This window comes from Streptomyces sp. NPDC038200, from assembly GCF_055600785.1.
The window spans coordinates 1-57,671 of sequence record NZ_JBVJYH010000033.1; the positions used below are offsets into that span (position 1 = coordinate 1).

A 57,671-nucleotide genomic window follows, 5' to 3' on the forward strand; every position below is an offset into this window, starting at 1 on the left:
CAGGCCGCGGGCCTTGAGCAGCATGCCCAGGCTGGAGGCGGTCAGACCCTTGCCGAGCGAGGAGGCGACACCCCCGGTGACGAAGATGTGCTTGGGCGTCGTGGATTTCGGCGGCATGGCCAAGAGGGGGCTCCCGTGGTCGCGGTGAATCGGGGTTGAGACCTAACGGCGCGAGGTGTCCGGGCCGGGGCCGGACTTGTAGGTGCGGGTGACGATCGCGGTGTCCAGGTCGAGCACGTCCTCGGCCGGCCCGAGGGCGTCGACGAGGAAGCCGTAGACGTCCGTCTCGTGCGGGAGGCACACCTCCGCCAGGAGGTTGTACGGTCCCGTGACGGCGGTACAGGAGTGCACGTCCCGGTGCGCGGCCAGGGTCGCGCTCACCTTCTCCAGGCCCGCCGGGCGGATCTTCAGCCGCAGCAGCGCCCGGGCCGGCCGACCCAGCGGGGCGGGGTCGACCACGGTGCGCAGTCCGAGCACCCGGCGTTCCAGCAGCGACGCCACCCGGCGGCCGGCCGTGGCCGTGGAGAAACCCAGCTCCCTGGCCAGGTCGGTGAGGGAGACCCGGGCGTTGTCCCGCAGCAGTCCGGCGACCCGTTCGTCCGTCGGCGTCAGCTCGTACCGGTCCGCGAGCGTGGGCAGGGGCTGGACCAGGCTGGCCCGCAAGAGCTTCTCCTCCTCGTCGGTGAGAACCGGGGCGTACCACTCCGCTCCCGTCTTGAAGGGGCGCAGCGTGCGGCACACATCGAGCACCTCCGCGTCGGGGAGGTCCGGGACCCCCTCCGCCAGGGCATGCAGGAGCGGCCGGGTCGGCACCGCCAGCTCGCACCACAGCAGGCCCGTCGCACCGCTCACTGCGGCGACGTTAAGCGCTTCCCGGCGCCGAGCCAATGCGTCACCAACGGCTTCCAGACAACCGGGCCGGGCCTTCAGACGCAGCCAGGCCGTATGACCGAGCGGGCAGCGCAACCGGTCGTACTCCGCCGTGAAATGGACGATTTCCAAGGCCAGCAGGCGCTGGAGCCTACGGGCCACGGAGCGCTCATGCTCGCCCAGGATGCGCCCGACCTCTGCCACGCCGGCTCGCGGGTTGATCTGGAGGGCAGCGATGATTCGTTGGTCAATTACATCGAGGATGTCGGAATCATTCATCGGGACCTCATGATGGCAGGATCTTTATCAAGAACAACAGCGATGTTGTCGCACACGATCACATGAGACAGACTGTTGCATCGTCACCAAACGTGACGCGTGGTGAGCTTCTTGTTTCCGCACAGGCCGATCAGGCCGAGAGGACAGAGCTTGTTAGGCGAGAGCACCTCCGCAGCAGTCGACAACCCGGTCACCTCCCGTCAGTTCCGCTCCGTCATGGGGCATTTCTGTACCGGCGTCACCGTCGTCACCGGCATGGGGGCCGGGGCGCCGACGGGTTTCACCTGTCAGGCGTTCTCCTCCCTGTCGCTCGACCCGCCACGCGTCGTGCTGTGCGTCAGCCGCACCTCGGTCAGCTGGCCCGCCATCAGCGGCAACGCCTTCTTCTGCGTCAACGTGCTGGCGCAGCAGCAGCACGCACTGAGCGACCGGTTCGCGCGCTCCGGCGGAGACAAGTTCCACGGTGTGGACTGGGACATGTCACCCGACGGTGCGCCCCGGCTCGCCGGCGCGTCCGCATGGATCGACTGCCGGGTGCACACCGAGCACGACGGCGGTGACCATCTCCTGGTCATCGGCGAGGTGCGCCGGCTCGTCGCACCCGCCGAGAGCCGTCCGCCCCTGCTGTACCACCGGGGCCGGTACGCACGGCTCGACGAAACCCACTGACCGCGCCCCCGGGCACCGGCCGGCGGCGGAAGCCTCGGCGTGGCGCGTCCCGGCGACCGGGCGGGAGCGCGGGCCGGACGCTGTCCGGTCCACCGGCCGCCGGCACCGCCGTTCCCCTGATCCCGCACCCCCTGCCGGGCTGTCCGCACACGGCCCCGGATCACGACCAGCCCTGCGCGCAGGGCCTTTCCTTCCCCCGAAGAGGAGCACCGCACATGGCGGAGAACATCGTTGTCGACGTGCCCGCACCGGCGGACGGCGTCCTGAGCGGCCTCGACGTGTTCGTCGGCGGCCCCATCCAGCACGCCATCCTGAGCACCGGGTTCGTCGGCGGATTACAGGACGCCATCACCACGGCCATCGGCACCGTCGGCGAGCACGGTGCCACCGTCTTCTCGGCGCACCTGGTGGAGAAGTTCGGCGAGCAGACGGCGGCCTTCACCCCGGAGCAGGTGTCGGTGCGCGACTTCCGCTGGATGAAGAAGTGCGACGTCTTCGTTCCCGTCCTGCCGCTGCTGGACGACGGCACGCTGCGCCGCACGGACGGCACCCATGTCGAGCTGGGCTGGGCCACGGCACTGGGCCGGCCCATCGTGATGATCACCAGGCAGCCGTTCGCCGAGTCCGCGAGCCATCTGCTGAAGGGCCTGCACCGGGTGGGCGCCGTCCAGGTCATCGACTTCGACGACTTCACCCAGAAGCCCGCACTGCTGGTGGACGCCGTCCTCGCGGCCACCGAGCGGCAGCGTGAGGCGATCGGCGCCAGCCTCGTCGCCTGACCCGCCCCGCGCCCCGCAATCATCCGCCGGACGGAGTGAGAAGTGCCCGACATGGCCGTACTGGGCCTGCCGATCGCCAATCCCGTGATCGTGGGATCCGGATTGCTGACGGACCAGGAACGCAACATCCGCAGACTGATCGAAAGGGGAGCCGGTGCCGTAGTCACCAAGACCATCCACCCCAGCCCGCCGACCGGGCTCGACGAACGCATCCTGCGGCTGCCCGTCGGCATGCTGAACAGCACCACGTACTCCAAACGCCCCGTCAACCACTGGCTGGGGGTACTGCGTTCGTTCGCCGAGGACGGCCTGCCCGTCATCGCCTCCGTGCACGCCGACACCCCCGCCGACCTCGCGGCCCTCGCCAAGGACGTCGAGGCCACCGGGTGCCGGGCGCTGGAGCTGGGCATCTCCTGCCTCAACGAGGAGGACGGCCTGGACGACGACAACCCCGACCGGGTCTACGCCTACACGGCCGAGACCCGCGGCCGCACCCGCCTCCCGCTCGCGGTGAAGCTGGCCATCGGAGAGGGGTTGCACGACCGGGTCCGCGCGGCCATCGCCGGCGGGGCGGATGCCATCACCGTCAGCGACACCATCGCCGGAGCCGCCGTGGCCCCGGCCACCGGCGATCTCGAACTGGGCGGCATCTTCGGCTACTCGGGCCCCGGACTGAAACCGCTGGTCCTGGCCGCCGTCTGGCAGCTGCGCCGCCGCGGCTTCGACCTGCCGATCCTGGCCAGCGGCGGGGTCTCAGGCGGCCGGGACGTGGCCGACTACCTCGCGGTCGGCGCGAACGCCGCCCAGGTCTACACGGCGCTGCACACCGACATGTACGACACCCTCCAGCGCATCCTCGCGGAGACCCGGGATCTCGTGGGCCCCGGGAGCCGGACACCGGCGGACCACACACCGGAGGGAGCACGGACATGAGCGGCGAGCACACCGCGCCACGGCGGCTGACCGATCTGACGAGCACCCAGGTCACCGAGGCCGTACGGGGCAGGACGGTGGTGTGGCCCATCGGCGCCGTGGAACAGCACGGCCCGCACCTGCCGCTCTCCGTCGACCTGCTCCTCGCCGAGGCCGTCGCCGACGGGATCGCCCGCGAACTGGACGCCTTCACCCTGCCCGCGCAGGCCGTGGGCGCCCGGTCGCTCCCGCAGAGCGGCGGCGGCCTGCACTTTCCCGGCACCGTGCACCTCACCGGCGGCACGCTCATCGACCTCCTGCGGGAGACGATCACCTCGCTGGTCCGGCTGCCCCTGGCCCGCCTCGTCGTCGTCAACGGCCACTACGAGAACGAGCCGTTCCTCTTCGAGGCGCTGGACCAGGTCCGCCAGAGGGGCCTGCTGGACGGCACCGAGGTGTTCGCGTTCAGCTGGTGGAGCCTGGTGCGGGACACCTGGACCGACGCCGAGATCGCCGAGTTCCCCGGCTGGCACGCCGAACACGCCGGGGTGACCGAGACCAGCCTGATGCTGCACCTGCACCCGGACCTCGTCACCGACGAACGCCCCGACCACGACCGTCCGCCCCGGGCCGGTGTGTATCTGCACCCCGTCGACGTCGAACGGATCAGCAACCGCGGCATCCTCTCCTCGACCTCGGGGTCCAGTGCCGCGCTGGGCGAGAAGCTCCTGCGCCATGTCCTCGACGAGGCGGTCGGACTGGTGCGCGAGGGCGAGGGACTGCTCTTCGCCCAGACCCGCCCCGACCGCCGCGCCCGCCCCGGCGACCGCCGCGACCAGGCCGCCGAGCGCCGCACCGCACAGCCCGGAGGAAAACACCCGTGACCCGGAAGTTCCACCTCGCCTTCATCTTCAACTTCACCCCCGACGACTGGCAGGGCCCGTTCGGCACCGGCGGCTCCCCCTGGGACGGCCGGTTCCACACCGAGGTCGCCCAGGCCCTGGAACGGGCCTGCTTCGACTATGTGATCGTCGAGGACAAGCTGATGGTCCCGGAGAGCTACGGCGGCACGTCGGAGGCGGCCCTCAAGCAGGCCATGGTCGTCCCCAAGCACGACCCGGTGCCCCTCGCCGTGGCCATGGGGCTGGCCACCACCCGCCTCGGCATCGTGGCCACGCTGTCCACCCTGGCCTATCCGCCGTTCATGACCGCCCGGCTCTCCTCCACCATGGACAGCATGCTCGCCGGACGGTTCGGCTGGAACATCGTCACCAGCGCCGAGGACCTGGCCGCCCGGAATTTCGGCCTGGACAAGCTGCCGCCGCGGGACGTCCGCTACGAGATGGCCGACGAGTACGTCGACGTCGTCAAGCAGCTGTTCGCTTCCTGGGACGCCGACGCGGTCGTCCTGGACCGGGAGAACGGCGTCTACGCGGACCACACCAAGGTCCGCCCCATCCACTTCCAGGGCAAGTACTTCAGCGTGCGCGGCCCGCTCAACACGGTCCCCTCGCCCCAGCATCGCCCCGCGTTCGTCCAGGCCGGCGCCTCACCGCGAGGCCGGGCGTTCGCGGCCCGCAACGCGGACTCCATCATCGCCATCGCCGGCGGACCCCGGAGCATGAAGGAGTTCCGCGACGACGTACGGCGCCAAGCCGAGGAGAACGGCCGCGACCCGGACTCCCTCAAGGTGCTGTTCTGTGTCACACCGACGCTCGGCGAGACGGAGCAGGACGCCCGCGAGAAGCAGGCCCGCGCCGTGTCCTCCCCGCAGTTCATCCAGGACATCCTGGCCCAGGTGTCGGCCCTCACCGAGATCGACTTCGCCCAGTTCGACCTCGACAAGCCGCTGCCGTACCAGCTGACCACCAACGGTGAACGGGGCACGCTCGACAAGTTCCAGCAGTGGGGGAGCGGCAAGACCCTGCGGGAACTCGTCGTCGACGGAGCCGGCGGGCTCGTGTCCTCCGTGGACCTGGTCGGCACCCCGGACCAGGTCGCCGAGCGGATGGGCGAGGTGATGGAGGAGGTCGGCGGCGACGGCTTCATGATCACCACACCGCTGCTCCGGCTGAACCGGCGCTATATCGCCGAGGTCACCGACGGACTCGTCCCGGCGCTCCAGCGGCGCGGCCTGACCCGCACCGTCTACACACCGGGCAACACCCTCCGGCAGAATCTGGCGGAATTCTGACCGGCCTTCCCCGCGGGATGCGCGCGGCCGGTCGTGCCGCCCCGGCGCCCGCCGAGCGGACAGCGGACACCGGTGCCGTGATCCCGGCGGGCCGTCCGGCTCCCGCTCTCAGACCGGGGGCCGGGGGCCGGACGCCGCCGCGTCGCGTACCCGCTCGCGGTACCAGTGGCCCCACTTGTCCAGCTCCTCGGTGATGGCGTCCAGGCTGTGGCCGACATCGGTGAGCGCGTACTCCACCCGCGGCGGGACCTCCCGGTACACCGTCCGCGAGACCAGCCCGTCCTCCTCCAGCTCGCGCAGCTGACGGGTCAGCATGCGCTGGGTGACGCCGGGCAGGGCGCGCCGCAGCTCGCCGAACCGATGCGTGCCGGTCACCAGCTGTTTCAGAATGGCCAGCTTCCAGCGGCCCCCCAGAATCTCCATCGCGAACTCGACGGCGCACTGATCCGGTGAATCCTCGACCCTCGAACGCACCGCTGACCTCCATTGGTATACGGAGTGGCACTAGGCCACAGAAAAGACCGTACTTGCGACCCGAGTCGGTACCTCCAGAAACTGAGGATATGTCACACAAGGAAGCGCCGGCGGTGCCGCGCACGGTCGGCGAGACGGCGGAGCCGGACGAAGCGGCCCGTGTCCATCGAAGGCGCTGGCTGGTGCTCGCCGTGGTGTCGGGCAGCCTGCTGCTGTGCGGAACCGACCTCACGGTGCTGCACGTCGCCGTGCCCCGGATGAGCCGGGAGCTGGAACCGTCGCCCGCGCAGCTGCTGTGGATCGTCGACGTCTACTCCCTCACGCTCGCCGCGCTGCTGGTGACCTGCGGCACCCTCGGCGACCGCATCGGCCGGCGCCGCATGGTGCTCAGCGGCTTCTTCACCTTCGGCCTCGCCTCCACGGCATGCGCCTTCTCCACGACCACCGCCCAGCTCATCGCCGCCCGCGCCGCGCTCGGCGTCGGCGCGGCCATGATCATGGCGTCCACGGTGGCGATCATCCGGGTCGTCTTCACCGACGACCGGGAGCGGGCCGTCGCCATCGGCATCTGGACCGCCGCGCACAGTGTCGGCGCGACCATCGGCCCCCTCGTCGGCGGACTCGTCACCGAGAAGTGGGGCTGGGGCGCGGTCTTCCTGATCAACGTGCCCGTCATCGTCGTCATCCTGGCCGTCGGCGCCCGGGTCATCCCCGAGTCCCGCAACCCGCTCCCGCGCCGCTGGGACGTGACCAGTGTGGCGCTCTCCGTCACCGGTCTGGCCGGTGTGGTCTACGCCCTCAAGCAGGCCGGCGAACACGCGGGCGTCGACGCCGTCGTCCTCGTCACCGCCGTCGCCGGCGCCGTCCTGCTGTACGTCTTCGTCCGCCGCCAGCGCCGAATCCCCGAACCCCTGCTGGACTTCACCCTCTTCCGGGAGCGCCGGTTCACCACCGCGACCCTGTGTGTCATCGGCTGCTTCGGCAGCTATGTCGCGTTGCTGTTCTTCCTCACCCAGTGGCTCCAGCAGGTCGGCGCGTACTCCCCGCTGCGCGCCGGTCTGGCGCTCATGCCGCTGGCCGGCGCCAACGCGGTCGGCGCGGTGACGGCACCCTGGGCCGCGGGCCGCTGGGGCAACCGGTGGTCGCTCACCGCAGCCCTCGCCCTGTTCGCCGCCGCCATGGCCGTCATCGCCCTCACCGGCGACACCGGCCACTACGGCGCCCTGCTCGCCCCGCTGGTCTGCGCCGGATACGGCGCCGGCATCGTGATGACCCTCGGCGCCGACTCCATCATGAGCGCGGCCCAGCCCGAGCGGTCCGGGGAGGCCGCCGCCATCCAGGAGACCTCCTTCGAACTCGGCGCGGGCCTCGGCGTCGCCGTCCTCGGCACCGTCCTGACCGCCGCCTACCGCACGGGACTGCCCGCCGTCCCCGGGCTCGGCACCGGCGAACGGGCCACGGCCGAGAAGTCCTTCGCGGCGATGGAAGGACTGGCCCCGCACCTGCCGGACCGCACCGCCGACGCCCTGCTGCGCGCCGGACAGCACGCCTACGACCGCGGCTTCACCGCCGTGACCGCCCTCGCCGCACTCGGGCTGGCCGGCACCGCACTGCTGGCGGCCCTCCTGCTGCGCCCCCGCCCGGGGGACGACTGAACCGCCGGCGCACGCTTGAGGACACTCCGCCGGGATACCCGGCCGGTATGGCGAAGCTTCATGTACCACGGAGGCACCACCGGCAGGCCGCCGACGACACCCCGGCGCCGCGCATCCCCGCGCCGGAGGAGGCCGGACCCGACCAGGAGGTGGAGCGGCTCGCGCCGGACACCCCCGCCAAGCTGCCCCGGCAGGCGTGGGCCGCGGCCCTCAAGGGCTCACTGCGCGAGTTCCGGACGGACGAGCTGACCGACCGGGCCGCGGCACTCACCTACTACGCGGTCCTCGCCCTGTTCCCGGCCCTGCTGGTGCTGGTCTCGCTGCTGGCCGTCGCCGGCCGGTCGGCCACCGACCGAGTGCTCGACAATCTGCAGGACCTCGCTCCGGGCCCGGCCCGGGACATCATCACCCAGGCCGTGCGGCAACTGCAGAACGGCGCGGGCACCGGCTCGGTCCTGGCGGTGGTCGGCCTCGTGCTGGCGGTGTGGTCGGCGTCCGGCTACGTCGCCGCCTTCATGCGCGCCGCCAACGCCGTCTACGACATGCCCGAGGGCCGCCCGGTGTGGAAGATCCTCCCGGTCCGCGTCGGCGTCACGGTCGTCCTGATGGTGCTCGCCGTGGCCAGCGCGCTCATCGTGGTCTTCACCGGCGGTATGGCCCGGCGTGCCGGGCAGATGCTCGGCATCGGCGACACGGCCCTGACGGTGTGGTCGATCGCGAAATGGCCGGTGCTGGTCCTGCTCGTCGTCGTGATGATCGCCATCCTGTACTGGGCGACACCGAACACCAAGGTCAAGGGCTTCACCTGGGTCACCCCCGGCAGCTTCCTGGCCCTGCTGATCTGGATGATCGCCTCCGCCGGCTTCGCCTTCTACGTCGCCAACTTCGCCTCCTACAACAAGACCTACGGCACCATGGCCGGCGTCATCGTCTTCCTCGTCTGGTTGTGGATCTCCAATCTGGCCATCCTGCTGGGCCTCGAGTTCGACGCGGAGACCCTGCGCCAGCGGGCCATCGCCGGCGGCCATCCGCCCACGGCCGAGCCCTACACCCGGCCGCGCGACACCAGGACGTGGGACGAGGAGGACGTGCGCCGCCTGGACGAGTCGTGACGCGCACGCCCTCCGGTCGTCACGCCGAGTAGCCGCCGTCCACCGAGAACTCCGCGCCCGTCACGTACGCCGCCTCCGGCCCGGCCAGGAACACCACCGTGGACGCCACCTCCTCGGCCGTGCCGAAGCGGCCCAGGGCGGTCATGGCCGCCTGGCCGGACGCGTACGGGCCGTCCGCGGGATTCATGTCGGTGTCGGTCGGGCCCGGATGCACGACGTTCGCCGTGACACCACGCCCGGCCAGCTCCCGGGCCAGGGCCTTCGTCAGCCCCACCACGGCCGCCTTGCTCATCGCGTACAGCGTGGCGCCCGGCCCCGGCACGCGCGCGGTGACGCAGCTGCCGAGGGTGATGATCCGCCCGCCGGGGCCCATGAGCGCGGCGGCGGACTGGGCGGCCAGGAACGCGCCGCGCACGTTCACCGCCAGGAGCCGGTCGACATCGGCCAGGGGCAGGCTCTCCAGCGGCTCCATCAGGCCGACGGCCGCGTTGTTCACCAGAACGTCCAGTCCGCCCAGTTCCTCCGCCGCGCGCCGCACCGCCCCCGCCGCCTCCGCCGCGTCCGCGGAGTCCGCACGCAGGGCCACGGCCCGCCGCCCCAGCGCCTCGATGTCCCGTACGACGTCCTGCGCCGCGTCCTTGCCGTGCACATAGGTCAGGGCGACGTCCGCGCCCTCCCGCGCCAGCCGCAGCGCCGTCGCCGCGCCGATACCCCGGCTGCCGCCGGTGACCAGTGCCGTCCTGCCGATCAGAGTCGCTCGTGAAGTCATGACCCCATCCCACCGGAGGGGCGCGCGGAGCACCGGCGGGGAACGGACGTCGACCTCGACGGGCCGGCGTCCGGTCAGCCCTGGCCCGCCCCGCGCGGGCTGATCAGGCCGCTCTCGTAGGCCAGGATCGTGGCCTGCACCCGGTCGCGCAGCCCGAGTTTGGACAGCACGGCGTTCACATGGCTCTTCACCGTGCCCGTGGTGACGCCGAGTGCGGCGCCGATCTCGGCGTTGGTCAGACCGGAGGCGATCTCCAGCAGGACCTCCCGCTCGCGCTGGGTGAGCCGGCCGAGGAGCCCGCCCGCCGAGGCCGGCGGCGGGGCGCTGCGCGCGAAGGTGTCGATGAGGCGCCGGGTCACCCCAGGGGCCAGGATGCCGTCACCGCCCGCCACGACCCGGATCGCGGACAGCAGTTCCTCGGGCCGGGCGTCCTTCAGCAGGAACCCGGAGGCCCCGGCGCGCAACGCTTCGTACACGTACTCGTCCAGATCGAACGTGGTGAGCACCAGTACCCGCGGCCCGCCGGCCGAGGCGGTGACCAGCCGGGTCGCGGTGAGTCCGTCCATGCCCGGCATCCGGATGTCCATCAGGACGACGTCGGCCTCCCCGGCCGCGGCGAGCGACACCGCCGTCGCTCCGTCACCGGCCTCGGCGACCACCGTCAGGTCGGGTTCGGCGTCCACGATGGCCGCGAATCCGGCCCGGACCACGGCCTGGTCGTCGACGACGATCACGCGTATGGCGACGGGGACACCTCCTGGACAGGGGCCGGAACGGCTCCGGCCGGCAACGACACCCGTAGCGTACCGGCCGGCTCGCACAGGATCCGGCCCTCACCCGCGGCGACCTGCACCCGCAGGCGTTCGGCGACCGGGCCCGCGACGGCGAGCCGCACCCCCGTCACCGTGATGCGCAGCGTGCCCCGGCGCCGCCGCAGGCTCACCCGCGCCGGACCCGGATCACCCGCGCCGAGGGCCGCCTCGACGATCCGGTACACCGAGACCTGCACGGACGCCGGCAGCTCCCGGGCGGCCTCCGCGAGCCCCCGCACCCGTACGTCGCGGCCACCGGAGCGCAGTGCCCGGCACAGCGCGTCGAGGTCCGCGGCGGTCGGCGAGGGAGCGAGCCGGCCGCCGGGCCCCGCGTCGTCGCCCCCGGCGTCGCCCAGGCCGTGCAGCATCTCCCGCATCGCGGTCAGCGCCGCCCTGGCCGTGCCGGCCACCTCCGCCAGCTCACCGCGCCGGGCAGCGCCGACGAGCGCGCCCGTCCGCGTCAGCACCGCGTCGCGCAACGTGGCCGCCAGCCGCCGCCGTTCGGCCTCCGCGGCCCGGTCCGCCTGCCACATCGAGCTGGCGAGCGCGAAGTCGTCGTAGGCCAGGGCACGCAGCCGACGGCGCCGGACGAGCAGCCCGCCGCCCCACACGGCCGCGAACAGCGGGGCGAGCAGGACGGACAGGACGAAGGCCAGCAGGACGGCCTCACCCGGGCCCGTCGGCTCACCGGCCATCGACCCGTCGGCGCCCGAGGCGGCCGTCACGGCACCGGCCGCCCCGAGGGTCGCCGCCACCGGCGCGGGCCAGGTGCGGCCGGGCCCCCGCCCGTAGGCTGCGACCGAATACACGGCCAGCGTCTCCACCAGCGTCCCGCCGACGAGGAACTGCGCCGCCTGCGAGGGAAGCCGGGCCGCGACGACGGCCACCGGCCCCAGCCAGGACGTCGCCAGGACGGCGGAGAAGACGGCCCAGGGGGCACGTCTGCGCCAGAGCAGGGGCAGCGCGTGCAGCACCAGCAGCCCGGACACGGTCAGCAGCGCCGGCAGCGCGGCGTGCCGCGCGGCGGCCGGCCAGTCCTCCGTGAGCGCCGGCACACAGGACACGGGAAGGATCATCCCGGCGAACATCAGGGCGGGATCGGCGAACCGCTGCTCGCGCAGCACGTCACGCCGCCACGCGTGCTCGTCCGGCCGCCGCGGCGCGGCGCCGTCGGGCAGCGTCGCGCGCACCCGCCAGCCGCCCTCCCGGGTGGGTCCGGCGGTCAGTTCGCCCCCGACCGAGGCCGCCCGCTCCCGCATCCCGGCCACGCCGCGCCCCGCTCCGAGACCCCCGGCACTCTGCGTCCCCGTGCGGGGCGCAGCGTTCTCCACGGTCAGTTCCAGCACACCGTCCGCCCGCCGGACGAGCACCTGGGCGGCGGCGCCGGGCGCGTACCGCAGCGCGTTGGTGAGGGCTTCACGGACGATGCCGTGGACCGCCTCGGCCGCCGGACCGGCGAGGTCCTCGGGGAGCCGCGCGGTGACCGGACGGCCCAACCGGCCGAACCCCGCGACCAGTTCCTCGATCCGTCCGCTCATCGGCCGGTGGTCCGGCCGGTCGGCGTCCCGCAACAGCCCCACGAGCCGTTGCAGCGCCGTGAGGGTCTCGGCGCCGGTGCGCTCCGCGAACGACAGCGCCTCGGCGGCCAGATCGGGTCTGCTGTCCTGGAGCCGGCGCGCGGCATCGACGGTCACCACGACCGAGGTCAGGTGATGGGCACTCACATCGTGCAATTCCCGGGCCAGTCGCCGGCGCTCGTGCTCACCCGCCAGCCGTCGGGTCTGCTCCGCCCCCGCCAGCCGCCTCGTCGCGGTCAGCCGGCCGGCCAGCCACCGGCGCCGCGCCTCGCCGAGCCCCGCGCACAGCACGTACACGCCGAGGGCCAGGGCCATGTCGGACAGCAGCGTGACCCGCGGGCCCTCCTGCACGGCGGCCAGCACCCACTCGACTCCCACGGCGGCGGCCACGGCCCGCACCGTCACCGGCACGGGACAGCGCACGGCGACGGAGTACAGGGCGATCAGCGGCCCCAGGCCGAGGTAGCCGTCCGGCCAGGCCAGTCCGCCGACGAAGACGGCACCCAGGGTCCAGGCCAGCGCCCGCACGGGCGCGGTCCGGCGCCGCCCCAGCGCGGCCGTCTCCACGGACAGCGCGCACATCACGCCGAGCAGGCCCGGCACGCCGGGCGTGCCGTCGGAGCCCACCCCGAGCGAGAGCAGGGCACCCTGCCCGGCCGCCAGCAGCAGCGGCATCAGCCAGTTGCGTATCGTTTCCATGTCGCCGACGAGCGTAGAGGCCGCCTCGCACGGCGGACACCGCCCCGAGGCGGATCCCCGTCTCCCACCACGGATAGAGACACCCACCAGGGAGGGGGACAGCGGATCCTGCCGCGGGCCGATGGCGCGCACGGACGTCTTTGGGCAGGCTGACCGGCATGACCCAGCCACAGCTCGCCGAGCAACTCCCGTACCACCGCCTCGCCCGCCTCTCCCCCCGCTACCGGTGGTGGCGCCCACTGCTCGGCACGCTCGTGGTGGCCGTGGCGTACATGATCACGTTGATCGTCCTCATGGTCCTCTCCGTGGCCCTGGCCGCGCGCCTGGGATACCCCGAGGACGCCGACGGCTGGCCGGAGTTCGGGCCGGTCGCGGGCACCGCCCTGGACCTGCTGACGATCGCGGCGGGGATACCCGTCCTGCTGCTGGTCGTGCGCTGGACGGGAGCGCGCCCGGCCGGCACGGTCTCCTCCGTCACCGGCCGGCTGAGATGGCGCTGGCTGGCGCTGTGTCTGCTGACCGCCGCGCCGATCCTCGCCCTGGCCATGGGGGGCATGTTCCTGCTGCCCGCGGACGCGGGCGAGCCGGAGAGCCAGTGGGTGGGCTGGGCGGCCTTCGGGCGTGCCCTCGCCATGCTGGTGGTGCTCGTGCCGTTGCAGGCGGCCGCCGAGGAGTACGTCTTCCGTGGCTGGCTCACCCAGACCGCCGGCGCGTTCCTGCGCTCGCCGTGGGCCGCGTTCCTGCCCCAGGCCGCCCTGTTCGCCGCCGCCCACGGCTGGGGCACACCCTGGGGCTTCGCCGACCTGGTGGTGTTCGGGGTTGCCGGGGGCTGGCTGACGTGGCGGACGGGCGGACTGGAGGCGTCCATCGCCCTGCACGCCGTCAACAACCTGTTCGCCTTCGGTATGTCGGCGGCCGTCGTCGACGGGCTCAGCAGCGACGAGACGGCGGCCGACGCGAACGGGCAGGTGGTGGCGCTCGACGTGCTGAGCATCGCCCTGTACACGGCGGCGGTGGCGTGGTGGCTGCGCCGCCGCCGACTGGAGCGTACGGCGGCGGCACCGCGGCCGCCGGTACAGCCGCCGGTTTTCGCGCCGGCGTACGCCTACGGCAACGGCGTCCCGGTGCCGCGGCAGTGGCCGCCTCACCCGGCGGTCTCTCCGCCCGCCGCCCCTGCCCCGGTCGCGGACCTTCCGCCCGCCGCTCCTGGTGCCGAGAGGGACGGCGCGGACGGGCGGTGAGCCGCGGCGGGCTCCCGCGCCGTACCGGTTTCCCGGCCCGGCTCCTCGGCCCGTTCCCTCGGCCCGGGTTGTCGGGTCAGGCGGTGTGCAGGGCTGCGTGCGGCGTGCGGACGGCCGGGGTGATGCCGGCCCTGCCGGCCCCGCCCGGTCAGCCGACGCGGGCGGCGATGGCCCGCGCGCACACCAGGGACTCGGTGCGGGTCGTGTCCACCTCCAGGTCGTACGAGACCCCCTCGTGCACCATGCCGGCCTGCGCCGCGGCCATGCCCTGGGCCCGGTCTCCCCGGGCGATCTCCCGTCCCGCCGCGACCTCGGGTGCGCACCGGACGCCGACCCAGAGCACCGCCAGTCCGTCCAGGGCCTTCCGCCATCGCTGCTGGGAAGCCGCTCCGCCGAGGAAGACATCGTCCACGACGACCCGGGCGCCCGCGCGGGCCGTCGCCGCGACGCCCTCCATCCAGGCCGCCTCCAGCGCACGGAAGTCCGCCCCGATCCGCACCCCGCCGTCGGCGGCGAACTCGATGCCGTCGCCCGCTCCCTGGAGCTTCACGGGCAGTGCGTCGACCAGCGAGTCGATTCCGAACGCCAGCCAGGGGTCGGGCAGTACGGCTTGCAGGCACCGCGCGATCCCGGACTTCCCCGCGCTGGAACCGCCATTGAGAATGATCACCTGAGTCGTCACCGTGCCACAGTACGGAGCCCTCCGGCACGACGGGTAACGAATTCCGGCGCCCCGGGTGCCGGGCGGGCCGCCGCCCTGGCCCAGGACACCGCCGGCCCACGCCGGGCCGCCTCGGTGGGGCCTCCTCCGGTTCGTGCGGGAGAGCGAGCCGGCCGGAGCCGAGACGCTCCCGGTACGGAGAGCGGGGCAGCACCTGTAGCCGGCGCCCCCACGGTGACCGCCGACGGCACCGCGTACGGGGGCGGCCCGGTGACCGCGGCGCGGGCGGTGAGCCGCTTGCCGAAGACGGTCCGCCGGCAACGCCGCACGATGGGCAGGTCCTCGGCAGGGGGACCAGGGGGCCGCGCGCAGCTCGGTGGCTCGACGCGCGGCACGCCCGGCTGGTGGAAGATCTCTTCGGTGGCGGGGTCCGTATCCTCACCCAGGAGACACAGATCGGCCGCCCCGCCGCCGAACTGGCCCGGCAGACGCCGAACCCGATGCCGAACGGCCACCAGACGTGGCCGGACGGTCCGGTCCGCGCCGCCGCCGGCCGGATCGGCGCCTGACCGCACCGGAACATCCGGGCGCACCCGTCGGCCGGCGGGCGCACCCGGACCGCCAAAGCCCCGTAATCCGAGGGAAGTTGACGTCATGACCGACAAGCTCACCGTGAGTGTCCTGGGCACCGGCATCATGGGCGCCGCGATGGCCCGCAACCTCGTCCGGGCCGGACACACCGTCCGTGCCTGGAACCGCACCCGCGCCAAGGCGGAACCGCTCGCCGCGGACGGCGCGTACGTCGCCGGCACGCCCGCCGAGGCCGTCGAGGGCGCCGACGTCGTCCTGACCATGCTCTACGACGGCCCGGCCGCCCTGGACGTCATGCGCGAGGCCGCTCCCGCGCTGCGCTCGGGCGCCGCCTGGGTGCAGTCCGGCACCGCGGGTGTCGAGGCGGTCGACGACCTGGCCGCCTTCGCCCGCGAGCACGGCCTCGTCTTCTTCGACGCCCCGGTGCTGGGCACCCGGCAGCCCGCCGAGTCCGGTCAGCTGCTCGTCCTGGCCGCGGGCCCGAGCGAGCACCGTGCCGCGGTGACTCCGGTGTTCGACGCGGTCGGCGCCCGTACCGTGTGGACCGGCGAGGACGGTGCGGCCGGCACGGCGACGCGCCTGAAGCTGGTCGCCAACAGCTGGGTCCTCGCGGCCACCGCCGCCGCCGGTGAGGTGCTCGCCCTGGCGCAGGCGCTCGACGTGGACCCGCAGAGCTTCTTCGACGCCATCGGAGGCGGCCCGCTGGACATGGGCTATCTGCGCGCCAAGACGGCGCTCATCCTCGACGACCGGCTGTCCCCGGCCCAGTTCGCGGTGGCCACGGCCGCCAAGGACGCCCGGCTGATCGTGCGGGCGGGGGAACGGCACGGCGTGCGCCTGGACGTGGCCGCCGCCAGCGCGGAGCGCATGGAGCGCGCCGCCGCGCAGGGCCACGCCGACGAGGACATGGCCGCCGCCTACTTCGCCAGCTTCGACCCCGCCGACCAGCCGTCCGCCTGAAGGAGCCCGGCATGTCCAAGCCGCCGCCCCTCGGGGCCGCCGACCGGCCGCGCCGGTCCTTACCGGCCGGTAGCCGCACCGCGCCCCCCGACGGCACACCGGTGCCCTGCCCCGCCCGGCCCGTGCGGACGGGCGGCCGTGTGCCGCTCGGCCCGGACGAGGGCCGTGTCCGCCCGTGGCACCCGCGCCGCCGTCCCCGGGCGACCCTCACCGGCCGGACCAGGACCGAGGACAGGGAGCAGGTCTCCGCATGAGCGCACATCAGACACGCGGCGCGCGCATGCGCGCCCTGGCCCTGGACCGACCCGGCGCGCCCGGCACCCTTCGCGTCGCCGCCCTGCCCGTGCCCGAGCCCGGCCCCGGGCAGGTGCGGCTGAAGGTGGCGGCCTGCGCCCTCAATCCGGTCGACTACCAGGTCGCCGCCGCGGGCCACCCCGACTGGTCCTGGCCGCACGTCCTCGGCCTGGACGTGGCCGGCACCGTCGACGCGGTGGGGGAGGGCGTGACCGGTGTCCGGCCCGGGCAGCGGGTCGCCTGCCACGGGGACCTGCGCCGCCCGGGCGGCTTCGCCGAGTACACCCTCGCCGACGCCGCCACCCTGGCCCCCGTGCCCGACGCCGTGGCCCCGGCCGTCGCGGCCGCGCTGCCCTGCGCCGGTCTGACGGCCAGTCAGGCGGTGGGGCGACGGCTGCACGTGTCCGCCGGTGACACCGTCCTGGTCACCGGGGGCGCGGGCGGCGTCGGCGGCTTCGCCGTCCAGCTGGCGGCACAGGCCGGGGCGCACGTCATCGCGACGGCGTCCGCCCGCAACGCCGAGTACGTCCGCAAGCTGGGCGCCGGCCATGTCGTCGACCACGGCACCGAGGACGTGTCCGCCCGGGTCCGTGAACTCACCGGCGGGCGGGGCGTGGACGCGGTGGTGGACACCGTGAGTCCGCGATCCGCCACCGCCCTCCTGCCCCTGCTGGTGCACGGCGGTGGTCTCGCCGCCGTCGCGGGGCGCCCCGACCTGACCGCGGTGGCCCCTTTCACCACCGCGCCGTCCGTCCACGAGATCGCTCTCGGCGCCGCCTACAGCCACGGCGACGAACGGGCCCGTGCCGACCTGGCGGAGATGCTCGGCGATCTGCTGAGCCGGGTCGCGGGCGGGCGGCTCGACCCCATGCTCTCCCGGACCCTCGCCCTGGACGAGGTCCCGTCGGCGCTCGGGGAGCTGGCCGGCCGTCATGTACGGGGCAAACTCGTCCACGTGGCCGGCTGACGGGACGGCACCGGATCCAGGCGCGCGCCCCGCGCCCTCGCGGCGCGGGGCGTGTTCAGTCGGCGGACCGCAGCAGCAGTTTGCCCGTCGAGGTGCGTCCGCCCAGCAGCCGGTGCGCCTCGGCCGCTGCGGAGAGCGGGAACTCGGCGGTGACCGGAAGCTTCACGGTGCCGTCGGTGACGGTGCGGAAGGCGCGCTCGGCGAGGGAGCGCAGCGCTCCGGGGGCCGACTGGGCCAGGTTCAGGACGGAGAACGCCGCCACGGAACGGCCCTGCGCGGACAGCTCGGCCTGTCCGACGTGCCAGGGCTCGGCCCCGCTCGCGTTGCCGTAGGACACCAGGCGGCCGTAGACGGCCAGGGCGTCGAGGCCGCGCCGCAGGGTGTCGCCGCCGATCGGGTCGAGCAGCAGGTCGACCCCCCGGCCGCCCGTGGCGCGGCGCACGTCGTCGGCGAAGGCGGCGCCGGTGAACACCTCGTCGTAGCCGTGCTGAAGGGCGTAGTCGGCCTTCTCCGGGGAGGACACCACGCCGTACACGGCGCCGGCACCCGCCGCGCGGGCCAGCTGCCCGGCCACCGTGCCGACGCCGCCGGCCGCGCCGTGCACCAGGACGGTCTCGCCCGCGCGCAGCCGTCCCACCTCGTGGAGCAGGGCGTGGGCCGTCGGCAGGACGGTGGGCAGTGTGGCGGCGGTGCGCAGGTCCAGGCCCGCAGGGAGGGGGAAGACGGTGGCGGTGTCGGCGGCCACCACCTCCGCGTAGGCGCCGCCGGGGACGAAGGCGACGACCTCCTGCCCCGGCCGCAGCCCCTCGACCCCCTCACCGAGGGCCCGGACCCGGCCGGAGACCTCCAGGCCGGGGCGGAACGGCAGCTCCGGCACCCGGTACCCCTCGGCGCGGGCCTTGAGGTCCGCGAAGTTCACGCCGGTGTAGGCGGCGTCGATGGTCACCTGTCCCGGCCCCGGCTCCGGGACCTCGGCCGTCACGACCTTCAGCACCTCGGGACCGCCGTACTCGTGGAACTCGACCGCACGCATGGGCAGCACGCGCCTCTCCGCAGAGTGTTCAATGGAAAGCGAACACCCGGACTGTATGATGTTCATCGAACACTCGGCAAGCGGCCGGACACCTCGAAGTGGCCCGGCCGGTACGGCAGGACGGGGAGAGGGCATGCCGAAGCAGGCGGAAGGCGGCGGTCACCGTGCGGCGCCGGTGCACACGGACCCCGCGGACGTCTCGCTCCAGACCGCGCTGTCCGCGGTCGCCGACCCCGTGCGGGTCCAGCTGATCCGGGAGCTGGCGGGGTCCGCCGACTGGTCGCGCAGCTGCGGCGGTTTCGACGTGCCGGTGGGCAAGGCCGCGCTCAGCCATCACTTCACGGTCCTGCGCGGTGCCGGCCTGGTCGAACAGCGCGACGAGGGACCCAGGCGGGTCAACCGGCTGCGCCGCGAGGAGTTCGACGCGCGCTTCCCCGGCCTGCTCGCCCTGCTTCTCCGCCCCGACGCCGACTGAACGGCCGCCGGGCGCACGGGAGCGGGCGCACCGTGAATTCACCCGGAAGGGTGTCGGCTGTCGACGCCTTCGCCGACCGCACGACATTCCCGGGCCCACCCGCCACCGGGGTGCCGTGCTCGCACGCGGTCCGGCCCACCACCGGCACCGCGAGCCTCGAACCGTTCCGCCGACCCTGCCCGGCCGGGGCGAGCTGTTCCCCGGACGGCCCGGCACACGTCTGTCGGCTTCGTCCTCGACACCCAGACCCGCACCCGCATCACGGAGAGCGCGCGCGGCCCCGACTGCCTGATCATCGAGGACGTTCCTCACCTCGTCCGGGTTCCGGAGGGACCGGGCCCCGGCCTCACCGACGCACGCGCGGGCGTGCGAGAGGCGGCGAGGGTCATGCGACGACGCCGGTGTCCTCCGTGGTGCCCTGTGCCGTGGCCTCCGTCGTTTCCGCCGGCACGGTGTAGAAGACGGACGAGCCCTGCTTGGTGCGCTGCGCGCCGTTCCTGGCCACGAGGTTCTCCAGAGTGGTCCGTACGACCTTGGTCTGGATCCCGCGGTCCGGGTGTGCCCCGGCCAGTGCCTCGGTGACCTCCGCGGCGGACCGCGGTTCGTTCTGCTCGGCCAGGTGCAGCCGGACGAGTTCGACCAGCGTGGGCTGAGCGGGTTCCGAAGTCGCCTTCGTGACCGTCGACTTCGGGGCCGTCGACTTCCCTGCGGTAGCCTTCCCGGTCGTCGCCTTCTTGGCTGCCGCCTTCTTGGCCGTCGTCTTCTTCGCCGTCGACTTCTTGGCCTCGGCGCGTGCCGCGCCCCCGCCCTTCGTCCGCGGCGAGGGGACGACGGGGTTCCCGGCCTGCGCGGCGATGCCGAGGGCCTGCTGCATGTTCAGCAGGATGGCGTGGTCGTGCTGCAGGGAGGCCAACTGCTCCTGAAGAGCCGCGATTTCGGCCGTGATGCGTTCCTGTTCCTTGAGGTTGTGTTCGAGGTCGTTGGTCACTTGGCTGACATACTGAGAAGCCAACTCGGTGACGGGTCCAGCGCTTTCCGGCATATTTTCCTCCGCTCCCGACGGTGCGACACCTGGATGATACGGGTGGGTCGACCTGTTTTCACCGTTGGTGAGACAGTGATACCCGGACCGACGGCCCGCTATTGCCCCTGGTACCCGGCCCGTCGCACCCAGTCAAGGGTGTCTTGTCCGATCGAACGTGCCGCGGGGCAGTCCGGCGAGTGTACGAGCGACAGGGCGGCGGTGTACCGCCGACACCGGGTGAGCGGACTGTCAGCGTCGAGCAGGTCCGTGTGGTCCCGGTCCTCGAAGTGCGGCGGCCGGGTCGGCTTGTACACGGTGTGGCTGTCGCGGCGCCGGCCGTCCTGGAACGGCCCGGCGAGCGGGTGCCGGGTCCCCGCCGTCCGTGTGTCTTCCGACCGGTGGCTACGATCGCTTCCCATGGCGGAGCGTGGACACAGAGGTCGTCCCGGGCGGGGACGGCTCCTCCGGGCGGCCGCCGCCCTGGCGGGCCTGCTGCTCGTCGCCGGCGGCGAGGACTCCCTGGGAAAGCCCCCGCCGCGTCCGGGCGCACCCTCCGCCGTCACCGCGTGCCTCGAGGGGGCCCGGGACCTGGTCGCCGACCTGAACAACGACGGCCACCCGGACCGCGTCACCGACCCGTCCCACCGGGGCGCCCGGCTGAGCGTCGCCTTCGGTGGCGGCTCGGCCCGCGAGACGAGGGTTTCCGCGCGGGGACTGGCCGACCGCACCGCGCGCCGGCAGGAGTATGTGCGAGCCGCCGTGGCCGACTTCGACCGTGACGGCTGGAGCGACCTGGTGGTCGTCGCGGGGGAGGAGCAGGCCGGCGACGACCCGATCCGGCCCCGCGTGGCCGAGCTGCGGCTGGGCCCCTTCTCCGACACCGGCCGCGCCCGGCGGATCGTCCGGCTCGACCTGGGAGCCACGAAGGACATCGCGGTGGCCGACTACAACCACGACCGGTACCCCGACCTGGCGGCGTACACCTACACCGGCGACGGCACCTACGCCACCCAGGCCCGCCTCGGCGACCCCCGCACCGGGCTGGCGTCCGACACCGGCACCTACACCACGGATGCCGCGGGCACCGGCTACGACCCCCCGGCCGACCTGCCCCGCTCCGGCCTCACGCCGTTCTACCCGGGCTGCGGGACACACCGGACGGCCGGATGACCGCCGGCTCCGGACCGGCCCCGGCCGGCGCGGGGCTCCCCGCGGCTCACCCGAGAACGAGCGGCAGTCTCCCGGCCAGGCCGCCCAGTTCGGCGCGCTCGGCGGCGGTCGGGGCCCGGCGTCCCGTGCCGACCCGCAGTGCGTCCTGGTCGGACCACGACGCGGGGAAGGCCGCCCCGGCGATCTCCTCCAGCATCGCGCGCGCTCCGGCGAGGCCCTCGGCGGGGGGCTGTGCCGCGCCCGGGAGATGCGCGACGAGGTCCAGGTGGTGCAGGGTCCACTCCAGGAGGTACGCACGGAGATAGTCGCCCGCGGTGAGGACCATGTCCTGGGTGACGACCCGCTGTTCGGGCTCGGCCAGCCCCGCCGCGCGCCCGGCGGCGGAACCCACGTCGTCGAGATGGAACTTCAGCAGCGCCGGCTCCTCGTACGCGGCGGCCAGCCGGACGGTCAGCGCGTCCAGCGGGTCGTCGCCGGCCGGCGGGGTGGTGGTGACGTGCCAGTAGGTCACCGCGGTGTGCGTCGGCTCCGCCGCGGTGGGCGTCACCAGGGTGATCAGGACGTCCTGGGCGTCGATCACCAGATGGCACACGAGGTCCCGGACGAGCCAGCCGGTACAGCCCGACGGCCGCGCGAAGTCCTCGTCGGCGAGTGCGGCGACCGCCGCACGCAACGCCGTCCACGAGTGCGAGAAGAGATCCACGGCCGCAAGCTAGCAGCGCGCGGCCGGTCGCTCGACCGATTTCCCCTCGGCCCACGGCGTCCCTCCGCACCCGACAGCTCCCCCGTGCCCCGCGCGGCCTGCCCGTCGAGCGGGTCCACCGCCTCTCCGTCCGGACCAGCCTCGCGATCGAACGCGTGGCGAGGCTTGAGCGCACCGCTGACGGCGACCGGCCCGGTGAGCATCACGGAGGTCCGCGGGGCGTGACACCGGATGTCACGTTCCGGCGCTCCCGCCCGTCGTAGGCATGAGGGCATCACCATCGGCACGAGCCACCGGCTGCCCCGCCGACCCGGGAAGGAACCACATGTCGACCACTCAGGAAACACGCAACAAGGCGGTCTTCGAGCGCCTGCACGAGGTCGTCAACACCGGAGACCCGGAGACGATCGCGAAGGCGATCGACGAGCTGGTCGCCCCGGACCTGCTCTTCCACGCACCGGTGCCCATGGGCGCGACGGGAGCGCAGGCGCTGAAGAACGTGTGGCAGGTGCTCCTCCGCGCCTTCCCCGACCTGCACGTCACGATCGAGGACGCGATCGCCGAAGGGGACAAGGTCGTCTTCCGGAACACGGTCACCGGCACCCACCGGGGCGAGTACCGGGGCCTCGCGCCCACCGGGAGGCCCGTCACCTACAGCGAGATCTTCGTTCTCCGCTTCGCGGACGGCCGGGTCGCCGAGATCTGGGGCGTCGTCGACGTCCTCGCCCAGCTGCGGCAGCTGGGTGCGGCCCCCGGAACGAGCTGAGCCGGCCTCGGCTCGTCGCCGGGCTCCGGCGCCCGGCTCGCGATATCAGTGTTCACACTTATGAACATGGCTCACGTGGGTGTACAGGGTCGAGGGTCGTGTGCAAGGCTCAGCCAACTTCTCCTGTCCACAGCGAAGTTGGAGGGCGAGCATGAGCGTTTCCCGGCGTGCGCTGCTGGCCACGGCGGCCGGCGCGGCGGCCGTGGGTGCCTCCGCGGTGCCGGCCGTGGGGGCACCGGACCGGCAGGACACCGAGGCGACCCTGCGCACACTGCGCGCGGCGGCGGACTACGCCGTCGAGAAGGTCCGGACCGTCGCGCCCGGTGTGACCGGCTTCCCGGTCGGGACCAAGTTCGAGAAGTGGACGTACTCGCGCAACGGTGACTGGGTGGGCGGGTTCTGGCCCGGAACGCTGTGGCTGGCCTGGCTCCACAGCAAGGACGACGCCTTCCGCGCGTGGGCACTGAAGTCGGCGGCGGACCTCGCGCCGCGTCAGACCGACACGAGCACGCACGACCTCGGCTTCCTCTTCTCTCCCTCCTGGGTCACCGCCTGGCGCCTGACCGGCGACGACGTGTGGCGGACGGGCGCGATACGGGCGGCGGACTCCCTCATACAGCGGTACAACCCGCGCGGGAGATTCATCCGGGCCTGGGGCGCGCTGACGGACCGCGCCAACGCGGGCCGGGTCATCATGGACACGATGATGAACCTCGATCTGCTGGCGTTCGCGAGCCGGCAGACCGGGGACCGCACGTACCTGGACATCGCCGTGGAGCACGCCAGGACCGCCCAGCGCGTCTTCCCCCGCCCGGACGGATCCACCCCGCACGTCTTCGACTTCGACCCGGACACCGGCGCGGCCCTCGGACCGAACACGGTGCAGGGCTACAGCCCCACCTCGTGCTGGTCGCGCGGACAGGCATGGGGGATCTACGGGTTCACCACCATGTACCGGCGGACCGGCGACCAGCAGTTCCGGGACACCGCGCGGAGACTCGCCGACTTCGCCATCGGAGCGCTGACGCCGGACCACGTCCCCGTGTGGGACTACCGCGCGCCGCAGCAGCCGCACGACATCAAGGACGCCTCGGCCGGAGCCGTCATGGCGTGCGGTCTGCTCGACCTGCACGCGGCGACGGGCCGGCGCACCTACCGCGAGGTGGCCCTGCGTCTGCTCACCGCGCTGTCGGACACCTGCCTGACGAGGAACTCGGCCCGCGCCGAGGCCGTCGTGGCCCGCTGCACCCGCAACCGCCCCGCCGAGGACGGCATCGAGGTCTCGCTGCCCTACGCCGACTACTACCTGCTCGAAGGCATCCTGCGGGTGCTGCGTCCGGCGGACGTCGACCGGGCGATCGACCTGTCCCAGCCGGCGTGAGAACGGCGCGCGTGCACCCGCCGCCGTCCGGGAACACATGCCGCCGTCCGGGAACACATGGAGACACCCGGCCCGTCTGAACTAAGCTGTCTTCCACTGCTCTTTCAGCTTGCCGAGCCTCTTCCTCGGAACGGAGACAGCCCCCTCATGAGCCGCTACGCCCAGGTGGCCTTCACCGAAAACGTCCGACGCGTCCAGCAGGAGCGGGGGAGTGCCTCGGCCATGGAGCGGCTGCTCGCCGGAGACCCCGGGCGTGCCGATCGGCTGGGTGCCGACGAGGCCGGTTTCATCGCGGCCAGGGACGGTTTCTATCTCGCCACCGTGACGGAGACCGGCTGGCCGTACATGCAGTTCCGCGGCGGACCGCCGGGATTCGTGCACGTCCTGGACGCGGAGACGCTGGCCTTCCTCGACGTGCGCGGTAATCGGCAGTACATCACGGCCGGCAACATCCGCGGAAACGACCGGGTCTCCCTCTTCTTCATGGATTACGCGCACCGGACCCGGCTGAAGGTGTTCGGCCGGGCCGAGATCCGGGACCCCGGTGCATTCGCGTCCCTGCCCGGCCGGTCGGGGGACGCGCGCACCGACGGGCATGAGGAATGGCTGCTGGTCGTGCGTGTCGAGGGACTCGCCTGGAACTGCGCCAAGCACATCACTCCGCGGTTCTCCGAGGCCGAACTCGCGGGCGCGCTGGAGCAGGTCTACGAGCGCATCGCGGACCTGGAGGAGGAGAACAAGGAGCTGAGGTCGCGGCTCGGGACGCCGGACTGAACCGCGTCCCGAGCCGCGACGGCGCGCCCGTCGGCCGGCCGGCCGCTCTCAGCCGGCCACGGCCAGCCGCTCCTCGGCCAGCGCGGCGAGGAGCCGGGCCCCGTCGCCGAGCACCTCGTTGCCGAAGACCGCGTCGGGGCTGTGGTTGAAGCTCGCCGTCCCCGGGTCGCGGTCGGGCGGGCAGGCGCCGAGGAAGAGCATGGCCCCCGGCACCTCGCCCAGGACGAAGGAGAAGTCCTCCGAAGGGCTCAGCGCGTTCGGCGCCCAGATGAGCCTGCCCGGCCCCAGCACCTTCTCGACCGTGCCGGCCGCGAAGTCCGCCTCGGCCGGGTCGACGACCGTGACCGGGTAGTCCATGGTGTGGTCCACCGTCACCGTGACCCCATGGGCCGCGGCCACGCCCTCCAGGACCCGAGTCACCCCGTCGATCACCGTGGCCTTGGCGTCCGGCCCGAAGGTCCGCACGCCGATCTTCAGCTCCGCCTCGTCCGGGATGATGTTGGCCGATGTGCCGGCGTGGATACTGCCGACCGAGAGCAGCACCGGATCGAAGGGGTCGAAGCCCCGGCTCGCGTACGTCTGGAGCGCCAGGGTCATCTCGCAGGCGGCCGGAACCGGGTCCTTGAGCAGATGCGGCTGGGAGTCGTGGCCGCCCCGGCCCCGGACCGTCACCCGCAGCACGTCCCCGCCCGCCAGCAGCGGGCCCTTGCGGGTCAGCAGCCAGCCGGGAGGCAGCATCGAGGAGGCCACGTGCACCGCGTACGCCGCGACCGGGCGCCGTCCGGCCGCGTCCAGCACCCCCTCCTCGATCATCAGCCGCGCACCGTGGTACCCCTCCTCGCCCGGCTGGAACATGAAGACCACGTCACCGCCGAGCGCGTCCGGGTCCTCGGCGAGCAGCCGGGCCGCGCCGACCAGCATGGCCGTGTGCAGGTCGTGCCCGCAGGCGTGCATCCGGCCCTCCGCCTTGGAGGCGTACGGCACACCACTGGTCTCCGTCAGCGGCAGCGCGTCCATGTCGGCGCGCAGGAGCACGACGGGACGCTCGCCGCCCCCTCCGTCCGGGTGTCCGCCACGCAGCACCGCGGTGACGGAGGACAGACCCGTACCCGTCGTGATCTCCAGGGGCAGCCCGTCGAGCGCCGCGAGCACCTTGGCCTGCGTCCGCGGGAGATCCAGCCCGAGTTCCGGCTCCCGGTGGAGGTCCTCGCGCAGCCGCACGAGGTCCTCCACCAGGGCGGGTGCGAGCTGCCGGCCGGTCACTTGACCGCCGTGATGATGCCGTGCGGGGTGATGGCCTCGGTGCAGCGCGTGCGCCGCACCTGGTCGAACCCGACTTCCTTCAGCGACTTCTCGTAGCCCTCCCAGGAGTAGAGCATCCCGCCCTCGCCCGCCACCGCCGCGAAGAAGGGGCTGGCGAGCGCGGCCATGAGCGGGCCGTCGTAGTTGTCCTCCGACATGGAGTTCAGGATGAGGGCCCGGCCGCCCACCGGCAGCACGGCGTGCGCGTGCCCCAGCAGGACCCGGATGCGTTCCTGCGGCCAGATCTGCAGCTGGTGCACGAACATCACGGTGTCGTGGCCCTCGGGGTAGTCCCCCGCGAAGATGTCCCCCTCGACGACCTTCACCCGGTCGCTGAGTCCCGCCTCCTCCACCCGCTTGCGGGCGAGGTCGACCACCTTCGGGATCTCCAGGACCGTGACCTCGACGTCCGGATGGGCGCCGGCCACCGCGATGGCCATCGTCGCGTCCCCGCCGCCGACGTCGAGGATGCGCCGGGAGGAGGTGAAGTCGCCGTACTTGATGAGGTGCTTGCTGGCCACGGCCGACCAGGTGCCCATGAAGTGGTAGAAGACCTTGAGCAGTTCGGGGTCCTGGCTGAGCCGGTGGTAGACCGTGGCGCCGTCGCCCGGGTAGCGCCGCAGCCCGATGTTGCTGTTGGCCCGCAGCGACTCGGTGAAGTCCACGAGACCCGGGTAGGTCACGTACGCCTCGAACCCGATGACCGCCTTGACGAGTTCCCAGTGTCCGCCCGTGAACAGGTCCGAGATCGACTGGGCGTTGAAGTACCCCTCCTCGGTGCGCTCCACCAGCCGCAGCGAGGTCACACCGAGCAGCAGGATGTCCAGGGAGCGCTCCGCGAGCCCCAGTTCGGCGCCGATCCGCTCGCGGGGCGTACCGGGGCTGCGCTCCAGCAGGTCGAAGAGGCCGAGTTCGACCCCGGCGCGGGTGAACTGGAAGGCGTTGTGCCCGAGCAGCACGGTGGTCAGGGCGTCCGGGACGACGCTCTCGGGCTGGGTCTGTACCTCGGTCATGGTTCTACTCCCGGGAGTGAGAGGGTGTCGATCAGGTCGTCGAAGGTGAGCGACTGCATGCCGGAGGCGGCTGTGGGACCGGGGCCGGCCCGCGCGCCGGGGACGCTGACGGCGACCGCGCCGAGCACGTCGGACGGCACGTCGGGCAGGTCGTACAGGAGTCGCGGGCCGAGCCGGTGGGGCCGGGCCCGGTCGGCGGGGCGCAGCGGCAGGTGCGAGAGGTCCAGGCCCGCCATGGCGGGCAGGCCCTCCGCGGTCAGCTTGACCAGTGCCTCCTTCCGTACCCAGATGCGCAGGAACGCCGAGTGGGGAGCGGGAGAGCCGCGGATGCGGTCGATCTCGCCGCGGGTCAGGACGTGCCCGTACCCGCTCGGGTCGGGGCCGGGGGCACCGTCGCGGGCGGCCGGGCCGGGCAGCCGCTCGATGTCGATGCCGACGGGGTGCTCGGCGGCCGAGGCCGCCACCACCCCGTCCGCGTACGAGAAGCTGACCCCGCACCGAACGCCCCGGACGCGCGGTCGGCCGTGCGGGCCCGCACAGACCGGGCAGCGCTGCTCCAGCACGACGTCCCGGGCCGTACCCCCGGTCCGCCGCGCCACACACAGCCGGGCCAGGAAGCGCGCGGCGACGAAGTCCGCCCGTGCCCGCTCGGTGCGCACGGCGGCGAGGCGACGCCGCTCGGCGGCGGTCAGGACCCCCGCGCCCGCACCCGGCAGGGTCAGGAGCCTGTCCGACTCCGCGACCGCGACGGTCACGGCCGCCGTCACGGGTGCCTCACTTCTTGCGCTGGCTGTAGACGACGCCGGCGAGCGACAGCGCACCGCCGACCACCGCCAGCCACGGCGGCGTCTCGTCCAGGATCAGCCAGGCCAGGGTCACCGCGATCGGCGGGGAGAGGTAGGTGAGCGCGCCCATCTTCCCCGCGGTGGAGCGGGCCAGAGCGTATCCCCAGGTGGTGAAGGCCACCGAGGTGGGGAAGACACCGAGGTACAGCGTCCAGCCGATCGACTTGCCGCTCGCGTGGTGCAGGTTGTCGATCAGCTGGGGCAGGAACGGCAGGCAGAGCACGGCACCGACGACACAGGCCAGCCAGGTGATCACCAGCGCCGAACTGTTGCCCAGCAGCGGCTTCTCGGTGACGACGCCACCGGCGTACGCGGCCGCGGCCAGCAGCGCGAGCGCACTGCCGGTCCCGGCCTCCAGGCCCTTGCTGGAGGTCGCGAGACCTATCAGCAGCACACCGAGGAGGGCGACGACACCTCCGACGACCAGCGGACGCGGGAAGCCCTCCTTGAGCAGGAAGCCCGCGAGCACGGCGATCAGCACCGGCCCCAGACTGATGATCATCGACGTGGTGCCCGCGTCGATGCGCTGCTCGGCGGCGTTCAGCGCGACGTTGTAGACACCGAACCACAGCAGACCGCACAGGAAGAGCCGCGGCAGATCGGTGCGCGGCGGCAACGGAACCTTGCGGATCAGTACGACCGCGCCCAGCAGCACCGCACCGATGAACAGCCGCGCCAGCGTCAGGGCGCCGGGATCGAGGTCCTTGCCGGCCGCGCGGATCCCGATGAACGCGGAAGCCCAGAGGAAGACGGTCAGCAGTCCGGCTGCGACCGCCAGGGGCGGCGTGCCCGAGGACGGGGTGGGAGTATCCGGTGAAGCGGTCCCCTGATTGGCTTGCGCAGAGGTCACGAATGTTCACTTCCTTGTCGGTCTACGGGGACGGTTCGCTCAGCTGTGTCCAGGGCTGCCACCAGCCGCTGCGCGACCAGGGCGACATGGGGCGGGCGCAGCAGGGTGAAATGGTTTCCGGGAAGCGTCGCTTCCTCCCGGACACCGCCCCGGGTCTGCCGTGCCCAGGAGGCGCGGGGTTCACGGAGCCGGTCGCGGGCCCACCAGAGCGTCAGCGGGGCGGCGACGACCGACGGCCGGTGGGCGAGCACCAGGCGCTCGTGCCGCTCGGCCAGTTCCGCCTGCCGCAGCAGGGCCTCGGACGGCGCTCCCCGCGAGCCGCGCTCCTCGGCCCAGCTGATCAGCAGTTTCAGCCGCTCCTCCAGCGGCAGTCCGCGCAGCCGGTCGCGGAGTGCCGCGGTGTCCTCGGCGGTGACGTCGAGCCGGGGCAGGGAGTCCGCCAGGGCGACGGCCGGTGCGAGCAGCGGATCGGGGTCGCCTGTCCCCGGGACGGCCGAGTCGAGCAGCGCGACCAGGTCGACCCGCTCACCCGACGCCTCCAGACGGGCGGCGACCTCGACCGCCAGGGCACCGCCCATGGACCAGCCCGCGAGGTGGTACGGCCCGCTCGGCCGGCGCTCCCGGACGAGGTCCGTGTACTGGTCGGCCATCGCGGCGAGGCTCTCGGCCTCGGCCTCGCCGGACAGGGCGCGGGAGCGGATGCCCAGCACCTCCCGCCCCGGAGGCAGCAGCGCGACCAGTTGCCGGTACGCCATCACGTCGCCGCCCGCGGGAGGCAGCAGGAAGAGCGGAGCGGGCGTGAGCGGCGCCCGCAGCGTGACGATCGGCGAGTGCTCGGATCCCGCCGAGATCAGCTCGGCGAACCGGGCCACCGTGGGCGCCTCGAACAGCGCGGTGAGCGGCAGCCGCACCCCGAAGCGGCGGGCCACCGCCGCCATGAGCCGCGCCGCCAGCAGGGAATGACCGCCCAGCTCGAAGAAGTCGTCGTCCGGCCCGATCGTGTCCGTGTCCCGCCCGAGCAGCTCCGCCCACAGCCCCACGACGGTGCGCTGGAGCGGCGTACTCGTCGAACGGGCCGGGGCGGGGGCGGCGGACTCCGGGGCGGGCGGCGGCAGCGCCGCGCGGTCGAGCTTGCCGTTGGCGGTGACGGGCAGAGCGGCCAGGGGGACGAAGACGGGCGGCACCATGTAGTCCGGCAGGGAGCGTTCCAGGAAGGCGCGCAGCTCCGGCGTACCGGGCGGCTCGGCGCCGGCGGCCGGGACGACGTACGCCACCAGGCGGTCCTGTGCCGGCCGCACCGCCGCCGCCTGCACCGAGGGATGGGCGGCCAGCCGGGCCTCGATCTCGCCGAGTTCGATCCGGTAGCCGCGCAGCTTGATCTGGCCGTCCGCCCGCCCGATGAACTCGAGCGCCCCGTCGGGCCGTTGCCGCACCAGATCGCCGGTCCGGTACAGCCGGCCGCCGGGCCGGCGCGGATCGGACACGAACCGCTCGGCGGTCAGTTCGTCGCGGCCCCGGTAACCGGCCGCGAGCTGCACGCCGCCGATGTGCAGCTCACCGGCGATGCCGAGGGGCAGCGGGGACAGCCGGTCGTCCAGGACGTCGAGCGTGGTGTTGGCCACCGGGCGGCCGATGGGCACGGAGCCCGTGGCGTCCTCGGGCCGGCACTGCCATGCCGACACGTCGACGGAGGCCTCGGTGGGGCCGTAGAGGTTGTGCAGCTCGACGGCGGGCGGCGGGAAGACCTCGAAGAACCGCCGCACCAGGTCCGGGGGGAGCGCCTCGCCGCTGGCGATCACCCGGCGGAGCGAGCCGCAGCGGGCGGCCGCCGGGTCGGTGAGGAAGATCCGCAGCATGGACGGGACGAAGTGCGCGGTGGTCACCGACTCGCGGCGGATCACCTCGGTCAGGTAGCCCGGGTCCCGGTGGCCGCCGGGGCGTGCCACGACGAGGCGGGCCCCGGTCATCAGCGGCCAGAAGAACTCCCACACGGACACGTCGAACGTGAAGGGGGTCTTCTGCAGCACCGCGTCGTCCGCGGTGAGACCGTAGGCCTCCTGCATCCACAGGAGGCGGTTGCAGATACCGCGGTGGGTGAGCATGACGCACTTGGGTGTGCCCGTGGAGCCCGAGGTGTAGATGAGGTAGGCCAGTTGGCCGGGGGCCACCGGCACCTCGGGGACCGTGTCCTCCGCCTCCGCCACCTCGTGCGCGTCGACCCGCAGGACCGGTACTCCGCCCGGGAGTCCGTCCGGCGGTCCGCTGGTGAGGACCAGTTCGGTGCCGGCGTCGGAGAGCATGAACGCCATCCGCTCCGCCGGGGTGGCCGGATCGAGCGGGAGGTAGGCGCCGCCCGCCTTGAGGACCGCGAGCAGGCTGACGACCAGCTCCGGCGAGCGTTCCATGTGCACCGCCACCGTCGCTCCGGGCTCGAAGCGGTCCTCCCCGACGGCCCGGCGGATACGCCCGGCCAGCCGTCCGGCCGCCGCGTCCAGCTCGGCGTAGCTGAGGGAGCGGTCCTCGAAGACCAGGGCGGTGGCGTCGGGGGTGCGACGGGCCTGCCGCTCGATGTGCGCGTGCAGCGGGATGCCGAGGTCGTAGGAGCGGGCGGTGTCGTTCCAGGAGTCGAGCTGCTTCAGCTCCTCGTCCGACAGGATCCGCGGGGCCGAGACCGGTGCGTCGGGGCGGGTCAGCAGGGCGTCGAGCAGGGCGAGGTAGTGCCCGGTGGTGCGTTCCCGCTGTGTCTCGTCGAAGCAGGCGGTGTTGAAGTCGAAGTCGAGCACGAAGCGCGGCGCGGCGGCGGGGTCGCGGCGCAGTTCCCGGACCTGGAGGGTGAGCCGGTCGGGGGAGTGCCCGGTGTCGACGAGGTCGAAGCCGACCGTGCCGCCGAAGCCTTCGAAGACCGCGTTCTGGTAGTTGAGGTAGACGTCGTACAGACGGGTGCCGCCGCGATGCCGGGGCACGTGGTCCTGGTACCGGGCCGCTTCGAGGAAGGAGCGCTGAGTCTCGCGGGCGAGGAGCCGCAGCGGGGTGTCACCGGCGACGCGCACCTGGAGCGGAAGCACGTTCATGAACAGGCCCGCCGTGCCCCGGAACTCGCCCGACCGGTTCGCGAACGGTGTACCGAGGCGCAGGAGTTCGCCGCCGCCGACGCGATGCAGGTAGGCGAAGAGAGCGGCGCCGAACGCGACGGCGGGGGAGGTGTGGCCCTCCTCGCGGGCGAACGCGGTGATCCGGGCGCTGCGTTCGGCGCTGAGTTCGACGGTGAGCCGGGCGGTCCGGGTCGTGCCGGCCACGTCCTCCTCCCTGCCGTAGAAGGCAGGCCGCTCGACGGGTTCGGCCAGCTTCTCGCGCCAGTGGCGTTCGGCCCGGCTCCGGCGCCGCGCACCGTCCGGCGAGCGCTCGTGGTCGACGTACGCCTGGAACGGCGGCAGGGGCGTGGCCCGGTCGAGGCTTCCCTGCCGGTCCAGGTCGTAGTACTCGGACAGGGTGCGCAGGAACAGGGACATCGACCAGGCGTCGCAGACCAGGTGGTCCACGTTGAGGTACCAGACGCTCTCCGTGGCGCCCAGCCTGAGCAGGGCGGAGTCGAACACGGCCCGGGCCGGGTCGAGCCCCGGCCCGCTGCGCCGCCGTGCCCAGCGCCGCGCGGCCTCGTGGGGATCGGGCTCGTCGCTGAGATCGACCAGGTCCAGCGGCGCCGGCACGGTCTCGGCCACCCGGCGCAGCGGGATGCCGTCCACCTCGTGGAAGGTGCTGCGCAGGGCGTCGCTGTGGTCCACCAGCTTCTGGAAGGCACGCCGGAAGCGCTCGTGGTCGAGCGGGGCGGGGATGCTGAAGAGAGCGGTGACGTTCTCGTAGTACAGCCGGACGTCCCCGGCCGTCTTCTTGCCGAACCAGAGCGCGAGCTGACTGTCCGTCAGGTTGGTCTCGGGGGCCCGGCCGGCGGTGACGGCGATCGCCTGCGGAGCGCGCGCGGCCCGGCGGACGACCTCCTGGAACTGCTCGGCCCACCGGGAGACCGTGCCGGCGTCGAAGAGGTCGGTGCGGTACTCGAAGCAGCCGAGCAGCTCGCCGTCCTGCTCGCGCAGGTGCAGGCTGAGGTCGAGCGGGGACACGCCGAGGTCGAAGTCGTCCGGCGCGGCCGGTGTCACCTCCAGGCGTCCGGCGCGCACGCTCCCGGTGACGGCGGGCTGGAGCGAGAAGGCGGTCTGCCGCAGGACCGTCCGGCCGGGGAGCCGGGGCGGGTTGATCTCGCGCACGATGTCCCCGAACGGGATGTCGTGCGTCAGCGCGCCGCCGACCACCTCACCGGCGTGCCGGGCCGCCTCCGCGAACGTCTGGCCCGGCCGCAGCCGCAACCGCAGCGGCAGCGTGTTCACGAAGAAGCCGATCAGCCCCTCCGCGCCCGCGCCCCGGCGCTCGTCCACGGGGGCGCCCACGACGAAGTCCAGCCCGCCGGTGATCCTGTGCAGCGTGACGGCGTACGCGGCGAGCAGGAGGCCGTAGACGGTGGAGCGGTCCCGGCCCGCCGCCGCGCGCAGCTCCTGGTGGAGGCCGGCGGCGATCCGGAAGCCGTGCCGGGCGCCCTGGAACCGCTCCTGCGGGGGGCGCGGGCGGTCGGTGGGGAGTTCGAGGACGGGGAGGTCGCCGGAGAGGGTCTCGCGCCAGTGGGCGACGGACCGGCGCTGCCGGGCGTCGCCCGGCCGCCGCTCCTCCGCCGGGACGGCGGCCGGAGGCGGCAGCGGTGACGGACGGCCCTGCGAGAACGCCTCGTACAGCGCCGCGAGTTCCGTGGTGAAGACACCCATCGACCAGCCGTCGCAGACCAGATGGTGCGCGACGACCGTCAGCACGTGCCGCTCGCCGGACAGCCGGTAGAGCGTGAAGCGGGCCAGGGGGGCCAGGTCCAGCTCGAAAGGGCGCTTCCCGCTCTCCGCGTGCAGGGCGCGCGCCCGGCGCTCCTGCTCCGGCGGCGGCAGATCGCCGAGGTCCACCAGCGGGAGTTCCACGGGCCGGGGCGCGACGACGTGCCGTACCGGCCGCCCGTGCCGCTCACGGAAGGCCGTGCGCAGCGACTCGTGCCGTGCGCAGATCTCGCTCACCGCGGTCCGCAGCGCCTCGACGTCGAGCGGCCCCTCCAGGTGCAGGGCTGCCGAGAGGTGGTGGGCCGGGCTGCCGGGGGCGAGGCGCTGCAGCAGCCACAGCCGCTCCTGGGCGTCGGAGGCGGCGGCGGGATCGGCGGGCCGCGCGGCGGGCGTCGCCGAGCGCTGCCGCAGCCGGGCCATGAACTGCGCCCGCTCCGCCCCGGACAACTCCGCGAGGCGCCCCAGGAGTTCGCTCACGAAGCCGCCTCCGCCACCCGCTCGAAGACGTCGTCGATGCTGGTGTGCGTCTCCAGGAGGGCCGCGATCCACCGCTCCAGGCCGAAGGCGACGCATCCGGTGTAGGCCGGTCCGCCGTCGGCCAGCGAGATGTCGCAGCGCTCCCCGAAGAAGTTGCGGTGGAAGTTCAGGGATCCGATGGCCAGGTCGCCCGCGTGGACGAACTCCTCCTTGACCGGGAAGAGCTGCGCCAGCAGCGCCCGCCCGCCGTCCTTCTCGAAGAAGGGGTCGGAGGCCGGCTGGACCTTCAGGTCCAGCCCGAGCCGGGCCGCGAACTCGACCACCTTCGGGCGGAAGGCGGCCAGGTGGTCCAGGACGGCCTCGCGGGGTCCCAGGCACACGATCTCCCGCATGGTGAAGCCGTGCAGCCGGCGCAGCCCGTCGTAGTGGTCCTCGTTGCGGAAGCACTTGGCCACGGTGGTGATGTACCGGGGGCCGGTGAGGGCGGCGGACCGGTGGTGCAGGTAGACGTTGTAGCAGGCCGCGGAGACCAGCCCGTACGCGCTCTCGCCGAGGCGGTCGGACGGCAGTGCCGTGCCGCCCGTCACCCGCTCCGCCGGAAGCTTCAAAGGGGCGGTCATCAGCGCGAGTTGCGGGAAGTTGTCGAAGTAGTCGATGGACGCCAGGTCCGCGGTGCTGATCACCGCCGGGTAGAGCATCGCGGTGGCGCCGCACTCCCGGGCCCAGGTGCGGAAGCGTTCGTCCAGCAGCTCCATGAGGCGGACGAGTTCCGGGCCCAGGGCGACGAGTCCGCCGCGCACTGTGTAGAGGTCACTCATGGCTCACCGCATCGGCGCCGGTGGCGTCCGTCAGAACCGTGTCGCGGATGCCGCGCAGGGTCCGGAACCCGACGACGTTCTCCGCGGTCAGTTCCAGTTCGTGGCCCGCCAGGTCCTCCAGGAGCAGCAGCAGCTGGGGGAAGTCCAGGGAGTCGATGAGGCGGCTGTCGATGAGGTCCTCGTCCCAGCCGATCGCCGTGACCTCCGGATTGCGCGCCAGCAGCCACCCACGCACCTGCTCGATCACATCCCTCCCCATCAGGCCGCCGCCCCCTGGAACGGAGATTCGGCGATGATCTCCTGGCTGATCAGGAACCGGATGATGCGCTTGAAGAACGTCTCGTGGTAGGCGACCCGCGCCGGGTCCCGCAGCAGCTCCTCGCGGAAGGCGAAGGCCTCGGGGATCCCTGCGTCCCGGTACGCCGTGGGGTTGTAGAGCGACTGCACGCTGGCGGTGATGTACCGCCTCAGGTAGTGGTCGAGGCGCTCGCGCAGCTGCTGGTCGCCGCGGTCCCGGAGAGGTTCGTACAGGAGTCCCACGAGCTTGCGGCCCATGATGATGTGCCGCCACTCGTCGTCGTGGTGGACCTGGTTCACCTCCCGGATCAGCGGGTGCAGCGTGGTGTCGCGGCCCATCCTGATGTTGAAGTGGTCGACCAGTTCCTCGAAGATCAGGATGCGGGCGAAGACCAGGAAGTTGGCGACATCGGTGTCCTCCTCCGCCGTGGCGACCGGAAGCGACTTGTCCGGGTAGATCTTTCCGCCGTAGCGCCGGCAGAACTGGGCGAAGAACCACATGTGCCCGTTCTCCTCGCCCAGGAAGCGGTGGAAGAACTCGGAGGGCAGTTCGAAGCCCCGGGTGTGGATGCGCCGGGTCACCTCGATGAGCAGTTCGCGTATGCCGTGGATGTTGAGGCTGAAGAAGTTGACGCTCTCCCACTTGCTCAGCCGCATCAGCTGCTTCTCGTCCAGCTCGCGCGCGTGCCGTGTGCCCGCCACGGTGAGCAGGTCGGGCGTCATCCACCACTGTTCCTCGGCCAGCTCGTCGACCCAGTCGAACCGCGTGTAGGGGCTGTAGTGGTGGTCGGTTGCGTCGGCGACCAGATTGTCCAGCGTTTCCACCACGTCCGTGGTGTCCATGGGCCCCCCTGCCGGGATCGGCGTGCGTCGGGAACGGTGAGACCTTCGGTCGAAGGCGTGCGGTGCTTGCGCGGTTCAGCCGTTGTCGCTCCGTGCGATCAGGCCGGCGACCTGCTCGTCGTCGACCGTGAGTGGTCTGCTCTCCAGCAGTGCGGCCAGCTTCGCGACCGTCGACGCCTGGAAGAGGTCGCCCGCGGTGACGCGTACCGGCAGCTCCGCCTCGATGCGCACGGCGAGTTGGGAGAGGAGGAGGGACTGGGCGCCGGAGGCGAAGAAGTCGTCGTGGATCCCGACTTCGGGCAGTCCGAGCAGCTCCGCCCAGATGCCGGCGATCAGAGATTCCAGAGGGGTGCGCGGGGGAGTGGCGGGCCGCGCGCCGGGTGCGGGCGCGTCCTCGGGCCGCCAGCCGCCGATCCGCGCGAGGTCTCCGGACAGGTACGCCTCCCGCGTCGCACGCCGCTGGATCTTCCCGCTGGAGGTCTTCGGGATGGTGCGCGGCGGGATGAGCACCAGTTCGTGCAGGTCGGCGTCGCACTCCTCACGCACCGCGCGGCGGACGGCCGTGGCGACGGCTTCCGGTTCCGTGCCGTCCGCGACCTCGGACACCAGGACCAGTCGCTCCTCCGCGTCCACGGGCACGGTGAACGCCGCACCGCATCCGGGCCGCAGGGCGGGGTGGCTCCGTTCGGCGGCGCCCTCCACGTCGTGCGGATACACGTTGCGGCCACGCAGGATGAGCAGGTCCTTCAGCCGGCCCGTGACGGCCAGCGCGCCCTCCGCGTCCAGTGCGCCCAGGTCGCCGGTGCGCAGGTAGGGGCCGCGGCCGTCCGGCAGCGTGGCCTCGAACAGCGCGGTGCTCTCGGCGGGCCGGCCCCAGTAGCCCGCGGAGACGCTGGGACCGGACACCCAGATCTCCCCGACCTGCCCGGCCTCGGCCGGTGCGAGGGTGGCGGAGTCCACCACCACGACGGACTGTTCACCGCGGGCGGTCCCGCAGGCGATCCGGGTGGCGCCCTCGACCGGGAAGCGGCGCACGCTCCGGCCGACCGGGTCGGCGGTCACCAGCAGGGTGGCCTCCGCCAGACCGTAACTGGGACGGAAGGTGCCGGCGTCGAAGCCGGCGGGGGCGAACCGCTGAGTGAACCGCTCGATCGTCTCCACGCGGACCGGTTCGGCACCGTTCACGGCCGCGCGCCAGGAAGCCAGGTCGAGAGAGGCCCGCTGCTCGTCATCGATCTTTCGCAGGCACAGTTCGTATCCGAAATTCGGGGACGGACTGATCGTGCCCCGGTGCACAGAGATTGCTTTCAGCCATCGGTACGGCTTCTGAAGGAAATGCAGCGGCGACATCAGAATGCCGGGAAAACCGCCGTACAGAGGCTCCAGTATGGCGCCGATAAGCCCCATGTCGTGATAAGGGGGAAGCCAGCTGACCATGACGTCGTGAGCTGTCCCGGCAAAGGCCCGATAGATGGCTTCCAGATTGTGCATGAGGTTGGCGTGCGTCAGCATGACACCGCGCGGAAGCCGGGTCGAGCCGGAGGTGTACTGGAGGAAGGCGAGGTCCTCCTGGGTCGCGGCGACGGGACGGCCGCCGGCCGCGATCGGCGCGCCGGGGCGCACGGGGCCGGGCTCCAGGGCGTCGGTCGCGATCCACGCCAGCGGGGCGTCCAGCGACGACTGGGCGATCGGCAGCAGATCCTTCGTGGTCAGGGCGATGCTCGCACCCGCGTCGGCGATGACGGCGTCCAGCCGGCCGAGGCTACGCGCGTCCTGCGGCGGGTAGGCCGGCACGGCCACGATGCCCGCGAGCAGGCAGCCGAAGAAGGCGGTGATGTAGTCGAGGCCCGGTGGGAAGAGGAGCAGTGCCCGCTCGCCCCGCTCGTGCCGCTCGCCCAGCGCGTCCGCCACCTCGGCGGCCGCCGCGTACAGGTCCCGGTAGCCGATCTCCCGCTCGTCCCCCTCGCCGTCGGCGAGAAAAACGTATGCCGTGGCATCGGGCTTTTCTAATGCTCTGTCCCGAAGTATATGAACAAGAGTAGGGGGTGCAGGCGACGAGATTGCGGGCATACTGACCGCCCCTCCGGACGTGAATAAGACCGTTTCGTTCAGCTACCTGCTGGCCGCACGAGGGGAAAGACTAAAACCCGGTCCAGGCCACGTCAATCCAGTGGTGGGCGGGGTGAACGGCGGTCGCCGATATTCTGCCACCAGGGCCGGCGAATAGATCATGGTTGAATATTGCCCAGACGTTTCGTGGCACGCCGCGGGGAGCCGTGCGGGGCCCCACGGCGGCCGGCCCCCGCGGGGCGCCCGAAGGGCCGTTCCCGCAGGCCGGGGCGACGCGCCGCACCCGGGCACCGGTGTCCCCGCGGCCTCCCCCGCCTCCGCTGTGCCGCCCCGCCGGACGCGCGCGGGAGACGCTCCGTGTCTCGCGCAGGTGTGCGGATCATGTCTGAAACATGACAGGAAGCCCATGCCTTTCGGCCGCGTGGTCTCCGGCTGCCCCGACGACGCGACGCCGGGGACGAAGGCGGCGGGACGGGGCCGGCGCCGTGCCCGCGGCAGGCGGCGGCGCCGTGCGCACGGCGAACCTCCTCGGACGGGAACCGGGCGCACCGATCGCCGCCGGGCTGCGTCTCTCTCCACGAGCACGTGTCAGAACGTGTCGGAGCGGAATGCACCCAGGGGGAAGCATGACAGCGCGTATCCCGCGTTTCTCGCTCGGCGGCGTGTCGGGCGCCGAGACATCGCACCATCCGTTCCTCACCGAGGACGGCCTGAGCCTGAGCCTCACCCGTTCCCTGCGTGCCGAAGGCGCCGATCCGGTGCTGCTCGTGCACGGCCTGACCTCCGGAAGCGACCTCTTCGCCATGCCGGAGCATCGCAACCTGACGGGGTACCTGCTCGACCACGGGTTCACCGACGTCTGGGCGCTGGACTCCCGGATGAGCAACCGCTTCCCGTACAACACGGAGCCGGGCCGCCACAGCCTGGACGACCTCGCCCGGTTCGACTTCCCGGCGGCGCTCGCCGAGCTGCGCCGTCATGCCGGGCCGCGTCCCGTGCACGTCATCGCGCACTGCCTGGGGTCGGTGGCCTTCTCGATGAGCCTGTCCGCGGGCACGGTCGACGGCGTCCGGAGCTTCGTGGCGAACAGCGTGGCACTGACCCCGCGGCTGTCGGCATGGCCGCGACGGAAACTGGAGTACGGCCCCGAGCTGCTCGAACACGTCCTGGGACTCTCGGTCCTGGACCCGCGCGCACGCACGGGCCGCCGCTTCACCGCCGGCTGGGCCCTGTCCCGGCTCGTCTCGCTGGCTCACCAGGAGTGCGACAACCCCGCCTGCCACATGATCAGCTTCATGTGGGGCTGCGGCTGGCCCGCGCTCTACAGCCACGAGAACCTCCACCCCGTCACCCACGACCGCATCGCCGATCTGCTGGGCCCCAGCGGGCTGGGCTATCTGCGGCATGTGCGGACGATGGTCCGGGCGGGGCACGCGGTGAAGTACGACCCCCGCGACCCGCGCCACGCCTCGCTGCCCGACGACTACCTGACGGACGCCACCAAGATCGACACGCCGGTCCTCTTCCTGGCCGGCGACCGGAACCACGTCTTCGGCGACTCGAACGTGATCTGCCACCGCGAGCTGTCCCGGCACGCCCCCGACCGCCACGAACTGGCCGTCCTGCCCGGCTACGGACACCTCGACCCGATCATCGGCAAGGACGCGGACCGTGACGTCTTCCCACGGATCCTGGACTTCCTCCGGCGCCGGGCGGAGGCGGCATGACGGATCGTACGGCCCCGGACGCGCCCGCACCCCGGGCGGACAGGAACGTCGAGCACGTGGACGCCGTCGTGGTCGGTTCCGGCTTCGGCGGTGCCGTCGCGGCCTACCGGCTGGCCGAAGCCGGGCTGTCGGTCGTCGTGCTGGAGCGCGGCCGTGCCTACCCGCCCGGCAGCTTCGCCCGGACGCCCGCCGAGTTCGCCCGGGCCTTCTGGGACCCGGGCGCCGGCCTGTACGGGCTGTTCGACGTCTGGTCCTTCCGCGGCTGCGACGCCGTGGTGGCCAGCGGACTCGGCGGCGGCTCGCTGATCTTCGCCAATGTGCTGCTGCGCAAGGACGAGCACTGGTTCGCGGAACAGCAGCCGCTGCCCGGCGGGGGACACGAGTCCTGGCCGGTCGGCCGGGCCGACCTGGAACCGCACTACGACGCCGTGGAACGGATGATGGGCGCCACGCCCTATCCGCTCGACCGGCCCGGCTACGCGGACACCCCCAAGACCCTGGCGATGCGCGAGGCCGCAGCCGCCCTGGGGCTGGAGTTCCGGCTGCCACCGCTCGCCGTCGCCTTCGCCCCGGAACCCGGCGCCGCACCCCGGCCCGGCCTGCCCATCGCCGATCCCGGACACGGCAATCTGCACGGCGCCGCCCGCCGTACCTGCCGGCTGTGCGGCGAGTGCAACATCGGCTGCAACGACGGAGCGAAGAACAGCCTCGACTTCACCTATCTGTCGGCCGCCCGGACACTCGGCGCCGACCTGCGCACCGGGCACGACGCGCAGACCGTCCGCCCCGGCCCGCGCGGCGGCTACCAGGTGGACTACGTCCGCCACCCCGCGCCGGAGCCCCCGGAACCGGGGCACCGCCCGACGGCCGCCGCCATCACCTGCGACCGGCTCGTCCTGGCCGCCGGAACACTGGGCACCACCCGGCTGCTGCTGCGATCGCGCAACCGGCTGCCCGGCCTCGGCCCGGCGCTCGGCACCCGCTTCTCCGGCAACGGCGACACGCTGTCCTTCCTGCTCCGGGCCAAGGACGGCCGGACCGGCCGGAGCCGGCCGCTGAACCCCAGCCGGGGACCCGTGATCACGAGCGCCGTCCGGCTCCCCGACGCACTCGACGGCGTCCCGGGAGCCGGGCGCGGCGGCTACATCGAGGACGGCGGATACCCTCAGTTCGTCCAGTGGCTGGCCGAGGGCGCCCGGGGACCGCAGCAACTCTCCCGCGCCGGACGCTTCCTGGCCCGCCGCCTCGCCGACCGCGTCGGCCTCGGCCCGCAGCGCCACCTCTCCGCGGACCTGTCGGACCTGCTCGGCGACGGCCTGCTCACCAGCACCTCCCTCCCCCTGCTCGGCATGGGCCGCGACACACCGGACGGCGAGCTGCGCCTGCGCGGCGGCCGGCTCGACCTCAGCTGGACGGCGGCGAACAGCGCGGACGGACTGCGGCGGATCCGGTCGACGATGCGGCGGATCGCGGACGTCCTCGGCGCCGGCTACGCCGACAACCCCCTGTGGCACCTCGGCCGGACCGTCACCGTCCACCCGCTGGGCGGCGCCCCGATGGGACACCGGCCCGAGACGGGGGTGTGCGACCCGTTCGGAGAGGTGTACGGGCACCCGGGCCTGTACATCGCGGACGGTTCGGCGATGCCCGGCCCGGTCGGCGTCAATCCCTCCCTCACCATCGCGGCCCTGGCCGACCGGATGTCCACCCGGATGCTCGAAGCGCGCGCCGGCGGGGGAGCGGCCCCCGCGCCCCGGCCGGCCTACACCCGCCGCACCTCACTGACCTTCACCGAGACGATGCGCGGCTACTACGTCCCCGGGGCGGCCGATCCGGCCGCCGCCGAGCGGGGCGGGCGGCGGGAACCGTTCGCCTTCCGGCTCACCGTCACGGCCGACGACCTGCACGCCTTCCTGGACGACCCCGGCCACCAGGCCCGGGCCGACGGTTGGCTGGAGTCCCCCGCCTGCGGCGGCCGACGCCCCGTCGTGCGGGGCCGGTTCCACCTGTTCGCGCCCGCCGAGCACGACAGCGGGCACACGACGCCGGGCCCGACGCCGGACGAGAGCGGACGACGCGTGCTGCGCTACCGGCTCCACTTCACCGACGCCCGGGAACGGCCCCGCACCTTCGCCGGAGCCAAGCAGCTCACCCACGGCGCCCCGCTGCGCCTGTGGTCGGAGACCACCGAACTGCCCTTCCGGGTGCTGGCCGGACACACCACCGACCCGTCGTACGGTGAGTCCGCCGTCCTCGGCGCCGGCCGGCTCCGTCTGGGACTCGGCGACCTCGCCCGTCAGCTCGGCACCTTCCGCACCACCGGGCCGGGTGGTGCCGCCGCGCTGGCCCGCTTCGGCGAGTTCTTCCTGGGCCGGCTCTGGGAGAGCTACGCCCCGCACGCCGGACTCCCGGCGGACGGCGCGCCCTGACCCTCACGCCCCCTCCACCACGCCACACCGAGACCGCCCCCCAGGGGACCCCTTAGCCGCCGCAGGGGTCCCCTGGGGGCCGTAGGGGTGTCTTGCGTCATCGCCGCCTGCCTAGCCTCCGACAGCGGAGGGGAAGCGGACCGGAAACCGCCCGGAGGCGATCCGCACGACCGAGGCCCTCACTTCGATCTCGATCGGATGGCGCGCTGGTGACTAACGAAGAGCAACTGCTCGACTATCTCAAGCGGACGACCGCGGAACTGCGGGAGGCGCGGCGACGGCTGCGCGAGAACGAGCAACGCGCACACGGCCCGGTCGCGGTCGTCGGCATCGGCTGCCGCTACCCGGGCGGCGTCACCACCCCCGAGGAGCTGTGGGACCTGGTCGCCACGGGAACGGACGCGGTGTCCGACTTCCCCGCCGACCGCGGCTGGGACGTGGACGCGCTGTACGACCCCGACCCGGCGCGGCCCGGCAAGACATACGCCCGCACCGGCGGATTCCTGCACGACGCCGCCGACTTCGACTACGACTTCTTCGGCATCAGCCCCCGCGAGGCCCTCGCCATGGACCCCCAGCAGCGGCTGCTGCTGGAGACCTCCCACGAGGCGTTCGAACGCGCCGGCATCGTCCCGGCCTCCCTGCGCGGCAGCCGCACCGGCGTGTTCGCCGGCGTGATGTACAACGACTACGCCACCCGCCTCACCGCCGTCCCCGACGACCTGGACGGCTACCTCGCCAACGGCAGCGCCGCCAGCATCGCCTCCGGACGCGTCGCCTACACCTTCGGCCTGGAGGGCCCGGTGGTCACCGTCGACACCGCCTGCTCCTCCTCGCTGGTCGCCCTGCACTGGGCCGTGCGGGCACTGCAGGCGGACGAGTGCTCGCTCGCCCTGGCCGGCGGCGTCACCGTGATGTCCACACCGGAGACGTTCGTCGACTTCAGCCGGCAGCGCGGACTCGCCCCGGACGGCCGCTGCAAGGCGTTCGCCGCGGCGGCCGACGGCACCGGCTGGGGCGAGGGCGCCGGCGTGCTGCTGCTGGAACGGCTCGCCGACGCCCGGCGCAACGGCCACCCGGTCCTCGCCGTCGTCCGCGGCAGCGCGGTCAACTCCGACGGCGCCAGCAGCCGGCTGACCGCGCCCAACGGACCGTCCCAGCAGCGGGTCATCCGGCAGGCGCTGGCCGGTGCCGGGCTCACCGCCGCCGACGTCGACGTGGTCGAGGCGCACGGCACCGGCACCTCCCTCGGCGACCCCATCGAGGCACAGGCGCTGCTCGCGACGTACGGCCGCGAACGCCCCGCCGGCCGGCCGCTGCTGCTCGGCTCGGTCAAGTCCAACCTCGGGCACACGCAGGCCGCCGCGGGCGTCGCCGGCGTCATCAAGATGGTGCTGGCCATGCAGCACGGCGTGGTTCCGCCCACCCTCCACGTCGACACCCCCACCGACCAGGTGGACTGGAGCGCGGGCGCCGTCGAACTGGCCCTGGAGTCCCGCCCGTGGCCCGACGCCGGACGGCCCCGCCGCGCCGCCGTGTCCTCCTTCGGCATCAGCGGCACCAACGCGCACGTCGTACTGGAACAGGCGCCCGCCACGGAGCCGGACGACCCGCCCGTACGACAGGACGGGCACGTCCCCTGGATCGTCAGCGGCCGGACCCGGCAGGCGCTCACCGGACAGATCGCGCGCCTGCGCGACCACCTCGACGCGCACCCCGCCGCCCGCCCCGCCGACCTCGGGCTGTCGCTGGCCACCGCCCGCGGCCGCTTCGAGCACCGCGCCGTCGCGGTCGGCCGCGACACCGGCGAACTGCTCGCCGGCCTCGCCGCCGCGACCCCGCTCACCCCGGTCGGCGGCAAGACCGCCTTCCTGTTCACGGGACAGGGCGCCCAGCGGCCCGGCATGGGCCGCGCCCTGCACCGGGCCTTCCCGGTCTACGCCGAGGCCTTCGACGCGGTGTGCGCGCTCGCCGACCAGAGCCTGGAACGGCCGCTCGCCGACGTGATCGACACCGACGCCGACCTGCTCACCCGTACCGACTACGCGCAGATCGCCCTCTTCGCCACCGAGGTCGCCCTCTACCGCCTCCTGGAGTCCTGGGGCGTGACGCCCGACCATCTGGCCGGGCACTCCGTCGGCGAACTGGCCGCCGCCCACGTCGCCGGCGTGCTGTCCCTGCCGGACGCCGTCCGGCTCGTGCTGGCCCGCGGCACCCTGATGGCGGCGCTGCCCCCGGGCGGCGCCATGGCCGCGCTGCGCGCCACCGAGGACGAGGTCGCCCCCCACCTGGACGACCGGGTCGGCCTCGCCGCCGTCAACGGACCCCGCTCCGTGGTGATCTCGGGTGCCGAGGACGCCGTCGGCGCGCTCGCGGCCCGCTTCGGGAAGAGCAAGCGGCTGAAGGTCTCGCACGCCTTCCACTCGCCGCTGATGGAGCCGATGCTCGCCGAGTTCGCCCAGGCCGCCGCCCAGTGTTCCTTCGCGGAGCCACGGATCCCGCTCGTCTCCACGCTCACCGGCGCCCCGGCCGGTCCGGGCGAGCTGTCCACGCCCGCGTACTGGGTGCGGCACGCCCGCGAGGCCGTACGCTTCGCCGACGCCGTCGGCGCCCTGCACGAGCTGGGCGTCCGCGCGTTCCTCGAGGTCGGCCCCGACGCGGCTCTCACCGCCCTGGCCGCGGACTGCGTGCCCGCGGACAGCGTGACCGTCGCGGGTCTGCGCCGCGACGGCGACGAGGAACGCGACCTGGTCACGGCCGTGGCCCGGCTGCACGCCGCGGGCGCCGCCGTGGACTGGACGGCGTTCTTCGCACCGTACGGCGCCCGGCCCGCCGGCCTGCCCACCTACGCCTTCCAGCGCGAACGACTCTGGCTGGAGGCCGGCGCGGGCGGCAGCGGTGACGCCGACGGCCTCGGACAGCACGCCACCGGCCATCCGCTGCTGACCGCCGCGACCGACCTGCCCGACACCGGCGGAGCGGTCCTCACCGGCCGGCTCTCCCTCGCCTCCCACCCGTGGCTGGCCGACCACGCCGTCCACGGAACCGTGCTGCTGCCCGGCACCGCCTTCGTCGAGCTGGCCCTGCGGGCCGCAGAGCACACCGGCTGCGGCACCCTGGAGGAACTCACCCTGCACGCCCCGCTGATCCTGCCCGAGCAGGGCGCGCTCGCCGTCCAGGTCGCCGTCGGCGGGGAACGGGACGGACGCCGGGAGCTGACCGTCTGGTCCCGCCGCGCCGACACCCCCGACGCCCCCTGGACCCGCAACGCCGCCGGCCTCGTCACCGGCACGGACCAGGCGAGCCCGGCCGGCCTCACCGCATGGCCGCCCGCGGACGCCGAACCGGTCGACCTGGACGGTCTCTACCCCGCACTGGCCCGCACCGGCTACGGCTACGGCGAGGTCTTCCAGGGCCTGCGCGCCATGTGGCGCCGCGGCGACGAACTGTTCGCCGAGGCGGCCCTGCCCGAGAGCGCCCGCGCCACCGCCGCCGCGTTCGGCGTGCACCCGGCGCTGCTGGACGCCGCCTTGCACGTCAACCTGCTCGACCTCCCCGGCGGGCAGGCGGTGCTGCCGTTCGCCTGGGGCGGCGTCACCCTCCACGCGGCCGGCACCGACACCCTGCGCCTCCACCTCGCCCCGTCCGGCCCCGACGCCGTCACCCTCACCCTCGCGGACGCCACCGGGGCGCCCGTCGCGACCGTGCGCAGCCTCGTGGCCCGCCCCGTCTCCGCCGAACAGCTCGCCGGGGACGGCGACGACCCGCTCTACCGGGTCGACCTCGTCCCGGCGCCCGTCCCCGCCGCCACCGGGCTCCCCGCGCGGGCCGTGTGCGGCGGCACGGACAGCGGCCTCGACGCGCCGTGGCATGCCGACCTCACCGCGCTCACCGCCGCGGGCCCGGTGCCCGACCTGGTGGTCCTGTCCGTACCGGCCGCCCCCGACGCCGAGGCCGACCTGCCGGCCTCGGTACGCGACCGGGTGAACACCACCCTGGACACCCTGCGCACCTGGGCGGCCGACGAGCGCTGCGCCGGCCGGCGGCTCGCCGTGCTCCTGCGCACCGGCGACCTCACCCACGCCCCCCTGCACGGACTCGTCCGCGCCGCCCACGCCGAGAACCCGGGCCGGTTCCTGCTGATCGACAGCGACGGCAGCGCCGCCCCCGGACCCGCTCTCGCCACCGCGCTCGCCGCCGGCGAACCGGAGATCGCGATCCGGGACGGCGAGGTGCGCGTGCCGCGGCTGGCCCGGGCGAAGCCCGGCGGCCCGGTCGCCTGGGACCCGGACGGCACCGTTCTGATCACCGGCGGCACCGGCGGGCTCGGCGCCCTGATCGCCCGCCACCTGGTCACCGAGCACGGCGTACGGAACCTGCTGCTCGCCGGCCGGCGCGGCGCCGACGCCCCCGGAGCCCCCGCGCTGCGCGAGGAACTCGCCGCCTCGGGTGCCCGGGTGACCCTCGCCCGGTGCGACGCCGCCGACCGCGCCGACCTGGCCGCGCTGCTCGCCGAGCACGACGTGCGGGCCGTGGTGCACGCCGCCGGCGTCGTCGACAACGGCGTGCTGGCCACCCTCGACACGGACAAGGTCGACCGGGTGCTGCGGCCCAAGGCGGACGCCGCCTGGAACCTGCACGAACTGACCCGCGACAAGGACCTCACGGCCTTCGTCCTGCTGTCCTCCGCCGCGGGTCTGCTGGTGGGCGGCGGCCAGGCCAACTACGCCGCCGCCAACACCTTCCTCGACGGCCTCGCCGCCCACCGCCGCTCCCTCGGCCTGCCCGCCGTGTCACTGGCCTACGGTCTGTGGTCCGGCTCCGGCGGCATGAGCGCCGGCATCGACACGGCCGACCTGGAGCGGCTGCGCCGGCTCGGCCTGCCACCGCTCACCCCGGCCCAGGGGCTGCGCACCTTCGACGCCGGACTCGGCGGCGAGGACGCGGTCGTGGTCCCCGTACGCCTGGACGCGACCGCGGTACGCGCCCGGCCGGACGGCGTACCCGCGCTGCTCCGCGGCCTGGTGCGGCCCGCCCGGCGGCGCGGCACCGAACCCGCCGCGGGCGCACCCGACCGCTCCTGGCGCGAGCGGCTGGCTCCGCTGGCCGACGCCGAACGCGACCGCGCCCTGCTGGAGCTGGTCCGCACCCACGTCGCCGCCGTGCTCGGACACCCCTCACCGGAGTCCGTCGACCCGCACCGCGCCTTCCAGGAGATGGGCTTCGACTCGCTCGCCGCCGTCGAACTGCGCAACCTCCTCACGGGAGCCACCGGACTGACCCTGCCCGCGACGCTCGTCTTCGACCAGCCCACCCCCCTCACCCTCGCCGCCCACCTCAGGACCGCGCTCGTGCCCGGCCCGGCCGACCGGGCCCGGTCGGCGCTGGCCGAGCTGGACCGCCTCGAAACAGCGCTGCACGCCCTGCCCGACCAGGACGGCAGCCACGCCCGCGTCACCGCACGCCTCGAAGCGCTGCTGCGCAGCTGGCAGGACACCCACGGACGGCACACCGAGCCCGACGCGCCGGGGGACTTCCGGGAAGCCAGCGACGAAGAACTCTTCGCCAGGATCGACAACGAACTGGGAGCCCTGTGATGGAAGACTCGGCCACGGCCGGCAAGCTCCGCGACTACCTCAAGCGGGCCACGACCGAGCTGGAGCGCAGCCGCCGCCGCGTACGGGAACTGGAGGAGCAGGACCGCGAGCCCGTCGCCATCATCGGCATGGGCTGCCGCTACCCCGGCGGCGTACGCACCCCGGAGGACCTGTGGCGCATCGTCGACGAGGGCATCGACGTCGTCACCGAGTTCCCCACCGACCGCGGCTGGGACGTCGAGGCGATCTACGACCCCGAGCCCGGCGCCCCCGGCAAGTCCTACGTCCGGCACGGCGGCTTCCTGCACGACGCCGCCGAGTGCGACCCCGCGTTCTTCGGCATCAGCCCCAAGGACGCCCCCGGCACCGACCCGCAGCAGCGGCTGCTGCTGGAGGTCACCTGGGAGGCCTTCGAGCGGGCCGGCATCGACCCCACCACCGTCAAGGGCACCCCGACCGGAGTCTTCGTCGGCCTGATGCACCACGACTACATCGGCGGCACCATCTCCGGCAGCATCGTCTCCGGCCGCATCGCCTACACCCTGGGCCTGGAGGGCCCCGCGGTCACCATGGACACCGCCTGCTCCTCCTCCCTGGTCGCCCTGCACTCGGCGATCCAGTCGCTGCGCAAGGGCGAGTGCTCCCTCGCGCTCGCGGGCGGCGCCGCCGTCATGGCCAGCCCCGAGATGTTCATCGAGTTCAGCGAGCGCCGCGCACTGTCCCCCGACGGCCGCTGCCACTCCTTCTCCGACGACGCCGCGGGGGCCGCCTGGGCCGAGGGCGCCGGCATGCTGCTCGTCGAGCGGCTGTCCGACGCGCTGCGCAACGGCCACGAGGTGCTCGCCGTCGTCCGCGGCTCGGCCGTCAACCAGGACGGCGCCTCCAACGGCCTGACCGCGCCCAGCGGTCCGGCCCAGATCCGCGTCATCCGGCAGGCTCTCGCCGACGCGCAGCTCGCCCCCCACCACATCGACGCCGTCGAGGCGCACGGCACCGGCACCACCCTCGGCGACCCCATCGAGGCCCAGGCCGTCATCGCCGCCTACGGCCAGGACCGGCCGGAGAACCGGCCGGTCTGGCTCGGCTCCATCAAGTCGAACATGGGCCACCCGCAGGCCGCGGCCGGCGTCGGCGCCGTCATCAAGATGGTCATGGCCATGCGCCACGGCACCCTGCCCCGCACCCTGCACGCCGAGACGCCCAGCACCGCCGTCGACTGGAGCGCCGGCGACGTCCGGCTGCTCACCGAGCCCCGCCCCTGGGACACCCCCGACGGACGCCCGCGCCGCGCCGGAGTGTCCTCCTTCGGCATCTCCGGCACCAACGCCCACACCATCCTGGAGCAGGCACCGGCCGTCGAGACCGGGCGGCCCGCCCCGGAACGCGCCGCGCTGCCCGTCATCCCCTGGGTGCTGTCCGGCAAGGGCTCCGACGCCGTCCAGCGGCAGGCGGAGCGGCTCCTCGCCGCCGCCGGTGACCTCGACCCGTACGACGTCGGCCACTCGCTGGCCACCACGCGCACCCTGTTCACCCACCGGGCCGCCGTCACCGGCCGCGACCGCGACGAACTCCTGGCCGGTCTGCGGGCCGTCGCCGACGGCAGCCGGCCGGCCGTGGCGGCCCCCGAACCCGGCCGGCTCGCCGTGCTGTTCTCCGGCCAGGGCTCCCAGCGGCCCGGCATGGGCCGCACCCTGCACGCCGCGTTCCCCGTGTTCGCCGCCGCCTTCGACGAGATCTGCGCCGCCTTCGACGCACACCTCGGCCGGCCGCTGCGCGAGGTGATGTTCGACGAGGACACCGACCCCGCCCCCCTGAACCAGACAGTCCACACCCAGGCCGCCCTGTTCACCTTCGAGACCGCCCTGTACCGGCTGCTGGAGCACTGGGGCATCCGCCCGGACCTGCTCGCCGGGCACTCCATCGGCGAGGTCGTCGCCGCACATGTCGCCGGAGTACTGGACCTGAAGGACGCGGTCACGCTGGTCGCCGCCCGCGGCCGGCTGATGCAGGAGCTGCCGTCCGGCGGCGCGATGGTGTCCCTGCTGGCCACCGAGGCCGAGGTGGTGCCGCTGCTCACCGACGGGGTCGACATCGCGGCCGTCAACGGCCCGCGCGCGGTGGTGATCTCCGGAGACGAGGACGCGGTCCTCGCCGTCGCCGGGAAGGTGGAGAAGAGCACCCGGCTGAAGGTGTCGCACGCCTTCCACTCCCACCGTATGGATCCCATGCTGGAGGCGTTCCGCGAGGTGCTGGCGGGCCTCACCTTCCACGAGCCCTCGCTGCCGGTCGTCTCGAACGTCACCGGCCGCACGGCCGACGAACTCACCTCGCCCGACTACTGGGTGCGGCACGTCCGCGAGGCCGTCCGCTTCCACGACGGCGTGACCGCGCTGGCCGCCGAGGGCGCCACCCGCTTCCTGGAGGTCGGCCCCGACTCGGTGCTCACCACCATGGCGCAGGACGTGGTGCCCGACGTCATCGGCACCCAGCGCCGCGACCGCGCCGAGGACGCCGCCCTCGTCGACGCCGTCTGCCGCCTGCACCTGACCGGCACCGGACCCGACTGGACGGCCGTGTTCGCCGGCGGACGCACGGTCGGCCTGCCCACCTATCCGTTCCGCCGCGACCGGCACTGGGAGGACGCGCCCATCCTCCAGGCCGAGCGCTCCGCGGCGGCCCGCGCGGGCGGTGACGCGGCCGACCCGTTCTGGGAGCTGGTCCGGGACCAGGACGTCACCGCCGTCGCCGCCACGCTCGGCATCGCCGACGAGACCTCCGTCGCCACCGTCGTCCCCGCCCTGGCCGCCTGGCACGAGCAGCGGCAGACCAACGCCGCCGCCGACGGCTGGCGGTACCGCGTCACCTGGGAGCCGCTGGCCCCCGCCGCCACCCCGGCGCTCGGCGGCCACTGGCTGGCCGTCGTACCCGCCGCCGACGACCCCTGGACGACCGCTGTCCTGACCGGGCTCACCGACCGGGGGCTGCGGGTGGACACCCTCACCGCACCGGAGGCGGCCGGCCGGGCCGAGCTGGCCGCGCTGCTCGCCGGCCGGGACGGTGCCGACGGTGTGCTGTCCCTGCTGGCGCCGGCCACCGAACCGGCCGCCACCGCCGCCCTCGTGCAGGCCCTCGGGGACACCGGGATCACCGCCCCGCTGTGGTGCGTCACCCGCGACGCCGTCGCCCACGGGACGGCCGCCGCCGTCACCGGCTTCGCCCAGGCACGGGTGTGGGGCCTCGGCCGGGTCGCCGCGCTGGAACACCCCGACCGCTGGGGCGGACTCGTCGACCTGCCCGCCGACCTCGGGCCGCAGACCGTCGCCCGGCTGGCCGCGCTGCTCGGCGACGCCGGCGGCGAGGACCAGGTCGCCGTCCGCGAGTCCGGCGCCTACGGCCGGCGCCTGGAGCACGCCCCGGCCCGCGCCGGCGCCCCCTGGAAGCCGTCCGGCACGGTCCTGGTCACCGGCGCGACGGGCGCCGTCGGCACGGCCGTGGCCCGCTGGCTCGCCGCCGAGGGCGCGGACCACCTGCTGCTGGTCTCCCGCCGCGGCACGGACGCGCCCGGCGCCGCCGACCTCGTCCGCGAACTCACCGGCACCGGCGCCGAGGTGACCCTCGCCGCCTGCGACGTCACCGACCGCCGGGCGCTGGCCGCCCTGCTGGACTCCGTACCGGACGAGCACCCCCTCACCGCGGTGATGCACCTCGCCGGCGTCCTGGACGACGGCGTCCTGGACGCGCTCACCCCCGACCGGTTCGCCGGCGTCCTCGCCCCCAAGGCCGACGCCGCCCGCCATCTGCACGAACTGACCGCGGACCGGGACCTGTCGGCGTTCGTGCTGTTCTCCTCCCTGACCGCCACCGTCGGCGGCGCCGGACAGGCCAACTACGCCGCCGCCAACGCCTACGTCGACGCCCTCGCCGAACACCGGCGCGCCGCCGGACTGCCCGCCACCTCGGTGGCCTGGGGACCGTGGGGCGGCGACGGCATGGCCGCGCACGGCACCGTCCGCTCGGCCGCCCGCGCGATGGGCATGTCCCTCCTCGACCCCGACCGCGCCCTCACCGCGCTGCGGCGCGCCCTGGACGGCGGTGACACCACCGTCACCGTCGCCGACGTCGACTGGTCCCTGTTCGCGCCCGCGTTCACGTCGAGCCGGCCCAGCCCCCTGCTGTCCACGCTGCCCGAGACACGGCGCGGCACGGGCGCACCGGAGGCGAACGGCCTCGACGGCTTCGCCGCGAAACTCGCCGGCCTCACCGGCGGCGAACGCGACCGCGCCCTGCAGGAACTGGTGTGCGGCCAGGCCGCCGCGGTCCTCGGCTACGGCGGCGCCGACGCGGTCGAGCCGACCACCGCCTTCCGTGACCTCGGCTTCGACTCGCTCACCTCGGTCGACCTGCGCAACCGGATCAGCGGCGCCGCCGGGGTGCCGCTGCCGGCCACGCTCATCTTCGACTACGCCACCCCCGCCGCCCTCGCCAAACACCTGGGCAGCGAACTCGCCGGCGCCGACACCTCGGTGGACTCGGTCGTCGCCGAACTCGACCGCGTCGCGGCCCGGCTCGGCGACCTCACCGCCGAGGACATCGAGCAGGGACGGATCACCACCCGCCTGCAGACCCTGCTCGGGGAGCTGAACAAGACGCTCGGCCAGGACGCCGCCGCCGTCGCCGGACGGCTGGAGGAGGCCTCCGCCGACGACGTCTTCGCCTTCATCGACAACGAACTCGGCACGGCGTGACCCGGCCCTCCCACGACACCCCGGCCGCACCGCAGTCCACCTCTTCGCACAGGAGTGGCGACACCCGATGACCAACGACGAAAAGCTGCTCTCCTACCTCAAGCGGGTCTCCGCCGACCTGGCCCAGACCCGTCAGCGGCTGCGCGAGGTGGAGACCCAGGACCGGGAACCCATCGCCATCGTCGGGATGAGCTGCCGCTTCCCCGGCGGCGTCACCACTCCGGAGGAGTTCTGGCGGCTCGTCCACGACGGCACCGACGCCATCGGTGACTTCCCCGACGACCGGGGCTGGGACATCGGCACGCTCCACGACCCCGACCCGGACGCCACCGGCAAGACGTACGTCACGCGCGGCGGGTTCCTGGACGACGCGGCGGGCTTCGAGCCGGACTTCTTCGGCATCAGCCCCCGCGAGGCGGTCGCGATGGACCCCCAGCAGCGGCTGCTGCTGGAGGTGTCGTGGGAGGCTCTGGAACGGGCCCGGATCGCCCCCGACTCGGCGCACGGCGCCCGCATCGGGGTGTTCGCCGGCACCAACGGCCAGGACTACAAGGACCTCCTGGCGAAGATGCCGGAGGACAGCGAGGCCGCTCTCGGCACCGGCGTCCTGGCCGCCGTGATCTCCGGCCGCATCTCCTACACCCTGGGCCTGGAGGGTCCGGCCGTCACCATCGACACCGCCTGCTCCTCGGCGCTCGTCGCCGTCCACCTGGCCGTACAGGCGCTGCGGAACAAGGAGTGCACCCTCGCCCTCGCGGGCGGCGCGACCGTGATGGCCACGCCCGGCAACTTCATCGCCTTCTCCCGGCAGCGCGGCCTCGCCCCGGACGGCCGCTGCAAGTCCTTCGCGGACACGGCGGACGGCACCGGCTGGAGCGAGGGCGCCGGCATGCTGGTGCTGGAACGGCTCTCCGACGCCCGCCGCAACGGCCACGAGGTGCTGGCCGTCGTCCGGGGCTCCGCCGTCAACCAGGACGGCGCCTCCAACGGCCTGACCGCCCCCAACGGGCCGTCCCAGCGCCGCGTCATCCGCGCCGCGCTGGCCGCGGCGCGGCTCGGCCCCGCCGACGTGGACCTGCTGGAGGCGCACGGCACCGGTACCACGCTGGGCGACCCCATCGAGGCGCAGGCCCTGCTCGCCACCTACGGACAGGAGCGGCCCGAGGACGCCCCGCTGTGGCTGGGGTCGGTGAAGTCCAACATCGGGCACACCCAGGCCGCGGCCGGCGTCGCCGGCATCATCAAGGCGGTCATGGCGATGCGGCACCGCGTCCTGCCGAAGTCGCTGCACGCCGACGAGCCGTCCGGCAAGGTCGACTGGGAGCAGGGCCACGTCCGGCTGCTCACGGAGAACCGGCCCTGGACCGACCCCGGCCGCCCGCGCCGGGCCGCCGTGTCCTCCTTCGGCGCCAGCGGCACCAACGCGCACACCATCCTGGAGGAGGCCCCGGCCGAGGAACCGGACGAGCCCGGCCCCCGTACGGCGCCGCCGCTGGTGCCGTGGGTGATCTCCGGCCGGACCGAGCGCGCCCTGCGGGAACAGGCCGCCCGCCTGGTCACCGCCGCCGGCGACCTGGACCCGGTGGACGTCGCCCACTCCCTGGCCGCCACCCGCACCGCCCACCAGTACCGGGCCGTGGTCCTCGGCGACGGCCGGGACGCGCTGTGCGCGGCCATGAACCGGGTCGCCGAGGGCGGTCGGGGCACCGCCTCCGGCCGCGTCCGCAAGGGGCAGACGGCCTTCCTGTTCACCGGGCAGGGCGCGCAGCGCGCCGGCATGGGCCGCGAGCTGTACGCGCACTTCCCGGTCTTCGCCCGCGCCTTCGACGAGATCTGCGCGCTGTTCGACGGTGGCCTGCGCGACCTCGTCCTCGGCGACGACCCCGAGCCCCTGCACCGCACCGCCCGCACCCAGACCGCGCTGTTCGCCTTCGAGGTCGCGCTGTACCGGCTGGTGGAGTCCTGGGGGATCGCGCCCGACTACCTGGCCGGGCACTCCATCGGCGAGATCGCCGCCGCCCACGTCGCGGGCGTCCTGGACCTCACGGACGCGACCACGCTGGTGGCCGCGCGCGGCCGGCTCATGCAGGCGCTGCCCGAGGGCGGCGCCATGATCGCCGTACGCGCCACCGAGGACGAGATACGCCCGCTGCTCACCGAGCGGATCGGCATCGCCGCGATCAACGGCCCCGACTCCGTGGTGATCTCCGGCGACGCCGCGGAGGCCGAGGCGGTGGCCGCCCGCTTCGACAAGAGCCGCCGGCTGAAGGTCTCGCACGCCTTCCACTCGCCGCTCATGGAACCCATGCTGGCCGACTTCCGGGCGGTCGCCGAGTCCCTGACCTACCACCGGGCCACCGTCCCGGTGGTCTCCAACGTCACGGGTGCCCTCGCCACCCAGGACATCGCCACGCCCGACTACTGGGTGCGGCACGTGCGCGAGGCGGTCCGCTTCCACGACGGGATACGCTCCCTCGCCGCCGAGGGCGTCACCCGCTTCCTCGAACTCGGCCCGGACGCCGTGCTGACGGCCATGGCCCGCGAGTGCCTGACCGCCGACGGCACGGACACCGACGCCGTGCTGGCCGCCGCCACCCGCCGCGAGCACGACGAGACCGAGACCCTGCTCACCGCCGTGGCCCGGCTGTACACCGGTGGGGCGAGCGTGGACTGGACCGCGCTGTTCACCGGCGCCCGCACGGTCGACCTGCCCACCACCGCCTTCCAGCGCGACCGGTTCTGGCCCGAGACGGCCGAGGCCGTCGGCGACGTCGGCTCCGCCGGCCTGGACTCCGCCGACCACCCCCTGCTCGGCGCGGCGACGATGCTGGCCGACTCCGACGGTGCCGTGCTCACCGGCCGGCTGTCGGTACGCACCCACCCCTGGCTCGCCGACCACGTCGTCGGCGGCTCGGTCGTCGTCCCCGGCACCGCCATGGTCGAGCTGGCCGTCCGCGCCGGCGACCAGGTCGGCTGCGGACGGCTGGAGGAACTCGCCCTGGAGGTACCGCTGGTACTGCCCCAGGACGACGGTGTACGCGTCCAGGTCGCCGTCGGCGCACCCGACCCGTCCGGCGCCCGCACGGTGCACGTGTACGCCCGCGCCGAGAGCCTGCCCGCCGACGAGCCGTGGACCCTGCACGCCTCCGGCGCCCTCGCCGCGGACACCGGCACCCCCGGCACCCGCCTGGACACCTGGCCCCCCGAGGACGCCGAGCCCCTCGACACGGGCGGCCTGTACGCACGGCACGCCGCCGCCGGACTGGAGTACGGGCCCGCCTTCCAGGCCCTGACGGCCGCCTGGCGGCGCGGCGAGGAACTCTTCGCCGAGGTGCGGCTGCCGGAGCGGCCCGCCGCCGACGCGCCCCGCTTCGGCCTGCACCCCGCCGCGTTCGACGCCGCCCTGCACTCCCTGGCCCTGCTCGGCGACGGATCCGCCGACGACACCGCCCGGCTGCCCTTCATGTTCGCGGGCGTCACCCTGCACGCCGTCGGCGCCCGCGTGCTGCGCGCCCGGCTCGTGCCCACCGGCCCCCACGCCTTCGCCGTCGACCTGGCCGACGCCACCGGCGCCCCCGTCGCCACGGTCACCTCGCTCGCCTCCCGCCCGCTCACCCGTCTGCGCAGCGCCCGCGACCCGGGCGCCGACGCCCTGTTCGCCCTCGACTGGCAGCCCCTGCCCCTGGAGACCGACGCCCCCGACACCGACCACCGGGTGCTGCACAGCACCCCCGGTACGGACGCCGCCGCCGTACGCGAGGCCCTGCACCTCGCGCTCGCCGCCCTCCAGGACGACGACCCACGCCCGCTGGCCGTCGTCACCCACGGCGCGGTGAGCGTCGCGGGGGAGGACGTACCCGACCTGGCGGGGGCCGCCGTGTGGGGGCTGGTGCGGTCCGCGCAGTCGGAGCACCCGGACCGGTTCGTGCTGCTCGACCTCGACCCGGGCACGGACGCCGACGCCGTACTGCCCGCCGTCCTCGCCTCCGGCGAACCGCAGCTCGCGGTGCGCTCCGGCACGGCCCACGCCGCCCGGCTGGTGCGCGCCGACGCCCCCGCCGACTCCGCGCAGCCGACCCTCGATCCGGCGGGCACGGTCCTGCTGACCGGTGCCACCGGCGGCCTGGCGCCGGTGCTCGCCCGCCACCTGGTCACCGCCCACGGCGTACGTCACCTCCTGCTGCTCAGCCGGTCCGGCACCTCCGACGGCCTGATCGCCGAACTCGCCGGCCTCGGCGCCACGGCGACCGCACACGCCTGCGACGTCGCCGACCGCGACGCCCTCGCCGCCGTCCTGGCCGGCATCCCGGCCGAGCACCCGCTCACCGCGGTCGTCCACGCCGCGGGCGTCCTCGACGACGGCGTGGTCTCCTCGCTCACCCCCGAACGGATCGACACGGTCCTCGCGCCGAAGGCCCTCGGCGCCCTCCACCTGCACGAACTGACCACCGGCCTTGCGGCGTTCGTGCTGTTCTCGTCCGTCGCCGGCACCGTCGGCGCCCCGGGCCAGGGCAACTACGCCGCCGCCAACGCCGTCCTGGACGCCCTCGCCGCCCACCGCCACGCCCAGGGCGCCCCCGCGCTGTCGCTGGCCTGGGGGCCCTGGGCCCCCTCCGGCGGCATGACCAGCTCCCTCGACGAGGCCGACCGCGCCCGCATGGCGCGCGGCGGCATGACCGCCCTGTCGGCCGAGGAGGGCACCGCCCTGTACGACCGGGCGATGCGCGCCGGCCGGCCCGCCCTGGCGCCGGTGCGGCTCAGCCTCCCCGCGCTGCGGGCCCAGGGCACCGGCCTCGCGCCCGTCCTCCGCGCACTGGCGGGACGGCCGGTACGCCGGGAGGCCGTCGCCGAGGGCGCCGACACCGGCTTCGCCGAGCGGATGGCGGCCCTCGGGGCCGAGGAACGCGCCGAGGCCCTGCTGCACACGATCCGCACCCACGTCGCCGCCG

41 protein-coding genes and 1 pseudogene (1 of these 42 running past the window's edge) are annotated in these 57,671 nt (G+C 73.9%); 22 read left to right on the plus strand and 20 right to left on the minus strand.

All coding sequences use genetic code 11. The features are described 5' to 3' along the window. From ACZ7KF_RS39160 to ACZ7KF_RS39170, 3 genes and pseudogenes are all read right to left on the minus strand, one after another. Positions 1-117 (minus strand): hypothetical protein (locus ACZ7KF_RS39160; protein ID WP_471086731.1); only part of this gene is annotated, 117 nt, incomplete at its 3' end. Between the two features lie 45 nt (positions 118-162). Continuing rightward, positions 163-852: an Lrp/AsnC family transcriptional regulator gene (locus tag ACZ7KF_RS39165; RefSeq protein ID WP_471086734.1), complete on the minus strand. Its 690-nt coding sequence runs from the start codon at positions 850-852 to the stop codon at positions 163-165. A 213-nt stretch (positions 853-1,065) separates the two neighbouring features. Continuing rightward, positions 1,066-1,149: pseudogene (locus ACZ7KF_RS39170) on the minus strand (hypothetical protein); the annotation flags it as partial. Between the two features lie 150 nt (positions 1,150-1,299). Here ACZ7KF_RS39170 and ACZ7KF_RS39175 point away from each other — a divergent pair. The 5 genes from ACZ7KF_RS39175 (at position 1,300) to ACZ7KF_RS39195 (ending at position 5,703) form a co-directional block, all read left to right on the plus strand. Then, entirely contained in the window at positions 1,300-1,818 is a 519-nt protein-coding gene (locus ACZ7KF_RS39175) for a flavin reductase family protein (protein ID WP_471086618.1), read from the plus strand. A gap of 215 nt (positions 1,819-2,033) precedes the next feature. Beyond that, a complete protein-coding gene (locus ACZ7KF_RS39180; protein WP_471086621.1) occupies positions 2,034-2,597 on the plus strand; it encodes a hypothetical protein in 564 nt (187 codons plus the stop codon). A 51-nt stretch (positions 2,598-2,648) separates the two neighbouring features. Next, the gene (locus ACZ7KF_RS39185; RefSeq protein WP_471086624.1) at positions 2,649-3,530 is read left to right on the plus strand and encodes a beta/alpha barrel domain-containing protein; all 882 of its coding nucleotides are present in this window, start codon (positions 2,649-2,651) and stop codon (positions 3,528-3,530) included. Next, on the plus strand, positions 3,527-4,393 hold the full coding sequence (locus tag ACZ7KF_RS39190; RefSeq protein ID WP_471086627.1) for a creatininase family protein: 867 nt from the start codon (positions 3,527-3,529) through the stop codon (positions 4,391-4,393). The genes ACZ7KF_RS39185 and ACZ7KF_RS39190 overlap by 4 nt, the downstream gene beginning before the upstream one ends. After that, positions 4,390-5,703, plus strand: a complete 1,314-nt coding sequence (locus ACZ7KF_RS39195; RefSeq protein WP_471086630.1) for an NtaA/DmoA family FMN-dependent monooxygenase — start codon at positions 4,390-4,392, stop codon at positions 5,701-5,703. The genes ACZ7KF_RS39190 and ACZ7KF_RS39195 overlap by 4 nt, the downstream gene beginning before the upstream one ends. Before the next feature lie 108 nt (positions 5,704-5,811). Here the strand turns inward: ACZ7KF_RS39195 and ACZ7KF_RS39200 are convergent, their stop codons facing one another. Then, a complete protein-coding gene (locus ACZ7KF_RS39200) occupies positions 5,812-6,126 on the minus strand; it encodes a winged helix-turn-helix transcriptional regulator (protein WP_471086633.1) in 315 nt (104 codons plus the stop codon). A 140-nt stretch (positions 6,127-6,266) separates the two neighbouring features. On the opposite strand from ACZ7KF_RS39200, the gene ACZ7KF_RS39205 reads away from it, so the two are divergent. Both ACZ7KF_RS39205 and ACZ7KF_RS39210 read left to right on the plus strand, forming a co-directional pair. Further along, positions 6,267-7,832, plus strand: a complete 1,566-nt coding sequence (locus ACZ7KF_RS39205) for an MFS transporter (protein WP_471086636.1) — start codon at positions 6,267-6,269, stop codon at positions 7,830-7,832. 47 nt (positions 7,833-7,879) lie between these two features. Next, positions 7,880-8,944, plus strand: coding sequence for a YihY/virulence factor BrkB family protein (locus tag ACZ7KF_RS39210; RefSeq protein WP_471086639.1), 1,065 nt, complete (start codon positions 7,880-7,882; stop codon positions 8,942-8,944). Positions 8,945-8,963: 19 nt separating this feature from the next. Here ACZ7KF_RS39210 and ACZ7KF_RS39215 read toward each other — a convergent pair whose 3' ends face one another. The 3 genes from ACZ7KF_RS39215 to ACZ7KF_RS39225 all read right to left on the minus strand — a co-directional run bounded on the left by ACZ7KF_RS39215 (position 8,964) and on the right by ACZ7KF_RS39225 (position 12,801). Next, positions 8,964-9,713: an SDR family oxidoreductase gene (locus tag ACZ7KF_RS39215; protein WP_471086642.1), complete on the minus strand. Its 750-nt coding sequence runs from the start codon at positions 9,711-9,713 to the stop codon at positions 8,964-8,966. 74 nt (positions 9,714-9,787) lie between these two features. Continuing rightward, the gene (locus ACZ7KF_RS39220; RefSeq protein ID WP_471086645.1) at positions 9,788-10,447 is read right to left on the minus strand and encodes a response regulator; all 660 of its coding nucleotides are present in this window, start codon (positions 10,445-10,447) and stop codon (positions 9,788-9,790) included. Then, positions 10,444-12,801, minus strand: coding sequence for a histidine kinase (locus ACZ7KF_RS39225; RefSeq protein ID WP_471086647.1), 2,358 nt, complete (start codon positions 12,799-12,801; stop codon positions 10,444-10,446). The genes ACZ7KF_RS39220 and ACZ7KF_RS39225 overlap by 4 nt, the downstream gene beginning before the upstream one ends. A gap of 158 nt (positions 12,802-12,959) precedes the next feature. Here ACZ7KF_RS39225 and ACZ7KF_RS39230 point away from each other — a divergent pair, with 158 nt between their 5' ends. Continuing rightward, positions 12,960-14,042: a lysostaphin resistance A-like protein gene (locus ACZ7KF_RS39230; RefSeq protein WP_471086650.1), complete on the plus strand. Its 1,083-nt coding sequence runs from the start codon at positions 12,960-12,962 to the stop codon at positions 14,040-14,042. A 148-nt stretch (positions 14,043-14,190) separates the two neighbouring features. Here ACZ7KF_RS39230 and cpt read toward each other — a convergent pair whose 3' ends face one another. Further along, a complete protein-coding gene (gene cpt / locus ACZ7KF_RS39235) occupies positions 14,191-14,724 on the minus strand; it encodes a chloramphenicol phosphotransferase CPT (protein ID WP_471086653.1) in 534 nt (177 codons plus the stop codon). 383 nt (positions 14,725-15,107) lie between these two features. Here cpt and ACZ7KF_RS39240 point away from each other — a divergent pair, with 383 nt between their 5' ends. The 4 genes from ACZ7KF_RS39240 (at position 15,108) to ACZ7KF_RS39255 (ending at position 17,515) form a co-directional block, all read left to right on the plus strand. Further along, positions 15,108-15,272 carry a hypothetical protein gene (locus ACZ7KF_RS39240; protein WP_471086656.1) on the plus strand — a complete coding sequence of 55 codons (165 nt, stop codon included), beginning with the start codon at positions 15,108-15,110 and terminating at the stop codon, positions 15,270-15,272. Between the two features lie 85 nt (positions 15,273-15,357). Continuing rightward, entirely contained in the window at positions 15,358-16,254 is an 897-nt protein-coding gene (locus ACZ7KF_RS39245) for an NAD(P)-dependent oxidoreductase (protein ID WP_471086659.1), read from the plus strand. Between the two features lie 11 nt (positions 16,255-16,265). Beyond that, positions 16,266-16,508 carry a hypothetical protein gene (locus ACZ7KF_RS39250; protein ID WP_471086661.1) on the plus strand — a complete coding sequence of 81 codons (243 nt, stop codon included), beginning with the start codon at positions 16,266-16,268 and terminating at the stop codon, positions 16,506-16,508. After that, entirely contained in the window at positions 16,505-17,515 is a 1,011-nt protein-coding gene (locus ACZ7KF_RS39255) for a zinc-binding dehydrogenase (protein WP_471086664.1), read from the plus strand. The genes ACZ7KF_RS39250 and ACZ7KF_RS39255 overlap by 4 nt, the downstream gene beginning before the upstream one ends. Before the next feature lie 55 nt (positions 17,516-17,570). Here the strand turns inward: ACZ7KF_RS39255 and ACZ7KF_RS39260 are convergent, their stop codons facing one another. Continuing rightward, complete coding sequence (locus ACZ7KF_RS39260) at positions 17,571-18,548, minus strand: quinone oxidoreductase family protein (RefSeq protein ID WP_471086737.1); 978 nt, start codon at positions 18,546-18,548, stop codon at positions 17,571-17,573. 133 nt (positions 18,549-18,681) lie between these two features. Here ACZ7KF_RS39260 and ACZ7KF_RS39265 point away from each other — a divergent pair, with 133 nt between their 5' ends. Then, complete coding sequence (locus ACZ7KF_RS39265; protein WP_471086667.1) at positions 18,682-19,023, plus strand: ArsR/SmtB family transcription factor; 342 nt, start codon at positions 18,682-18,684, stop codon at positions 19,021-19,023. A gap of 385 nt (positions 19,024-19,408) precedes the next feature. Here ACZ7KF_RS39265 and ACZ7KF_RS39270 read toward each other — a convergent pair whose 3' ends face one another. Further along, positions 19,409-20,065, minus strand: a complete 657-nt coding sequence (locus ACZ7KF_RS39270) for a hypothetical protein (protein WP_471086670.1) — start codon at positions 20,063-20,065, stop codon at positions 19,409-19,411. A 399-nt stretch (positions 20,066-20,464) separates the two neighbouring features. Here ACZ7KF_RS39270 and ACZ7KF_RS39275 point away from each other — a divergent pair, with 399 nt between their 5' ends. Further along, entirely contained in the window at positions 20,465-21,217 is a 753-nt protein-coding gene (locus tag ACZ7KF_RS39275) for an FG-GAP repeat domain-containing protein (RefSeq protein ID WP_471086673.1), read from the plus strand. Between the two features lie 46 nt (positions 21,218-21,263). On the opposite strand, the gene ACZ7KF_RS39280 is transcribed toward ACZ7KF_RS39275, so the two are convergent. Then, on the minus strand, positions 21,264-21,920 hold the full coding sequence (locus ACZ7KF_RS39280; RefSeq protein ID WP_471086676.1) for a maleylpyruvate isomerase N-terminal domain-containing protein: 657 nt from the start codon (positions 21,918-21,920) through the stop codon (positions 21,264-21,266). A 325-nt stretch (positions 21,921-22,245) separates the two neighbouring features. On the opposite strand from ACZ7KF_RS39280, the gene ACZ7KF_RS39285 reads away from it, so the two are divergent. From ACZ7KF_RS39285 to ACZ7KF_RS39295, 3 genes are all read left to right on the plus strand, one after another. Then, positions 22,246-22,686, plus strand: a complete 441-nt coding sequence (locus ACZ7KF_RS39285; RefSeq protein ID WP_471086679.1) for an ester cyclase — start codon at positions 22,246-22,248, stop codon at positions 22,684-22,686. A 151-nt stretch (positions 22,687-22,837) separates the two neighbouring features. Further along, positions 22,838-24,067 carry a glycoside hydrolase family 88 protein gene (locus tag ACZ7KF_RS39290; RefSeq protein WP_471086682.1) on the plus strand — a complete coding sequence of 410 codons (1,230 nt, stop codon included), beginning with the start codon at positions 22,838-22,840 and terminating at the stop codon, positions 24,065-24,067. Positions 24,068-24,214: 147 nt separating this feature from the next. After that, a complete protein-coding gene (locus ACZ7KF_RS39295) occupies positions 24,215-24,841 on the plus strand; it encodes a pyridoxamine 5'-phosphate oxidase family protein (protein ID WP_471086685.1) in 627 nt (208 codons plus the stop codon). 48 nt (positions 24,842-24,889) lie between these two features. Here ACZ7KF_RS39295 and ACZ7KF_RS39300 read toward each other — a convergent pair whose 3' ends face one another. The 9 genes from ACZ7KF_RS39300 to ACZ7KF_RS39340 all read right to left on the minus strand — a co-directional run bounded on the left by ACZ7KF_RS39300 (position 24,890) and on the right by ACZ7KF_RS39340 (position 38,224). After that, positions 24,890-26,104 (minus strand): M20 metallopeptidase family protein, encoded by a 1,215-nt coding sequence (locus tag ACZ7KF_RS39300; protein ID WP_471086688.1) that lies wholly within the window; start codon positions 26,102-26,104, stop codon positions 24,890-24,892. Next, entirely contained in the window at positions 26,101-27,156 is a 1,056-nt protein-coding gene (locus ACZ7KF_RS39305) for a methyltransferase (protein WP_471086691.1), read from the minus strand. Before ACZ7KF_RS39305 ends, ACZ7KF_RS39300 begins: the two co-directional genes overlap by 4 nt. After that, positions 27,153-27,923, minus strand: coding sequence for a 4'-phosphopantetheinyl transferase family protein (locus ACZ7KF_RS39310; protein ID WP_471086694.1), 771 nt, complete (start codon positions 27,921-27,923; stop codon positions 27,153-27,155). The genes ACZ7KF_RS39305 and ACZ7KF_RS39310 overlap by 4 nt, the downstream gene beginning before the upstream one ends. 7 nt (positions 27,924-27,930) lie before the next feature. After that, the gene (locus ACZ7KF_RS39315; protein ID WP_471086697.1) at positions 27,931-28,851 is read right to left on the minus strand and encodes a DMT family transporter; all 921 of its coding nucleotides are present in this window, start codon (positions 28,849-28,851) and stop codon (positions 27,931-27,933) included. Then, the gene (locus ACZ7KF_RS39320) at positions 28,848-34,196 is read right to left on the minus strand and encodes an amino acid adenylation domain-containing protein (protein WP_471086700.1); all 5,349 of its coding nucleotides are present in this window, start codon (positions 34,194-34,196) and stop codon (positions 28,848-28,850) included. Before ACZ7KF_RS39320 ends, ACZ7KF_RS39315 begins: the two co-directional genes overlap by 4 nt. Then, complete coding sequence (locus ACZ7KF_RS39325) at positions 34,193-35,014, minus strand: aminoacyl--tRNA ligase-related protein (RefSeq protein ID WP_471086703.1); 822 nt, start codon at positions 35,012-35,014, stop codon at positions 34,193-34,195. Before ACZ7KF_RS39325 ends, ACZ7KF_RS39320 begins: the two co-directional genes overlap by 4 nt. Continuing rightward, positions 35,007-35,261, minus strand: a complete 255-nt coding sequence (locus tag ACZ7KF_RS39330; protein ID WP_471086706.1) for an acyl carrier protein — start codon at positions 35,259-35,261, stop codon at positions 35,007-35,009. The genes ACZ7KF_RS39325 and ACZ7KF_RS39330 overlap by 8 nt, the downstream gene beginning before the upstream one ends. A gap of 11 nt (positions 35,262-35,272) precedes the next feature. Further along, positions 35,273-36,154 carry a diiron oxygenase gene (locus ACZ7KF_RS39335; RefSeq protein ID WP_471086709.1) on the minus strand — a complete coding sequence of 294 codons (882 nt, stop codon included), beginning with the start codon at positions 36,152-36,154 and terminating at the stop codon, positions 35,273-35,275. Between the two features lie 75 nt (positions 36,155-36,229). Then, the gene (locus tag ACZ7KF_RS39340; protein WP_471086711.1) at positions 36,230-38,224 is read right to left on the minus strand and encodes an AMP-binding protein; all 1,995 of its coding nucleotides are present in this window, start codon (positions 38,222-38,224) and stop codon (positions 36,230-36,232) included. A gap of 626 nt (positions 38,225-38,850) precedes the next feature. Between ACZ7KF_RS39340 and ACZ7KF_RS39345 the strand changes: the two genes are divergently transcribed. The 5 genes from ACZ7KF_RS39345 to ACZ7KF_RS39365 form a co-directional block, all read left to right on the plus strand. Next, positions 38,851-39,951, plus strand: a complete 1,101-nt coding sequence (locus tag ACZ7KF_RS39345; RefSeq protein ID WP_471086714.1) for an alpha/beta fold hydrolase — start codon at positions 38,851-38,853, stop codon at positions 39,949-39,951. Then, positions 39,948-42,380, plus strand: a complete 2,433-nt coding sequence (locus ACZ7KF_RS39350; RefSeq protein WP_471086717.1) for a GMC oxidoreductase — start codon at positions 39,948-39,950, stop codon at positions 42,378-42,380. The genes ACZ7KF_RS39345 and ACZ7KF_RS39350 overlap by 4 nt, the downstream gene beginning before the upstream one ends. Before the next feature lie 209 nt (positions 42,381-42,589). Then, positions 42,590-47,977 carry a type I polyketide synthase gene (locus ACZ7KF_RS39355; RefSeq protein ID WP_471086720.1) on the plus strand — a complete coding sequence of 1,796 codons (5,388 nt, stop codon included), beginning with the start codon at positions 42,590-42,592 and terminating at the stop codon, positions 47,975-47,977. After that, on the plus strand, positions 47,974-52,722 hold the full coding sequence (locus ACZ7KF_RS39360; RefSeq protein ID WP_471086722.1) for a type I polyketide synthase: 4,749 nt from the start codon (positions 47,974-47,976) through the stop codon (positions 52,720-52,722). Before ACZ7KF_RS39355 ends, ACZ7KF_RS39360 begins: the two co-directional genes overlap by 4 nt. 67 nt (positions 52,723-52,789) lie before the next feature. Continuing rightward, a protein-coding gene (locus ACZ7KF_RS39365; RefSeq protein WP_471086725.1) for an SDR family NAD(P)-dependent oxidoreductase crosses the window boundary here: on the plus strand, positions 52,790-57,671 show its 5' portion. Its footprint extends 10,571 nt past the window's final position; the window shows 4,882 of its 15,453 coding nt (coding positions 1-4,882); its start codon is at positions 52,790-52,792; its stop codon lies beyond the right edge, outside the window.

What these genes read in the sequence shown, in the direction of transcription:
- ACZ7KF_RS39190 (WP_471086627.1), top strand. Translation starts at nt 3,527, where the DNA reads ATGAGCGGCGAGCACACCGCGCCACGGCGGCTGACCGATCTGACGAGC.
- ACZ7KF_RS39305 (WP_471086691.1), bottom strand. Translation starts at nt 27,156, where the DNA reads ATGACCGAGGTACAGACCCAGCCCGAGAGCGTCGTCCCGGACGCCCTG.
- ACZ7KF_RS39185 (WP_471086624.1), top strand. Translation starts at nt 2,649, where the DNA reads ATGGCCGTACTGGGCCTGCCGATCGCCAATCCCGTGATCGTGGGATCC.
- ACZ7KF_RS39275 (WP_471086673.1), top strand. Translation starts at nt 20,465, where the DNA reads ATGGCGGAGCGTGGACACAGAGGTCGTCCCGGGCGGGGACGGCTCCTC.
- ACZ7KF_RS39250 (WP_471086661.1), top strand. Translation starts at nt 16,266, where the DNA reads ATGTCCAAGCCGCCGCCCCTCGGGGCCGCCGACCGGCCGCGCCGGTCC.
- ACZ7KF_RS39225 (WP_471086647.1), bottom strand. Translation starts at nt 12,801, where the DNA reads ATGGAAACGATACGCAACTGGCTGATGCCGCTGCTGCTGGCGGCCGGG.
- ACZ7KF_RS39215 (WP_471086642.1), bottom strand. Translation starts at nt 9,713, where the DNA reads ATGACTTCACGAGCGACTCTGATCGGCAGGACGGCACTGGTCACCGGC.
- ACZ7KF_RS39270 (WP_471086670.1), bottom strand. Translation starts at nt 20,065, where the DNA reads ATGCCGGAAAGCGCTGGACCCGTCACCGAGTTGGCTTCTCAGTATGTC.
- ACZ7KF_RS39260 (WP_471086737.1), bottom strand. Translation starts at nt 18,548, where the DNA reads ATGCGTGCGGTCGAGTTCCACGAGTACGGCGGTCCCGAGGTGCTGAAG.
- ACZ7KF_RS39230 (WP_471086650.1), top strand. Translation starts at nt 12,960, where the DNA reads ATGACCCAGCCACAGCTCGCCGAGCAACTCCCGTACCACCGCCTCGCC.
- ACZ7KF_RS39245 (WP_471086659.1), top strand. Translation starts at nt 15,358, where the DNA reads ATGACCGACAAGCTCACCGTGAGTGTCCTGGGCACCGGCATCATGGGC.
- ACZ7KF_RS39200 (WP_471086633.1), bottom strand. Translation starts at nt 6,126, where the DNA reads ATGGAGATTCTGGGGGGCCGCTGGAAGCTGGCCATTCTGAAACAGCTG.
- ACZ7KF_RS39210 (WP_471086639.1), top strand. Translation starts at nt 7,880, where the DNA reads ATGGCGAAGCTTCATGTACCACGGAGGCACCACCGGCAGGCCGCCGAC.
- ACZ7KF_RS39345 (WP_471086714.1), top strand. Translation starts at nt 38,851, where the DNA reads ATGACAGCGCGTATCCCGCGTTTCTCGCTCGGCGGCGTGTCGGGCGCC.
- ACZ7KF_RS39205 (WP_471086636.1), top strand. Translation starts at nt 6,267, where the DNA reads ATGTCACACAAGGAAGCGCCGGCGGTGCCGCGCACGGTCGGCGAGACG.
- ACZ7KF_RS39335 (WP_471086709.1), bottom strand. Translation starts at nt 36,154, where the DNA reads ATGGACACCACGGACGTGGTGGAAACGCTGGACAATCTGGTCGCCGAC.
- ACZ7KF_RS39265 (WP_471086667.1), top strand. Translation starts at nt 18,682, where the DNA reads ATGCCGAAGCAGGCGGAAGGCGGCGGTCACCGTGCGGCGCCGGTGCAC.
- ACZ7KF_RS39290 (WP_471086682.1), top strand. Translation starts at nt 22,838, where the DNA reads ATGAGCGTTTCCCGGCGTGCGCTGCTGGCCACGGCGGCCGGCGCGGCG.
- ACZ7KF_RS39350 (WP_471086717.1), top strand. Translation starts at nt 39,948, where the DNA reads ATGACGGATCGTACGGCCCCGGACGCGCCCGCACCCCGGGCGGACAGG.
- ACZ7KF_RS39180 (WP_471086621.1), top strand. Translation starts at nt 2,034, where the DNA reads ATGGCGGAGAACATCGTTGTCGACGTGCCCGCACCGGCGGACGGCGTC.
- ACZ7KF_RS39340 (WP_471086711.1), bottom strand. Translation starts at nt 38,224, where the DNA reads ATGCCCGCAATCTCGTCGCCTGCACCCCCTACTCTTGTTCATATACTT.
- ACZ7KF_RS39285 (WP_471086679.1), top strand. Translation starts at nt 22,246, where the DNA reads ATGTCGACCACTCAGGAAACACGCAACAAGGCGGTCTTCGAGCGCCTG.
- ACZ7KF_RS39255 (WP_471086664.1), top strand. Translation starts at nt 16,505, where the DNA reads ATGAGCGCACATCAGACACGCGGCGCGCGCATGCGCGCCCTGGCCCTG.
- ACZ7KF_RS39295 (WP_471086685.1), top strand. Translation starts at nt 24,215, where the DNA reads ATGAGCCGCTACGCCCAGGTGGCCTTCACCGAAAACGTCCGACGCGTC.
- ACZ7KF_RS39325 (WP_471086703.1), bottom strand. Translation starts at nt 35,014, where the DNA reads ATGAGTGACCTCTACACAGTGCGCGGCGGACTCGTCGCCCTGGGCCCG.